The sequence below is a fragment of the Vibrio mytili genome (genome assembly GCF_049563345.1).
Classification (GTDB): domain Bacteria; phylum Pseudomonadota; class Gammaproteobacteria; order Enterobacterales; family Vibrionaceae; genus Vibrio; species Vibrio mytili.
On the sequence record NZ_CP110481.1, the window covers coordinates 1 to 57,671 of the forward strand.

General features: G+C 46.3%; 40 protein-coding genes, 8 tRNA genes and 3 rRNA genes (1 of these 51 running past the window's edge). 33 read left to right on the forward strand and 18 right to left on the reverse strand.

From position 1 onward, the window contains the following. Positions 1-3: 3 nt before the first annotated feature. The 5 genes from dnaA (at position 4) to ONE56_RS00025 (ending at position 7,147) form a co-directional block, all read left to right on the forward strand. A complete protein-coding gene (gene dnaA / locus ONE56_RS00005) occupies positions 4-1,410 on the forward strand; it encodes a chromosomal replication initiator protein DnaA (protein ID WP_041153781.1) in 1,407 nt (468 codons plus the stop codon). Positions 1,411-1,474: 64 nt separating this feature from the next. Continuing rightward, positions 1,475-2,575, forward strand: a complete 1,101-nt coding sequence (gene dnaN / locus ONE56_RS00010) for a DNA polymerase III subunit beta (protein ID WP_331438667.1) — start codon at positions 1,475-1,477, stop codon at positions 2,573-2,575. 9 nt (positions 2,576-2,584) lie between these two features. Further along, entirely contained in the window at positions 2,585-3,664 is a 1,080-nt protein-coding gene (recF, locus tag ONE56_RS00015) for a DNA replication/repair protein RecF (RefSeq protein WP_331438668.1), read from the forward strand. A gap of 13 nt (positions 3,665-3,677) precedes the next feature. After that, complete coding sequence (gene gyrB / locus ONE56_RS00020; protein ID WP_331438669.1) at positions 3,678-6,095, forward strand: DNA topoisomerase (ATP-hydrolyzing) subunit B; 2,418 nt, start codon at positions 3,678-3,680, stop codon at positions 6,093-6,095. A gap of 614 nt (positions 6,096-6,709) precedes the next feature. Further along, positions 6,710-7,147, forward strand: a complete 438-nt coding sequence (locus ONE56_RS00025; protein ID WP_041153783.1) for an Hsp20 family protein — start codon at positions 6,710-6,712, stop codon at positions 7,145-7,147. Between the two features lie 85 nt (positions 7,148-7,232). Here the strand turns inward: ONE56_RS00025 and ONE56_RS00030 are convergent, their stop codons facing one another. The 4 genes from ONE56_RS00030 to glyQ form a co-directional block, all read right to left on the reverse strand. Further along, complete coding sequence (locus ONE56_RS00030) at positions 7,233-8,486, reverse strand: valine--pyruvate transaminase (RefSeq protein ID WP_423840024.1); 1,254 nt, start codon at positions 8,484-8,486, stop codon at positions 7,233-7,235. A gap of 259 nt (positions 8,487-8,745) precedes the next feature. Then, positions 8,746-10,836, reverse strand: coding sequence for an alpha-amylase (locus ONE56_RS00035; protein WP_331438671.1), 2,091 nt, complete (start codon positions 10,834-10,836; stop codon positions 8,746-8,748). 228 nt (positions 10,837-11,064) lie between these two features. Beyond that, positions 11,065-13,131 (reverse strand): glycine--tRNA ligase subunit beta, encoded by a 2,067-nt coding sequence (glyS, locus tag ONE56_RS00040; protein ID WP_041153784.1) that lies wholly within the window; start codon positions 13,129-13,131, stop codon positions 11,065-11,067. A gap of 14 nt (positions 13,132-13,145) precedes the next feature. Continuing rightward, positions 13,146-14,069 carry a glycine--tRNA ligase subunit alpha gene (gene glyQ / locus ONE56_RS00045; RefSeq protein WP_041153785.1) on the reverse strand — a complete coding sequence of 308 codons (924 nt, stop codon included), beginning with the start codon at positions 14,067-14,069 and terminating at the stop codon, positions 13,146-13,148. A 485-nt stretch (positions 14,070-14,554) separates the two neighbouring features. On the opposite strand from glyQ, the gene ONE56_RS00050 reads away from it, so the two are divergent. Both ONE56_RS00050 and ONE56_RS00055 read left to right on the forward strand, forming a co-directional pair. After that, a complete protein-coding gene (locus ONE56_RS00050) occupies positions 14,555-15,109 on the forward strand; it encodes a TMEM165/GDT1 family protein (RefSeq protein WP_041153786.1) in 555 nt (184 codons plus the stop codon). Positions 15,110-15,314: 205 nt separating this feature from the next. After that, positions 15,315-15,575 (forward strand): hypothetical protein, encoded by a 261-nt coding sequence (locus ONE56_RS00055; RefSeq protein WP_041153787.1) that lies wholly within the window; start codon positions 15,315-15,317, stop codon positions 15,573-15,575. Between the two features lie 43 nt (positions 15,576-15,618). Here the strand turns inward: ONE56_RS00055 and tusA are convergent, their stop codons facing one another. After that, complete coding sequence (gene tusA, locus ONE56_RS00060; RefSeq protein ID WP_041153788.1) at positions 15,619-15,867, reverse strand: sulfurtransferase TusA; 249 nt, start codon at positions 15,865-15,867, stop codon at positions 15,619-15,621. Between the two features lie 132 nt (positions 15,868-15,999). Here tusA and ONE56_RS00065 point away from each other — a divergent pair, with 132 nt between their 5' ends. Both ONE56_RS00065 and ONE56_RS00070 read left to right on the forward strand, forming a co-directional pair. Next, positions 16,000-16,182 carry a hypothetical protein gene (locus tag ONE56_RS00065; RefSeq protein WP_041153789.1) on the forward strand — a complete coding sequence of 61 codons (183 nt, stop codon included), beginning with the start codon at positions 16,000-16,002 and terminating at the stop codon, positions 16,180-16,182. A 180-nt stretch (positions 16,183-16,362) separates the two neighbouring features. Continuing rightward, entirely contained in the window at positions 16,363-17,304 is a 942-nt protein-coding gene (locus ONE56_RS00070; RefSeq protein ID WP_041153795.1) for a LysR family transcriptional regulator, read from the forward strand. Positions 17,305-17,361: 57 nt separating this feature from the next. On the opposite strand, the gene ONE56_RS00075 is transcribed toward ONE56_RS00070, so the two are convergent. The 3 genes from ONE56_RS00075 to fadB form a co-directional block, all read right to left on the reverse strand. After that, the gene (locus ONE56_RS00075) at positions 17,362-18,342 is read right to left on the reverse strand and encodes an MDR family oxidoreductase (protein ID WP_041153790.1); all 981 of its coding nucleotides are present in this window, start codon (positions 18,340-18,342) and stop codon (positions 17,362-17,364) included. 298 nt (positions 18,343-18,640) lie between these two features. Next, positions 18,641-19,816: an acetyl-CoA C-acyltransferase FadA gene (fadA, locus tag ONE56_RS00080; protein ID WP_041153791.1), complete on the reverse strand. Its 1,176-nt coding sequence runs from the start codon at positions 19,814-19,816 to the stop codon at positions 18,641-18,643. A 14-nt stretch (positions 19,817-19,830) separates the two neighbouring features. Further along, the gene (gene fadB / locus ONE56_RS00085) at positions 19,831-22,002 is read right to left on the reverse strand and encodes a fatty acid oxidation complex subunit alpha FadB (RefSeq protein WP_423840025.1); all 2,172 of its coding nucleotides are present in this window, start codon (positions 22,000-22,002) and stop codon (positions 19,831-19,833) included. Positions 22,003-22,270: 268 nt separating this feature from the next. Between fadB and ONE56_RS00090 the strand changes: the two genes are divergently transcribed. From ONE56_RS00090 to rrf, 9 genes are all read left to right on the forward strand, one after another. Then, positions 22,271-22,894: a YigZ family protein gene (locus ONE56_RS00090; RefSeq protein WP_423840026.1), complete on the forward strand. Its 624-nt coding sequence runs from the start codon at positions 22,271-22,273 to the stop codon at positions 22,892-22,894. Positions 22,895-22,940: 46 nt separating this feature from the next. Then, on the forward strand, positions 22,941-24,398 hold the full coding sequence (locus tag ONE56_RS00095) for a TrkH family potassium uptake protein (RefSeq protein ID WP_331438676.1): 1,458 nt from the start codon (positions 22,941-22,943) through the stop codon (positions 24,396-24,398). Positions 24,399-24,407: 9 nt separating this feature from the next. Beyond that, the gene (hemG, locus tag ONE56_RS00100; RefSeq protein ID WP_041153794.1) at positions 24,408-24,935 is read left to right on the forward strand and encodes a menaquinone-dependent protoporphyrinogen IX dehydrogenase; all 528 of its coding nucleotides are present in this window, start codon (positions 24,408-24,410) and stop codon (positions 24,933-24,935) included. 499 nt (positions 24,936-25,434) lie between these two features. Further along, positions 25,435-26,987: ribosomal RNA gene (locus ONE56_RS00105) — 16S ribosomal RNA — on the forward strand. A 90-nt stretch (positions 26,988-27,077) separates the two neighbouring features. Next, positions 27,078-27,153 (forward strand) — tRNA-Glu (locus ONE56_RS00110). Positions 27,154-27,155: 2 nt separating this feature from the next. Beyond that, positions 27,156-27,231 (forward strand) — tRNA-Lys (locus ONE56_RS00115). 44 nt (positions 27,232-27,275) lie between these two features. Further along, positions 27,276-27,351 (forward strand) — tRNA-Val (locus tag ONE56_RS00120). Positions 27,352-27,711: 360 nt separating this feature from the next. After that, positions 27,712-30,601, forward strand: a 23S ribosomal RNA gene (locus ONE56_RS00125). A gap of 121 nt (positions 30,602-30,722) precedes the next feature. Beyond that, positions 30,723-30,838 (forward strand): 5S ribosomal RNA (gene rrf / locus ONE56_RS00130). Together the 16S, 23S and 5S rRNA genes with 3 tRNA genes alongside form the textbook arrangement of a ribosomal RNA operon. A gap of 126 nt (positions 30,839-30,964) precedes the next feature. Here the strand turns inward: rrf and ilvY are convergent. Further along, the gene (gene ilvY, locus ONE56_RS00135; protein WP_331437312.1) at positions 30,965-31,855 is read right to left on the reverse strand and encodes an HTH-type transcriptional activator IlvY; all 891 of its coding nucleotides are present in this window, start codon (positions 31,853-31,855) and stop codon (positions 30,965-30,967) included. Positions 31,856-31,999: 144 nt separating this feature from the next. On the opposite strand from ilvY, the gene ilvC reads away from it, so the two are divergent. Continuing rightward, on the forward strand, positions 32,000-33,484 hold the full coding sequence (gene ilvC, locus ONE56_RS00140; protein ID WP_041156091.1) for a ketol-acid reductoisomerase: 1,485 nt from the start codon (positions 32,000-32,002) through the stop codon (positions 33,482-33,484). A 276-nt stretch (positions 33,485-33,760) separates the two neighbouring features. Here ilvC and ubiK read toward each other — a convergent pair whose 3' ends face one another. The 4 genes from ubiK to ONE56_RS00160 all read right to left on the reverse strand — a co-directional run bounded on the left by ubiK (position 33,761) and on the right by ONE56_RS00160 (position 39,000). Continuing rightward, on the reverse strand, positions 33,761-34,012 hold the full coding sequence (gene ubiK / locus ONE56_RS00145; RefSeq protein ID WP_041156090.1) for a ubiquinone biosynthesis accessory factor UbiK: 252 nt from the start codon (positions 34,010-34,012) through the stop codon (positions 33,761-33,763). A gap of 146 nt (positions 34,013-34,158) precedes the next feature. After that, entirely contained in the window at positions 34,159-37,281 is a 3,123-nt protein-coding gene (gene vmeD, locus ONE56_RS00150; protein WP_423840027.1) for a multidrug efflux RND transporter permease subunit VmeD, read from the reverse strand. Positions 37,282-37,293: 12 nt separating this feature from the next. Beyond that, positions 37,294-38,400 (reverse strand): multidrug efflux RND transporter periplasmic adaptor subunit VmeC, encoded by a 1,107-nt coding sequence (gene vmeC / locus ONE56_RS00155; protein ID WP_423840028.1) that lies wholly within the window; start codon positions 38,398-38,400, stop codon positions 37,294-37,296. A gap of 18 nt (positions 38,401-38,418) precedes the next feature. Further along, positions 38,419-39,000: a TetR/AcrR family transcriptional regulator gene (locus ONE56_RS00160; RefSeq protein ID WP_423840029.1), complete on the reverse strand. Its 582-nt coding sequence runs from the start codon at positions 38,998-39,000 to the stop codon at positions 38,419-38,421. A gap of 171 nt (positions 39,001-39,171) precedes the next feature. On the opposite strand from ONE56_RS00160, the gene rep reads away from it, so the two are divergent. Beyond that, a complete protein-coding gene (rep, locus tag ONE56_RS00165) occupies positions 39,172-41,187 on the forward strand; it encodes a DNA helicase Rep (protein WP_423840030.1) in 2,016 nt (671 codons plus the stop codon). A gap of 94 nt (positions 41,188-41,281) precedes the next feature. On the opposite strand, the gene ONE56_RS00170 is transcribed toward rep, so the two are convergent. Beyond that, a complete protein-coding gene (locus tag ONE56_RS00170; RefSeq protein WP_041156085.1) occupies positions 41,282-41,695 on the reverse strand; it encodes a c-type cytochrome in 414 nt (137 codons plus the stop codon). Positions 41,696-42,031: 336 nt separating this feature from the next. On the opposite strand from ONE56_RS00170, the gene ONE56_RS00175 reads away from it, so the two are divergent. The 5 genes from ONE56_RS00175 to ONE56_RS00195 all read left to right on the forward strand — a co-directional run bounded on the left by ONE56_RS00175 (position 42,032) and on the right by ONE56_RS00195 (position 42,594). Further along, positions 42,032-42,108 (forward strand) — tRNA-Arg (locus ONE56_RS00175). A gap of 35 nt (positions 42,109-42,143) precedes the next feature. Continuing rightward, positions 42,144-42,219 (forward strand) — tRNA-His (locus ONE56_RS00180). A gap of 70 nt (positions 42,220-42,289) precedes the next feature. Next, positions 42,290-42,366 (forward strand) — tRNA-Pro (locus ONE56_RS00185). 51 nt (positions 42,367-42,417) lie between these two features. Beyond that, positions 42,418-42,493, forward strand: a tRNA-His gene (locus tag ONE56_RS00190). A 24-nt stretch (positions 42,494-42,517) separates the two neighbouring features. Then, a tRNA-Pro gene (locus ONE56_RS00195) sits at positions 42,518-42,594 on the forward strand. 314 nt (positions 42,595-42,908) lie between these two features. Here ONE56_RS00195 and ONE56_RS00200 read toward each other — a convergent pair. Beyond that, the gene (locus tag ONE56_RS00200; protein WP_423840031.1) at positions 42,909-43,634 is read right to left on the reverse strand and encodes an HAD family hydrolase; all 726 of its coding nucleotides are present in this window, start codon (positions 43,632-43,634) and stop codon (positions 42,909-42,911) included. Positions 43,635-44,305: 671 nt separating this feature from the next. Between ONE56_RS00200 and ONE56_RS00205 the strand changes: the two genes are divergently transcribed. The 6 genes from ONE56_RS00205 (at position 44,306) to ONE56_RS00230 (ending at position 52,110) form a co-directional block, all read left to right on the forward strand. After that, positions 44,306-46,021, forward strand: a complete 1,716-nt coding sequence (locus tag ONE56_RS00205; RefSeq protein WP_041156084.1) for an ABC transporter ATP-binding protein — start codon at positions 44,306-44,308, stop codon at positions 46,019-46,021. An 89-nt stretch (positions 46,022-46,110) separates the two neighbouring features. Beyond that, complete coding sequence (locus tag ONE56_RS00210) at positions 46,111-47,664, forward strand: ABC transporter substrate-binding protein (RefSeq protein ID WP_041156083.1); 1,554 nt, start codon at positions 46,111-46,113, stop codon at positions 47,662-47,664. A gap of 178 nt (positions 47,665-47,842) precedes the next feature. Next, positions 47,843-48,820 (forward strand): ABC transporter permease, encoded by a 978-nt coding sequence (locus ONE56_RS00215; protein ID WP_331437306.1) that lies wholly within the window; start codon positions 47,843-47,845, stop codon positions 48,818-48,820. 2 nt (positions 48,821-48,822) lie between these two features. Then, positions 48,823-49,779, forward strand: a complete 957-nt coding sequence (locus ONE56_RS00220; protein WP_041156082.1) for an ABC transporter permease — start codon at positions 48,823-48,825, stop codon at positions 49,777-49,779. Between the two features lie 167 nt (positions 49,780-49,946). Beyond that, complete coding sequence (locus ONE56_RS00225) at positions 49,947-50,930, forward strand: SPOR domain-containing protein (protein WP_423840032.1); 984 nt, start codon at positions 49,947-49,949, stop codon at positions 50,928-50,930. A gap of 172 nt (positions 50,931-51,102) precedes the next feature. Further along, the gene (locus ONE56_RS00230) at positions 51,103-52,110 is read left to right on the forward strand and encodes a LacI family DNA-binding transcriptional regulator (protein WP_041156080.1); all 1,008 of its coding nucleotides are present in this window, start codon (positions 51,103-51,105) and stop codon (positions 52,108-52,110) included. A 152-nt stretch (positions 52,111-52,262) separates the two neighbouring features. Here the strand turns inward: ONE56_RS00230 and edd are convergent, their stop codons facing one another. Beyond that, a complete protein-coding gene (edd, locus tag ONE56_RS00235) occupies positions 52,263-54,059 on the reverse strand; it encodes a phosphogluconate dehydratase (protein ID WP_423840033.1) in 1,797 nt (598 codons plus the stop codon). Then, positions 54,056-54,583, reverse strand: coding sequence for a gluconokinase (locus tag ONE56_RS00240; protein ID WP_041156078.1), 528 nt, complete (start codon positions 54,581-54,583; stop codon positions 54,056-54,058). The genes edd and ONE56_RS00240 overlap by 4 nt, the downstream gene beginning before the upstream one ends. Positions 54,584-54,737: 154 nt before the next feature. Here ONE56_RS00240 and ONE56_RS00245 point away from each other — a divergent pair, with 154 nt between their 5' ends. Beyond that, positions 54,738-56,114: a GntP family permease gene (locus ONE56_RS00245; RefSeq protein ID WP_423840034.1), complete on the forward strand. Its 1,377-nt coding sequence runs from the start codon at positions 54,738-54,740 to the stop codon at positions 56,112-56,114. A 9-nt stretch (positions 56,115-56,123) separates the two neighbouring features. Beyond that, positions 56,124-56,735 carry a bifunctional 4-hydroxy-2-oxoglutarate aldolase/2-dehydro-3-deoxy-phosphogluconate aldolase gene (locus ONE56_RS00250; protein ID WP_423840035.1) on the forward strand — a complete coding sequence of 204 codons (612 nt, stop codon included), beginning with the start codon at positions 56,124-56,126 and terminating at the stop codon, positions 56,733-56,735. 97 nt (positions 56,736-56,832) lie between these two features. Here ONE56_RS00250 and gorA read toward each other — a convergent pair whose 3' ends face one another. After that, positions 56,833-57,671, reverse strand: the 3' portion of a protein-coding gene (gene gorA / locus ONE56_RS00255; protein ID WP_005379157.1) for a glutathione-disulfide reductase. The gene runs 517 nt beyond the window's last position; 839 of the gene's 1,356 nt are visible here — the last part of the coding sequence; the start codon falls outside the window, past its right edge; its stop codon occupies positions 56,833-56,835.

The following is a 57,671-nucleotide window of genomic DNA, read 5'->3' on the forward strand; positions in this document are numbered from 1 at the left end:
ACCGTGTCATCTTCGCTTTGGCTGCAATGTTTGCAGCAGCTTCAAGAAGAGCTACCAGCTACAGAATTCAGTATGTGGGTTCGTCCGCTACAAGCGGAGCTCAATGACAATACTCTCACTCTCTTCGCGCCAAACCGCTTCGTGTTGGACTGGGTGCGTGATAAATATCTGAATAATATTACTCGTTTACTGCAAGAACATTGTGGTAGCGATATTCCGAATTTGCGCTTTGAAGTAGGTAGCCGTCCGGTATCTGCTCCTAAGCCGACGCCAAAACGTACCCCAGCAGATGTCGCTGCCGAATCTTCGGCTCCGGCTCAGCTGCAAGCACGCAAACCGATTCATAAAACCTGGGATGATGACGCACAAGCGATCGCGGAGATTAACCACCGCTCAAATATGAACCCAAAACATAAGTTCAACAACTTTGTTGAAGGTAAATCAAACCAATTAGGTTTGGCTGCGGCGCGTCAAGTTTCGGATAACCCAGGAGCAGCATACAACCCATTGTTTTTGTATGGCGGCACGGGTTTGGGTAAAACCCACTTGCTGCATGCTGTGGGCAACGCGATTGTGGATAACAATCCAAACGCGAAAGTGGTGTACATGCACTCTGAGCGTTTTGTACAGGACATGGTCAAGGCATTGCAAAATAACGCAATTGAAGAATTTAAACGTTATTACCGCAGTGTCGATGCATTGCTCATCGATGATATCCAATTCTTTGCCAATAAAGAGCGTTCACAAGAAGAGTTCTTCCACACGTTTAACGCTTTACTGGAAGGTAACCAACAAATCATTCTAACTTCTGATCGTTATCCTAAAGAGATCAATGGGGTTGAAGATCGCCTTAAATCGCGTTTTGGTTGGGGTCTTACGGTTGCTATTGAGCCACCTGAACTCGAAACGCGTGTGGCGATTTTAATGAAGAAAGCGGAAGATCACCAAATTCATCTTGCAGACGAAGTGGCGTTCTTTATCGCTAAGCGCCTGCGTTCCAACGTGCGTGAGCTGGAAGGGGCGTTGAACCGTGTGATTGCCAACGCGAATTTCACGGGTCGTCCTATTACGATCGATTTTGTGCGTGAAGCGCTGCGTGATTTGTTAGCACTGCAAGAGAAGCTGGTTACCATCGACAATATTCAAAAGACGGTAGCGGAGTATTACAAAATTAAAGTGGCAGATCTGCTTTCGAAACGTCGCTCCCGTTCTGTTGCGCGTCCTCGTCAGTTAGCCATGGCGCTCGCAAAAGAGTTGACTAACCACAGTTTACCGGAAATTGGCGATGCGTTTGGCGGTCGCGACCATACCACGGTTCTGCATGCGTGTCGTAAGATTGAGCAGTTGCGTGAAGAGAGCCACGATATTAAAGAAGATTACTCTAACTTGATTCGCACCCTGTCTTCTTAATCGGTTAGAATAGCCGTATTCTAAACACATCATTTTTTGAGCTGACAGCGTAAAAGAGCCAAGCATGAAATTTACTATTGAACGTAGTCATTTAATCAAACCGCTACAACAGGTATCGGGTGCTTTGGGTGGTCGACCAACCCTGCCTATTTTGGGTAACCTACTATTAAAAGTAGAAGAGAACGTGCTATCCATGACCGCAACCGATCTGGAAGTGGAACTGGTAAGTAAAGTGACTCTGGAAGGGGATGTCGAAGCGGGCAGTATTACCGTTCCTTCGCGTAAGTTTCTTGATATTTGTCGTGGATTACCCGACGACGCCATCATTACCTTTGTGCTAGAAGGCGATCGTGTGCAGGTGCGATCTGGTCGTAGCCGTTTCTCACTGGCGACGCTTCCAGCTAATGATTTCCCTAACATTGAAGATTGGCAAAGTGATGTCGAAGTCTCGCTAAGCCAGGCCGATCTGCGTGCGCTTATCGAGAAAACTCAGTTCTCTATGGCCAACCAAGATGTACGCTACTACCTCAACGGTATGCTGTTTGAAATTGATGGTACGACATTACGCAGTGTCGCGACGGATGGTCACCGCATGGCGGTATCACAAATGTCACTGGATGCCGACTTTGCTCAGAAGCAAATTATTGTGCCGCGTAAAGGGGTTCAAGAGTTAGTTAAGTTGATGGACGCGCCAGAGCAGCCCGTGATATTACAAATTGGCAGCTCTAACGTGCGCGCGGAAGTGAATAACTTCACCTTTACCTCTAAGTTGGTTGATGGTCGTTTCCCTGATTATCGTCGTGTCTTACCTCAAAGTACCAACAAAACGCTGGTGGCTGGGTGTGATGAATTGCGTCAGGCATTTTCTCGTGCGGCTATTTTGTCTAATGAAAAGTTCCGTGGGGTACGTGTTAACCTTGCTGGGACAGAAATGCGCATTACAGCCAACAACCCAGAACAAGAAGAAGCAGAAGAAATGCTGGATGTCACCTTTGAAGGTGATGCCATCGAAATTGGCTTTAACGTGAGCTATGTGTTGGACGTTTTAAATACCTTGCGTTGTGAAAATGTCCGAGTGTCGATGTCGGATGCCAATGCGAGTGCATTGATTGAAAATGCCGACGATGACAGTGCCATGTATGTGGTAATGCCAATCCGTCTGTAAGCGAATTGAATGCCTCTTTCACGCCTTATTATTCAGCAATTTCGAAACATAAAAGCCTGTGATATTCCGTTATCAGCAGGCTTTAACTTTCTTATTGGCCCCAATGGCAGCGGTAAAACCAGTGTATTAGAAGCGGTCTACCTGCTTGGACATGGTCGCTCGTTCAAAAGCTCACTCACGGGACGCGTTATTCAAAATGAATGCGATGAACTGTTTGTGCACGGGCGTTTTTTGAACTCTGATCAATTTGAGTTACCAATCGGCATTAATAAGAAGCGTGATGGCTCAACAGAGGTTAAAATAGGCGGTCAATCTGGACAAAAGCTTGCGCAACTTGCACAAGTGTTACCGTTGCAGTTGATACATCCAGAAGGGTTTGATTTACTGACGGATGGTCCTAAACATCGCCGAGCGTTTATTGATTGGGGGGTCTTTCATTCTGAGCCTGCGTTTTATGAGGCATGGGGGCGTTTTAAACGTCTCAACAAACAGAGAAATGCCTTGCTAAAAACAGCGAACAGTTATCGAGAGCTCAGTTACTGGGATCAAGAAATGGCACGTTTGGCGGAAAACATTAGCCATTGGCGTGCACATTACATCGAGCAAATGAAATCTGTTGCAGAATCGATCTGCAGCACGTTTTTGCCAGAATTTGAGATCCAATTGAAGTATTATCGTGGCTGGGATAAAGATACACCATACCACGAGATACTAGAAAAAAACTTCGAGCGCGATCAGGCATTGGGTTACACCTTTAGTGGTCCCAATAAAGCCGATTTGCGCATTAAAGTGAATGGAACGCCAGTAGAGGATGTTCTGTCACGCGGTCAGCTAAAACTGATGGTGTGTGCACTGCGCGTAGCGCAAGGGCAACACCTGACAGCAATGACCGACAAACAATGCATTTACCTAATTGACGACTTCGCGTCGGAATTAGACAGCCAACGTCGTAAGCGTCTTGCTGATTGCTTGAAAGAGACGGGCGCACAAGTATTTGTCAGCTCTATCACTGAACACCAAATCGCCGACATGTTGGACGAACATGGTAAATTGTTTCATGTGGAACACGGCAGGATAGAGTCAAACTAGAAGAGAGAAACTCATGTCTGAAAATTACGATTCATCGAGTATTAAGGTACTGAAGGGTCTGGATGCGGTACGTAAGCGTCCAGGAATGTACATCGGCGATACGGACGACGGCACTGGCCTTCACCACATGGTTTTCGAGGTGGTGGATAACTCAATTGATGAAGCGTTGGCGGGTCATTGTAAAGACATCGTTGTGACAATTCATGAGGACAACTCGGTTTCTGTTAGCGATGATGGTCGTGGCATTCCAACTGAAATCCACTCTGAAGAAAATGTTTCTGCAGCAGAAGTGATCATGACGGTGCTTCATGCGGGTGGTAAATTCGACGATAACTCGTATAAAGTTTCTGGTGGTCTACACGGTGTAGGTGTTTCGGTTGTAAACGCGCTTTCTGAGAAAGTTGAACTGACGATTCATCGTGGTGGTCACATCCATACTCAAACTTACCGTCACGGCGAGCCTCAGGCTCCTCTAGCTGTTGTGGGTGATACGGATAAAACTGGCACAACCATTCGTTTCTGGCCAAGTTCGGAAACCTTCACAAACACTGAATTCCATTATGATATTTTGGCAAAACGCCTACGTGAATTGTCATTCCTGAACTCAGGTGTTTCTATCAAGCTTATTGATGAGCGTGAAGAAGACAAGCAAGATCACTTTATGTATGAAGGTGGTATCAAAGCCTTCGTTGATCACCTAAACACCAACAAAACGCCAATCATCGAGAAAATCTTCCACTTCAATTTTGAACGTGAAGATGGCATCGCGGTAGAAGTGGCAATGCAATGGAATGATGGTTTCCAGGAGAACATTTTCTGTTTTACCAACAACATTCCACAGCGTGATGGTGGTACTCACTTAGCGGGCTTCCGTGCCGCGTTAACTCGTACACTGAACAGCTTCATGGACAAAGAAGGTTTTTCTAAAAAAGCCAAAACGGCAACATCGGGTGATGATGCGCGTGAAGGCCTGACTGCCGTTGTTTCCGTGAAAGTGCCAGATCCGAAATTCTCGAGCCAGACTAAAGACAAACTGGTTTCATCAGAAGTGAAATCAGCCGTTGAATCGGCAATGGGTGAAAAACTGTCAGAATTCCTAGTAGAAAACCCAACAGAAGCGAAGATGGTTTGTTCGAAAATCATCGATGCAGCCCGTGCTCGTGAAGCAGCACGTAAAGCTCGTGAGATGACGCGTCGTAAAGGCGCGTTAGACCTTGCAGGTCTACCAGGTAAACTCGCCGACTGTCAGGAAAAAGATCCGGCACTGTCTGAACTGTATATTGTGGAGGGTGACTCTGCGGGCGGTAGTGCTAAGCAGGGTCGTAACCGTAAGAACCAGGCCATCCTACCGCTGAAAGGTAAGATCCTGAACGTTGAAAAAGCACGTTTCGACAAGATGCTCTCTTCGCAAGAAGTGGCTACGCTTATCACCGCACTTGGCTGTGGTATCGGTCGTGATGAGTACAACCCAGACAAACTGCGTTACCATAACATCATTATTATGACCGATGCGGACGTCGATGGTTCGCACATCCGTACGCTACTGTTGACTTTCTTCTACCGTCAAATGCCAGAGCTGATTGAGCGTGGCTACGTGTACATTGCTCAGCCCCCGCTTTACAAAGTGAAAAAGGGCAAACAAGAGCAGTACATTAAAGACGAAGAGGCGATGAACCAATACCAAGTATCATTGGCGTTGGATAATGCATCATTACACGTGAATGCAGAAGCACCAGCAATGGCAGGTGAAGCATTGGAGAAACTGGTCCAGCAGTACAACGCGGGTATTAAGCTTGCTGATCGTATGAGCCGCCGTTACCCAAATGCATTAATGCATGAGTTGGTTTACACACCTCGCTTGACGGCTGAATTGTGTCATGATGCAGCAGCAGTGGAAGCGTGGACTAAGCAGTTAGTTGAGCAGCTAAACGCGAAAGAAGTAGGTGCGAGCCAATACAGCTATGAAGTAGAGCAGCACGTCGATCTTGGCCTAAACTTGCCAAAAATTATCGTACGTACTCATGGTGTGACTCATGAGCATGCGTTAAGCATCGACTTCCTGAACTCAAAAGAGTACAGCAAGCTTGCCGATCTTTCCGAAGCGTTGGACGGATTGCTGGAAGAGGGCGCGTACATCAAACGAGGTGAACGTACTCTGCCAGTTAACCATTTTTCAGACGCTCTGGCGTGGTTGGTTAAGGAGTCAATGCGTGGCTTGAGTCGCCAACGCTACAAAGGTCTTGGCGAGATGAACCCAGATCAGCTTTGGGAAACCACCATGGATCCAGAAACGCGCCGCATGATGCAAGTTACGATTGAAGATGCCGTTGGTGCCGATCAGTTGTTCACCACACTGATGGGTGACCAAGTTGAGCCGCGTCGTAACTTCATCGAAGAGAACGCACTGAAAGTAGCGAACCTAGACGTGTAGTCGAAATCACTTCGCAAATCATTGTGAATAAAAACGCCATCTCTAAATGAGATGGCGTTTTTTTAGAAGGTAAATAAGGTCCTAGGGAAAAACAGGTCCTAGTTCCTAGGTGCGGTACACGAGGCTTCGGTGTTCCTCTGTTGGTATTTGTTTTTGCTGTATGGAATACAGATTACAGAGCACAGAACACGGGATGATTTTTTCCTGTAATCTGTAATCTGTAATCTGTAATCTGTAAGCGAAGCGTCCCGTATTCCCAAGCCTTTTCCCTACGGCCTAGTATCTAGGATTCTAGGACCTTTTTTATTTTTTTCCTATTTCCCCTTGAAAGTCTTTTTTCCGACCTTATATCTAGAATTGAAGAGGTTAGCTGGCTTGCTAGAGACTAGAAGTTCGGCTCTCTATCATCGCTAAAACAAGATCGCTCAAGAGAGGATGCTTGGTTTTAGCACACAACTTAACTTTAAAGATTCAATATCATGTCTCGAGCCGATATTCGTTGGCCATCAGAATGATAAGAATCTCCTAATTCGGCGGTGCTTTTTTGCAGAAACACGCCAAGTTGACTTGGGTCATCGAGTTAGGACTATTGCTTATATTAAGAGGATAGATTTATGCGCAATGTAGATTTCTCACCACTATACCGCAATGCTATTGGCTTTGACCGTTTGCTAAACCTAATGGAAGCAAACAACGCAAAAAACAGCTCAGGCGGTTACCCTCCTTACAACATCGAACAAAAAGACGAACATAATTACCGCATTACCATGGCGGTGGCGGGTTTTGCAGAAGAGCAGCTCGATCTGACCCAAAATGAAAATATGTTGATTGTCAAAGGGGAGCGTAAAGCTGAAGAAGGTAAAAACTACGTTTACCAAGGTATTGCAGAGCGTGATTTTGAGCGTAAATTCCAGCTGGCGGACTACGTCAAAGTGACGGGGGCATCGATGGAAAATGGTTTGCTGCACATAGATTTGGTGCGCGAAATTCCTGAGGCAATGCAACCACGTAAAATTGCCATCGGTGGCAATCATCTGATTGAAACGCACTAATCGGATATTCGCCTCTATAGAGTGAGAAAGAGCGCCTTCAGGCGCTCTTTTTACTGGGTGGTTTGACGCGTTGCCTCGCCTGGCTTTACTGACCTTCTTGGTATGCCTTTTCGACTTCTTCGGCAATAATCGCAATGCCTTTTTGCATCATGTCATCGTCTTGGACGTAATTCATGCGCAAACATTGATGAGCATGATCCCACTCGTCTTGCTGACCAATAAAGAAGTACTCTCCTGGCACAATCAATACACCACGTGCTTTTAAGCGACGGTATAGTTCCATGGTTGTGATCGGCAGTTCATCAAACCATAGCCACAAGAAAATCGCACCTTCAGGTTTATGGATACGAAAACGTGTATCGGTGATGGCCTGTTGTAACAGCTCGACTGCGCGCTGAGACTTTTGCTTATAAAACGGCTTGATCACATCCGAGCTCAGTTTAAGTAAGTCGCCTTTTTCAATAATGTGGTTTGCTATCGCCGGTCCCACGCTACCAGGTGCTAAACTGATGATGCCGTTCATGTTGCTCAGGGCTTGAGTTACCTCCTCGCTGGCAATCACAATGCCACAACGTACGCCAGGTAATCCCAGTTTTGATAGGCTCATACACAAAATCGTATTTTCATTCCAGAATGGCTCCACCTCTTCAAAAATGATATTCGGGAACGGCAAGCCATACGCGTTATCGATGATCAGCGGAATGTTATTCTCACGTGCGAGCTTATCGAGTTTACGGATTTCTTCGTCGGTCAGTACATTGCCAGTTGGGTTGGTTGGACGTGATGCACAAATAGCGGCGACGGAGCTATCGACGGTCAGTTGCTCAAAGTCAACGTGATATTTGAACAGACCATTGTCGAGTAATTCAATTTCTGGGTGATAAGAGATGAAAATATCTTCATCAATCCCTGCATCGCCATATCCGATGTACTCTGGGGCGATCGGTAACAGGATTTTTTTATGCGCCCCGTCAGGTTGCTTGCCTGCCAGCAAGTTAAAGAGATAAAAGAAACCGCTTTGACTGCCGTTGGTCAGACTGATGTTCTTTTCGCTGATGTTCCAGCCGTAGGTTTCTCGAAATAGGTTCGCTAATGCTTTTAAAAATGCATTTTTACCTTGTGGGCCATCGTAGTTAGTAAGGGCGGCGATGAGTTCTCCACTGGCGAGCATTTCGTCACTGGCTTGGTGAAAGTAATCGAGCATGGCAGGAATGGCGGCTGGGTTGCCGCCACCGAGCATGATGGCACCAGGTGTGCGCAGACCATCATTTAAATCGTCCATTAGCTGTGTAATACCAGAATACTGATTAAACTTTTCACCAAACTTTGAGAACTGCATGCGTACTTTTACCTACTTCATTGTGATTGCTGTGGGGACTTTGTCTGCCGATTAAATTCGGCTTATAGAGTAATACTTGACCTTACCCTAATGTTATTAGCCCGAAAAGTGTGAATTTACTCAAAGAAGAAATAATTATCTGTTCAGACCAGAAATGCAGGATAGTGAAGCGATGTTATTTTGGGGTAGCAATAAAAAAGGAAGCATATGCTTCCTTTTTGCTGGTGGTGATAGAAAAACCCATTATTTACTACTGGTATTATTCGCCCGTATAGACGACCAACACTTTATCGTCTTGGTACTGACGCTCAAAGGCGTAATAGCCTTCTTGGTTACGAGTGATATGCTTGCCCTGTGCAACAGCTGGGTGACGTTTACGGAATTCCCCCAGTTTTTGCCAATGATGCAGTAGGTCTTCACGTTGACCATGAATCTTATCCCATGGCATGTCTGAGCGTGTGCCTTGGTGAGTATCTGAGCCAGTAACACCGAAATCACGGGCAATCTCGTCCCCATAATAGATTTGTACTGCTCCTGGAGTCAGCATTAAAGCATTGGCCGCGCGGGCTTGATCATCAAAACTTCGGCTGCGCGCCGCCCAGAATAGCTGCGTATCATGAGAAGACAGATAGCTCAGTACATTGAAAGTGGGGTCGGTGTTAATCTGCTCGGAGTAACGACGGTAATCACTGTCTAGGTTGGCAAAACATTTCAACGCTTTCGGAGCCACATCCGACTGGAATTCAAAGTTGATAATCGAATCAAACCCGTTATCGAAGTAAGGCGTTTTTACCACGCTGTGAGCCCATACTTCACCGGTCATCCAAAATGGTAAATCATCCAGCGCTTTATCCGGATTATTTTTCTTCCATTCAGTCAAGGCTTTTTCGGTACTGGTTTTCAGCTCAGCCCATGCTTCCATCTCTACATGTTTTGCTGTATCCACACGGAAGCCATCGATACCGTAGTCACGAACCCAATCCGACAGCCAGGTGATAAGGTGTTCACGTGGTGTTTTTTGCTCGTCGCGGGCATGAGTCTCTTTGTTATGGAAGAAATTGGGTAAACCAGTTTTCTCACTCGATTCGGTTTTTAGATCGGGTAAGTAGTTCAGTGACATGGTCAGATCATTGTAGCCCGGAGCATCATAAGCGCCGATGTCGGTACGAATCCAATCTTTGCCCCACCATTTATCCCATGCTTTGCTATCACTGTATTTAATGTAGTCGTTAAAGCTGTGCCAACTTTGGCCCGATTTAGGTTGCCAGTCGGTCCACTTTTCGCCCAAGACGTCTTTGGCTTCCTGATCGTCGAGGTAGAGTTGACCGAAACCAAACTCTTGCATGTCTGCCAAGGTCGCATAGCCAGTGTGATTCATGACGACATCCCAGATAACGCGAATGCCTTTTTTATGCGCAGTATCGATAAAGGTTTGCAGTTCTTTTTCGCTGCCCATATTGGCATCTAGCTTGGTCCAATCTAGATGGTAGTAACCGTGGTAGCCGTAATGTTTGAAGTCACCTTTATCGCCACCGCCTACCCAACCATGGATTTGCTCCAGTGGAGAAGTGATCCAGATGGCATTGACGCCCAGAGACTCTATGTAATCCAGTTTTTGGGTCAGGCCAGCGAGGTCACCACCATGGAAAGTACCGATTTCATGTTGGCCGTCTTTACTACGACCATAGCTGTTATCGTTGCTTGGATTGCCATTGTAGAAGCGGTCGGTCATCACAAAATACACCGTGGCGTTATCCCAACTAAAAGGTGTATCTGTTGGCTGATTAACGGCTTCTAATAGCAATAACCCTTGGCTCATCGGTCCGGGTTGAAGTGTGATACTGCCATTAGTAACGGTAGCTTGTTTGCCCGTCAAGGCATCGCGGAGTACAGTGCCATTGGCAAAGGTTTGGGTGACATCAATGGTTTTTGGCGTGTCTGTCGCGACTGGACAAGAGTAGGTGATATCTTGATTTTGTTTGGGTTTAAGCTTAACTGTCAGCTCGTTGGTGGCTGGGTTAAGCGTAAACTGGTATGTGTTCGTTTTGAAAATGCGCAACGGTATGTTGGCATCAGCTGCACACGCATCCATTTTTAATGGCGTATTAAATTTGATGCGGTTTTCTTCCGCCAGTGCAAAACGGCTGCCACAGCTTTGTTTGCTGTCTGCGATGGTAAAAGTGTAACTGCCTTTGTCCAATTTTTGCTCCGCAATGAGCAAGCCTTGGGCATTTTGTTCAAATACAGTTTGGTTGTCACCTAGACTGAGTACAATGGCGTTGTCTGGTGTTTGGCTACACGCACTGACACTGAGTAGGCTGATAGAGAGTGCGAGAATGTTTTTTTTCATTGTGTTCTTCCCCCGAATAAACAGCACAGTTATAGCAAAACAGGGCCTCTACAATCCGAGTGATAAACCAACAAGTTTGCGCCTTCTCACCCTACAAATCTTTGTATTAGTCACAAAATGAACAAAAAACAGACCTAACATCATGGTGCTAGTGACAAAAAAGGGAAGCTGCCGCTTCCCTTTGGTGTTTACTATCGCTTTTTAATCAGCCGTTTGGTCTTGGTCTGATTATTTTTGTAGCAGCGAGATGTCGGCAATCTGCAGGAACAGGTTACGCAGATTGTTCAGTAGTGTCAGACGGTTTTTCTTAAGCGCTTCGTCGTCAGCCATTACCATGACGTTATCGAAAAATGCATCAACGGGTTCACGTAGATCGGCCAGTTTGCTCAGAGCTTGTTGGTAGTTACCTGTTGCAAATGCGGGTTCCAATGCTTCCGTCATTACTTCAACACTTTCCGCCAATGCTTTCTCCGCGTCTTCTTGTAGAAGTGCTAAGTCGATCTCTTCCGACAATTCACCGTCGAATTTCGCTAGGATGTTACCTACGCGCTTATTCGCCGCTGCCAAAGATTCAGCCGCTTCCAGTTCACGGAAGTGGGATACGGCTTTAACACGCTGATCGAAATCAGCAGGTTTCGTTGGACGACGAGCTAACACGGCTTGAATAATATCGACGCTAAAGCCTTCGTCTTTGTACCAAGCATTGAAACGACCCAGCATGAACTCAAGCACATCATGCTCAACGTTATCGTTGGTTAGCTTAGTGCCAAACTGTACTTTCGCTTCACGGATCAGGTCGATAAGGTCTAAGCTGTAACCATTTTCAACGATGATACGTAGCACACCGAGTGATGCACGACGCAGCGCGAATGGGTCACTGCCTTTCGGAGCTTGGCCAATACCAAAGATACCCACGATTGTGTCCAGCTTGTCCGCCATAGCTACCGCAGAAGAAATAGCAGTGCTTGGCAGAACATCACCAGCAAAACGCGGCATGTACTGTTCGTAAAGCGCGAGTGCTACTTGCTCATCTTCACCGTCGTGCGTCGCGTAGTGCATACCCATCACGCCTTGCGTATCGGTGAACTCAAAAACCATTGAGGTCATTAGGTCACATTTTGCGAGTAGGCCCGCGCGAGTGGTTTTTTCGACGTCCGCGCCAATTTGCTTAGCAATGTAGCCAGCCAGAGCGGTGATACGATCGGTTTTGTCTTTAATGGTACCGAGTTGCTTTTGGAAGATAGCGGTTTCTAGTTCAGGAAGACGGTCAATAAGCGGACGCTTACGGTCTGTATTGAAGAAGAATTCTGCATCAGCAAGACGTGGGCGAACCACTTTTTCGTTACCTTCGATAACGTAGCGAGGCTCTTTCGACTCGATGTTAGAAACGAAGATAAAGTTAGGCAGTAGTTTGTTATTCTCGTCATAGACAGGGAAGTATTTTTGGTCACCTTTCATGGTGTAAACCAAAGCTTCAGAAGGTACTTTTAGGAACTCTTCTTCGAACTTCGCTGTGAGTACCACCGGCCATTCAACCAGAGACGTCACTTCTTCGACGAGATCATCTTCTAGGTCGGCAATACCGCCAACCGCCGCTGCCGCTTTTTGTGCATCAGCTAGGATAATGGCCTTACGCGCGTCGTAATCTGCCATCACTTTACCGCGTTCTTCTAGAATCGCTGGGTATTGCTCAGCCGAATCAATCGTGAACTCTTGCTCACCCATGAAGCGGTGACCACGGATCGTGCGGCCTGAAGCGACACCAAGAATCTCGCCTTCAATGAGATCTGAGCCCATCAGCATTGTTAGGGTTTTTACCGGGCGAATAAATTGCGTGGTCTTGTTGCCCCAACGCATTGGTTTTGCGATCGGTAAGTTTGCCAGTGCTTTTGCGGCTAGCTCCACTACGATATCAGAGGTTGGTTGCCCTTTGACTTCTTGTTTAAACAGAAGCCATTCACCTTTGTCTGTCACCATACGTTCAGCTTGGTCAACGGTGATGCCACAACCGCGAGCCCAGCCTTGAGCGGCTTTGGTTGGATTGCCTTCCGCATCGAATGCTGCAGAAACCGCAGGACCACGCTTCTCAACGACTTTGTCTGATTGGCTTTCTGCCAGTGCCGCAACTTTTAGTGCAAGACGACGAGGTGCCGCGAACCATTTTACGCCTTCGTGAGTAAGCTCTGCGCTTTTTAGCTCTGCTTCGAAGTTTGCTGCAAATGCTTCAGCCAGGGTACGAAGTTGCGTTGGTGGGAGCTCTTCTGTACCCAGCTCGATTAAAAATTCTTTTGCCATGTTATCTCGATCCCTTACGCTTGTTCTTCTGACTTTTTACACATCGGAAAGCCGAGTGCTTCACGTGATGCGTAGTAGGCTTCAGCGACTGACTTCGTCAGGTTGCGGATGCGCAGAATGTAGCGCTGACGCTCGGTTACTGAGATCGCTTTACGCGCGTCTAGTAGGTTGAAAGCGTGACCTGCTTTGAGGATGCGCTCGTAAGCTGGTAGCGGCAGAGGTTTTTCAAGCGCGACAAGCTCTTTACACTCTTTCTCACATTGCTCAAAGAAACCGAATAGGAACTCCACGTCAGCATGTTCGAAGTTGTATGTTGATTGCTCCACCTCATTTTGGTGGAAGATATCCCCGTACGTCACTTTGCTGCCGTCTGGTGCGATATTCCATACCAAGTCGTAAACAGAATCGACTTCCTGGATGTACATTGCAAGACGCTCAATACCGTAAGTGATTTCACCGGTCACGGGCTTACATTCAATACCGCCAACTTGTTGGAAGTAAGTAAACTGAGTCACTTCCATGCCATTGAGCCACACTTCCCAGCCTAACCCCCACGCGCCTAGCGTTGGGTTTTCCCAGTTGTCTTCTACAAAACGGATGTCATGGACAAGTGGGTCAATACCAAGAACTTCAAGGGAGCCTAGGTACAACTCTTGGATATTGTCTGGAGATGGTTTTAGCGCTACTTGAAATTGGTAGTAGTGCTGAAGACGGTTAGGGTTTTCACCATAACGGCCATCAGTAGGACGACGTGAAGGTTGTACGTAAGCTGTCGACATTGGCTCTGGACCAATCGCTCGAAGACAGGTCATTGGGTGAGAGGTCCCCGCACCAACTTCCATATCGAGTGGTTGAACAACGGTACAACCATTTTGAGCCCAATAATCCTGCAGCGCGAGGATCATTCCCTGGAAGGTTTTGATATCGTATTTTTGCATAAGTCAGGTTCGCGCGATTCTCTTGTTACTCATTGAACCGTCACATTTGTAGAGTTTTACCGCTCTGATGTGCACGGGTAAGGAGTAATTATGGTTGAATAAATTAACAATCTAGTATACCCAGATATTGTTTATGGGAGTAGGGTTAATCTTGATTAATTACTGGGCTATTTTCTCCTTTGATAGAAATTTTTTGGCTTATTCATCCAAATTTTCTTAAAAGGGCGGTTTTGGTCAGTTTGATACTTGAGATGCGTAACAAGGTTGGCTAGAATTGCGTTCGTCTTTGGGGAGTAGCTTACCTGGTGAAGCGCCAGTTTTATCCGGTTCGTTCGTCAACATAATTGGTGCAAAATCACCATGGCGCTCGAGACTCGAAGCCTTTCGAGTTTAGCAAGACCTTAGACAAATCATCACGAACCGGGGTAGGGGCGTGAGGTTTGTCTTCGGTTAAATATAATAATCCCTGCCCCAATGAGCATGTCGTGAGTGTTTTAGCTATTTCAATTACTACTGTAGCGTTAGCAGAAATTGGTGATAAGACCCAATTGCTATCGTTGTTACTTGCCAGTCGATACCGCAAACCCGTCCCTATTATTGCTGCCATCTTTTTAGCCACTATTGCTAACCACGCTTTAGCTGCATGGTTGGGGGTTGTTGTGGCTGATTACTTGTCACCTGAAGTATTGAAGTGGGTGCTGGTGATCAGTTTTGTTGCTATGGCGGCTTGGGTTCTGATCCCAGATAAACTCGATGATGACGAAGAGATCTCCAACCGTGGTCCATTTATTGCCAGCTTTATCGCCTTTTTTGTTGCAGAGATTGGTGACAAAACTCAGATTGCTACTTCCATTCTTGGTGCGCAGTATGCCGATGCACTAAGTTGGGTCGTGTTAGGAACTACGATTGGTATGTTACTGGCCAATGTCCCAGTGGTTCTGATTGGTAAGTTGTCTGCGGATAAAATGCCTTTGGGGCTTATTCGTAAAGTGACGGCATTTTTATTCGTCTTATTGGCGATCGGTGCTGCCTTGTTTTAGTTTATCATGGCCCGTGAAGAACCGAGATGGGAATGCATTTTTTGCTGATAAATTGATGAAATGATGTGAACTATCAATAAGTAGCGAAAAAGTGGCTTGCTTCAAACTCTGACTAAATATTGTCCATCAGCGTGACGCAGGAGATATCCGTGTCATACTTGTCGTGGTAGTTTAATAGAGTGAATGATGGCGAGAGGACAAATGTATGCTTACACGTTACATGGGGATGACCCCCAAGAGTCAGAGTTATTTATTCACCTTTGGTTTGGCGCTGTGCCTGTTGGCGATGGTGTTGACTGATATGTGGTTACCGATAGTTGCGGGATCGTTCATTCTTACCGGCTTAACGGTAGAAGCGTGGATTCGGGTTGCGCACATCATACCGATGCATGAAGAGATGCGGGCGATGAAGAAGCAACTTAACAAGCTACAGTCTGAAGTTCGTACACTAGAATATGATGAATAGACAAATGGCAGCCTCTTAGGCTGCCTTTTTTTGTCTGGGCAACTTATTCCAAACCTTTCTTAATCAGGTACTGAAATGGAACGTGTTCCGTTTGTGCCGCGACCAGTTGATGATCCATAAAACGACAAAAACTCGGAATATCTCGGGTTGTTGATGGATCGTCTGCTTTTACCAGCAAAATCTCACCATCTTGCATGTTGCGAATTGTCTTCCTGACCATCATTACTGGCTCTGGGCATCGCAGTCCTTCTGCCTCTAATATCTTGGTCGCCAGTTCAGGATTAAAGCTCATAGTGTGATTCTCGTAACTAACTGAGTGATGAATTTTACGTTCGTAGAAAAAATATTCAATAACCACTTGGCAAAAGGTTATTTTTGTTTTACTTTAAATTAACAATTTGGCAACAAAGTGGATGGGGAGATAATGTTAACAGCGTTAGACAGACTTACTATTTACTCAGTGCTATGTTTCATTTCGTTCTGTGCATTAGTACTTCGTTCTCCTATGGAACCATCACTGATGCCTTTGATCGGCGTGGCTGCAACCATCATCGGGATTTGGATAGAGGCGCACAAATGGTCCGGTGCGTCTGAGCAAGAAAACTAACGTTTCGCTTGCCTGTTTTATATCTCCTGCGATAGCAGTGATCATAACCCATTTTGTTACCAACACTTCATTCCGACACTATCCCCAGTTTTCTTGGGCTTCCCCGCCGAAAGGCGGGATTTTTTTACTTGAAGATAAAGAGTACAATTTGTCCAAATCCTTTTCTTTTGTATGGCCGTTGTGGAATTAGAAGATATCTACCGTCGGGATCTAAATTTATTAGTCGCATTACGTGTACTGATCGAAGAGAACAGTGTCAGTAAAGCAGCGGCCCGCCTTAACTTAAGTCAGTCTGCGATGAGTCGAGTGCTGGGTAGATTGCGCGATCTTTTGGATGACCCATTGTTTACTCGTCAGGGACAACATTTGACTCCAACCAAGAAGGCGTTGGAAATCGATCGCGCTTTAGGCGAACCACTAGAGTCATTAAGACAATTACTTTCCCCGGTTGAGTTCAACCCACATTTGTGTGAGCAGGTATTTAACATTGCGACGACAGACTACGCGATGCAAACCATATTGCCGTTCGCGTTGCCGCGCATTTATCAGGAAGCGCCTAACGTGTCGTTTAATTTTCTGCCTTTACAGCACGATCGATTGTCCGATCAACTCACCTACGAAGGTGCTGATCTCGCCATTTGCCGTCCTATCGGACCGGTAGAACCATTGCGCAGTGAAATTCTAGGTCGAGTTGGTGTGTTGTGTTTATTGTCGAGACAACATCCGCTGGCGTATCAAGAAATGAGCTTAGATGATTACCTGAGTCACCCTCATGCGATGATTGCGATCAGTGATGGCGTGAATGCTCTGATAGAGCAGGCGTTAGTCGATAAACCATCACGTAAAATGGTGTTACGTGCTTATCACTTAGAAGCGGCATTAGCGATCGTCGATACCTTGCCAATTATTATTACTGTGCCAGCAGATTTGGCGTATTTAGTTGCTGAGCGCTACGATTTAGTAGTGAAGGCATTACCTTTCCAATTTACGCCATTCGATTACTCAATGATTTGGCATGTTCGCTGCGAGCATTCTCCCGCACAAGAATGGTTGCGAGGGATTGTAAAAGAAGAGTGTGGTCGTTTGATTGCCAAACGTATTGACGATATGGGACTGGGTTGATGGAAAATAAAAAGAGCCAGCATTGCTGGCTCTTAGTCTGTATATTGGATCTGCGGCTTATAGCTTGATAACCACACGACCTGTGACTTGGCCGTTAGTGATGTCCTCTGCGTACTTAGGCGCTTCAGTTAATTCGACTTCAGTACAAGCTTGCTCGTAGTAGCTGTCAGGCAATAGTTCCACCAGTTTTTCCCACGCAGCGATGCGCTTTTCTGTTGGGCACATGACTGAGTCGACACCTTGCAGACGTACATTTCGCAGTATAAACGGCATAACTGTTGTTGGCAGATCAAATCCGCCAGCTAAACCACATGCTGCTACAGCACTGTTGTAGTCCATTTGAGCCAACACTTTCGCCAGCACTTTGCTGCCAACGGTATCGACTGCACCCGCCCAAATTTGCTTTTCCAGTGGACGAGCAGGTTCTTCAAATTCGGTTCGGTCAATAATACGGCTCGCACCAAGTTTTTCCAGCAGTGGACCATTTTGTTCTACGCGTCCGGTTACCGCTGCGACTTTGTAACCCAGCTGAGCGAGCAAAGTAACGGCCACGGATCCTACGCCCCCACTGGCACCAGTGACAAGAATCTCTCCTGCTTCGGGTTTGATATCCGCATCAAGCAGCGCCTGAACACATAACATCGCGGTAAAGCCAGCTGTGCCGACCATCATTGCTTTTTTGCTGTCCAGACCGTTTGGTAGTGGCACTAACCAGTCTGCTTTCAAGCGAGCACGTTGAGCCATACCACCCCAATGGTTTTCACCAACACCCCAGCCAGTGAGTACCACTTTGTCGCCTGTTTGGTAGCGAGTGTCATCAGAGCTCACGACCGTACCTGCCAAATCAATGCCCGGAACCATCGGGAAGTTACGGATGATTTTACCTTTGCCGGTGATTGCGAGGCCATCTTTGTAATTTAACGATGAATAATCAACGTCAATCAGGACGTCGCCTTCTGGCAGTTGAGTTTCGTCGATGCGTTCGACACTGGCGATAGTGCGTTTGTCTTCTTGGTTTAGAACTAGAGCATTAAACATGAGGTTCTCCGTGTTTGCGTTGGTGCGGCTGGAATGCTACATGCAGCAAGCTATTAACTGCCTCTAAGTGTAGGACTTGTTTGGTTATGAATAAAATGAAAGTTCAGCATTTAATCTATGCGCTATGTGCATTTATTGCTCAATGCGCTTAAAAAATGAAGGGCGACATTATCTGTCGCCCTTAAGTCTAATACTACATTACTTGAGTATTGGTTTATTTTATTCTGCTTGTCCAGTGGAGTACTGTGTTTGTTTAAGCATCATTGTTAATTTAAAAACTAATTAGCTGGCAACAATTTTAGGGCCTTTCAAACACAGTGGCGATACCCTGACCAAGACCAATACACATGGTAGCAAGGCCGTATTTGGCGTCTTTTGCTTCCATTAGGTTAATCAAGGTGGTTGAAATACGCGAGCCAGAACAACCTAGTGGGTGGCCCAGAGCAATTGCGCCACCGTTTAGGTTCACTTTTTCATCCATCACATCAAGCAGACCTAAGTCTTTAGCACATGGCAAAGATTGCGCTGCAAACGCTTCGTTTAGTTCGACAACATCCATATCTTCCATAGACAATCCCGCACGTTTGAGCGCTTTTTGGGTTGCCGGTACAGGTCCATAGCCCATAATTGAAGGATCGCAGCCGGCAATAGCCATGCCTTTGATTCGAGCGCGAATGGTTAACCCAAGCTCGTTGGCTTTTTCTTCACTCATGATCAGCATGGCTGATGCGCCATCGGAAAGAGCTGACGAAGTACCTGCCGTGACGGTGCCGTTAGCAGGGTCGAATACCGGACGAAGTTGGGATAAGCCTTCCACGGAGGTTTCTGGGCGAATGACTTCATCGTAGTCGAGAGTGAATAATGTACCGTCAGCCGCGTGACCTTCGATAGGTAAGATTTCGTTTTTAAAGCGGCCTTCCACTGTTGCTGCGTGGGCTCGGGCGTGAGAGCGGGCGGCAAACTCATCTTGTTGCTCACGGCTAATACCGTGCAGTTTTCCCAGCATTTCAGCAGTTAGCCCCATCATACCAGCTGCTTTCGCTACGTTCTTGGCCATACCCGGGTGAAAGTCGACGCCGTGGCTCATCGGTACGTGCCCCATGTGTTCGACACCACCGATCAGACAGATTTCAGCATCACCTGTCATAATCGCTCGGGTACCATCATGCAGTGCTTGCATTGAAGAACCACACAACCGGTTTACGGTAACGGCACCGACTTCAATGGGGAGCCCTGCGAGCAACGCTGCGTTACGCGCAACGTTAAAGCCTTGTTCTAGCGTTTGTTGTACACAACCCCAGTAAATATCTTCAATTTCATTTGGATTTACTTGTGGGTTACGTGCCAGTAGGCCTTTCATTAAGTGTGCGGAAAGGTCTTCTGCTCGAGTATGACGGAAAGCGCCACCTTTAGAGCGACCCATTGGGGTACGTAGACAATCGACTACGACAACATTTCTTGTTTGATTAGTCATTTGGGAATCCCTCCTTAGATAGAACCTTGCTGTTGTGCGCCGTAGAAGGTCTCGCCTTTGGCGGCCATATCAATCAGCATTTGCGGTACTTGGTACATCGCGCCTAATGCTGCGTGTTGTTTTGCCATTTCGATGTATTCAGCAATACCCACACTGTCTAGGTAGCGGAATACACCGCCGCGGAATGGAGGGAAGCCCAGACCATAAACCAGAGCCATATCCGCTTCTTGTGGCGTTGCGATAATACCTTCCTGTAGACACAGCACCACTTCGTTGATCATCGGAATCATCATACGTTGAATGATGGTCTGCTCGTCGAAGTCTTTTTTATCTGCACATACGTCTGCCAGTAGTGGCAAGATCTCTTCAGAGAAGGTCTTCTTCGGTTTGCCCTTCTTATCAACAGAGTAGCTGTAGAAGCCGCTGCCGTTTTTCTGACCAAATTTTTTGGCGTCAAATAAGGCATCAATCGCATCGCGCCCTTGCTTGCCCATGCGCTCAGGAAAGCCTTCTGCCATAACGGCTTGTGCGTGGTGAGCGGTATCAATGCCGACTACGTCTAGCAGGTAAGCAGGACCCATTGGCCAGCCAAATTTGCGTTCCATGATTTTGTCGATTTGCGTGAAGTCAGCACCATCACGAAGCAGCATGCTGAAGCCACCAAAGTACGGGAAAAGTACGCGGTTGACGAAGAATCCAGGACAGTCATTGACCACGATAGGTGATTTACCCATTTTCGCGGCGTACGCCACAACGCGGTTGATGGTCTCGTCTGATGTTTTCTCACCGCGGATGATTTCAACCAATGGCATGCGATGCACAGGGTTAAAGAAGTGCATACCACAGAAGTTTTCAGGGCGTTGTAGTGACTGAGCCAGAACGTTGATTGGAATTGTCGATGTGTTCGAGGTGATAACTGTATCTTCGTCAACGTTTTGCTCGACTTCGCTAAGTACGGCAGCTTTTACTTTCGGGTTTTCAACCACTGCTTCGACAATGACATCCGAATTTTCAATACCAGCGTAGTGTAGGCTTGGTGTGATAGACGCCAGAATACCAGCCATTTTGAAGCCATCTATTCGACCTTGGGAAAGACGTTTGTTGAGCAGTTTGGAAGCTTCATTCATGCCCAAGTCCAGTGAGGCCTGAGCGATGTCTTTCATCAGTACAGGGACACCTTTCAGTGCTGATTGGTAAGCGATGCCGCCACCCATAATACCGGCGCCAAGGACAGCAGCACGCTTAGTGTCTTTATTGGCTGATTTTGCTGCTTTTTTAGCAAGACCTTTGATGTATTGGTCGCTTAGGAACAGGCCAACCAGTGATTTTGCTTCTTCTGATTTTGCCAGTTTAACGAAGTGCTTACGTTCAACATCAAGTGCTTCATTACGTGCAAAGCATGCACCTTCCTCGATAGTAACGACAGAAGTCATTGGTGCAGGATAGTGTGGTCCTGCTTTTTGCGCCACTAGGCCTTTTGCCATCGTGAAGCTCATCATTGACTCGAGCTTGCTTAGGGTTAGTGGTGACGTTTTTTGGCTGCGGCGTGCTTGCCAGTTGATTTTTTCATTGATTGCAGCAGTCAGTGTTTGTAAAGCAGAATTATATAGCGATTCGCTATCGACGACCGCATCGAGCAGACCGATTTTTAGAGCTTCATCAGCACCACAGGCTTTTCCTTGAGTTATGATTTCCATTGCGTTGTCTGCACCAATAACGCGAGGTAAACGCACGCAGCCGCCAAAGCCAGGCATGATACCAAGTTTGGTTTCTGGTAAGCCAATGCTGGTGGTTTTGTCACCAATACGTATATCTGTCGCAAGTACACATTCGCAACCACCACCAAGCGTGTGGCCTTTGAGCACAGAGATGGTAGGAACGGGTAGGTCTTCCAATTTATTGAAGATGCTGTTCGCAAACTGCAACCATTGATCGAGCTCAGCATCCGATTTGGCAAATAAACCTAAGAACTCAGTAATGTCCGCCCCGACAATAAATGTCTCTTTATCAGAGGTCAGCATGATGCCCTTCAAGCCTTGGTGTTCTGCAAGAGCATCAAGCGCCTTGTCGAGTGACTCAAGTGTCGCTAAATCGAGTTTATTAACGGATTTTGGCGAGCAGAAAGTCAATTCTGCAATACCATCCTTTATTTCCTTTACCTGTAGGGTTTCGGCTTGGTAAATCATTGTCTATCTCCATGACATACAATCTGTGATTGTCTGTATACCTACTTTACTATTGTGGCTTTCTATAGAATGCCGCGGAAAATAGGTATCAAGAAGTGTATTATTTTTATTCTGGTAAGACCATTAATGTTAGTTTTGATCGTGCTATGTTTAATTTCAATACATTTTTCAAACAACTGTTTAACATTGTGCGCCAGTGCAGATCTTATGCGACTCTCAAATCACTCTCGTGATAGACTGCCGATAAAGAACTAAGTGACTTAATCCTATGAATGACCAGCCTTATTTGATTCCTGCTGAGCCTGCGCAATTTGAAGAAGAGATCAAAAAGAGCGTATTTATTACTTATCTTGCGCATACACCAAGTGTTGAAGCGGCTAAAGCATTTGTGGAGCAAATAAAAACCAAGCATGCGGATGCGAGACATAATTGCTGGGGATTTGTCGCAGGAAGACCAGAAGACTCTATGAAATGGGGATTTAGTGATGACGGGGAGCCGTCTGGCACCGCTGGTAAACCGATTCTTGGGCAACTGTCTGGTTCAGGCGTTGGAGAAATCACTGCGGTTGTCACCCGTTACTCAGGCGGAATAAAGTTAGGGACGGGTGGTTTGGTTAAGGCTTACGGAGGTGGCGTGCAGCAAGCATTAAAGCTGCTTCAAACTATTGAGAAAAAAATCACCACAAAACTTAGACTAACGTTAGACTATGGCTTTATGTCTATCGCGCAATCCATTATGTCTCAGTTTGGTGCGGTAGAGGTCGATGCTGATTACAGTGATCAGGTCGTTCTAGTCGTCGAACTTGAACTTCGTGAAGTGAGCGCGTTTACCCAATTGATCATCAATAAAAGCGGGGCCAAGGCAATGGTCACCCCTCTAAACGGACAATAATGAAAAATAGGAAGCAACAGGGACAGCTTCGCTAGTCAATTAATCCATGCAATTTCGTTCAATTATTCGAATCGTCGGGCTCTTATTGGCACTTTTTAGTGTCACGATGCTTGCACCCGCTCTGGTCGCGCTAATCTATCGTGATGGTGCTGGTGTGCCTTTTGTCACGACTTTTTTTGTTCTGCTTTTTTGCGGGGCAGTGTGTTGGTTTCCTAACCGTCGGCAAAAGCATGAGCTTAAGGCTCGCGATGGTTTCCTAATCGTAGTCCTGTTTTGGACGGTACTAGGTAGTGCTGGTTCAATTCCGTTTTTGATATCAGATAACCCCAATATTTCGGTAACCGATGCTTTCTTTGAGTCATTTTCTGCGTTAACAACAACGGGCGCTACGGTTATCGTTGGGCTCGATGAATTGCCTAAGGCGATTTTGTTTTATCGTCAGTTACTGCAGTGGTTTGGCGGTATGGGCATCATTGTACTGGCCGTTGCCATTTTACCGGTGTTAGGTATCGGTGGTATGCAGCTGTATCGAGCTGAAATTCCTGGGCCTGTCAAAGATACCAAAATGACGCCTCGTATTGCCGAAACGGCAAAAGCGTTATGGTATATCTACTTGAGCTTGACGATTGCCTGCGCGACCGCGTTTTGGTTAGCAGGGATGACGCCGTTTGATGCAATCAGTCACAGCTTTTCTACCATCGCGATTGGTGGATTCTCAACTCATGATGCGAGTATGGGATATTTTGATAGTTATGCGATTAACTTAATCACTGTTGTTTTCTTACTCATATCGGCTTGTAACTATACGCTTCACTTTGCGGCATTTTCATCCGGTGGCGTACACCCCAAATACTATTGGAAAGACCCAGAGTTTCGCGCTTTCATCTTTATACAGATATTGTTGTTTGTTGTGTGCTTTTTACTATTACTGAAGCACCACTCGTACATTACGGCTTACGATGCGTTTGACCAAGCTCTGTTTCAGACAGTTTCCATTTCAACTACTGCTGGCTTTACAACCACTGGTTTTTCGGACTGGCCATTATTTTTACCTGTACTTCTACTGTTCTCATCCTTTATCGGTGGATGCGCAGGATCGACTGGCGGTGGCATGAAAGTGATCCGAATTTTATTGCTGACCCTACAAGGGGCTCGTGAACTCAAACGTTTGGTTCATCCCCGGGCAGTCTACACCATCAAAGTCGGGGGGAGTGCGCTGCCACAACGCGTCGTTGATGCTGTATGGGGTTTCTTCTCGGCCTACGCGCTCGTTTTTGTGGTTTGCATGTTGGGGCTGATTGCGACTGGGATGGATGAGCTCAGTGCGTTCTCTGCGGTTGCAGCGACATTGAATAACCTTGGTCCAGGTTTAGGTGAAGTTGCACTTCATTTTGGTGATGTAAATGACAAAGCAAAGTGGGTGCTCGTAGTATCTATGTTATTTGGGCGTTTAGAAATATTTACCTTACTCATTCTACTTACGCCGACGTTTTGGCGTAGTTAAGGGGAAATCGTGGCAAAAGCTTTGTTCCTATACTCTTCACGCGAAGGGCAAACAAAAAAAATCTTCCATTATATCGATGAACAATTAGCAGACTTTGATTGTGAACTCGTGGATTTACACAATGTAGAGACTATGGATTTCAGTGCTTATGACAGAGTGTTGATCGGAGCTTCTATTCGCTATGGCCATTTAAATAAAAAGCTGTATCAATTTATTGAGCGCCATATTACCCAGTTAGAACAACATAAAGTGGCTTTCTTCTGTGTGAATTTAACTGCTCGTAAAGAAGACCAAGGGAAAGACACTCCTGAAGGCAGTGCGTATATTCGCAAGTTCCTGATCAAATCACCTTGGAAGCCAGCACTAATAGGTGTATTTGCTGGTGCCCTCTACTATCCACGCTATGGTTGGTTCGACAAAATGATGATTAGATTCATTATGTCCATGACAGGCGGGGAGACCGATACGACCAAAGAAGTGGAATATACCAACTGGGAAAAAGTGACACTTTTTGCAGACAAGTTTAGAAAACTGTAGAAATAACGTGCACTTTTGAGTGTTTTTGGCTTTATTTTATTCGAATGGTATAAAATCTAAAAAAAACGTCAAAAAGCACTTGCCAATGTGATCGCAATCTCTATAATGCCACCTCGCTGACACGGCAACGCTTCGAAGCTTTGAGTTTCAAGGTAAATAAAGCCAAGTTCAGCAAGGCAATTTAGCGAAGCGGAAACGCTTAAAAAGTTTTAAAAAAGTGATTGACACCAAACTTTAACTCGCTAAAATGGCCGTCCGATTTGAGCAAGGCTCAATCGGAAAGCTCTTTAACAATATAGACCTATCAATCTGTGTGGGCACTCGTTGATGATAATCCAATTAGAAACTTCGGTTTCAAATTAGGTTTCAATGATACGAAGTGACCATTGAATCTTCGGATTCAGCACAGTCAATTCATTATCGTTCTGTTGGAACGATAATAGCTTTAAAATTACATTAGTAGTTTTGAAGTCAGTATTCATTGAGCCGAAAAAACTTTAAATTGAAGAGTTTGATCATGGCTCAGATTGAACGCTGGCGGCAGGCCTAACACATGCAAGTCGAGCGGAAACGAGTTCACTGAACCTTCGGGGAACGTGAACGGCGTCGAGCGGCGGACGGGTGAGTAATGCCTAGGAAATTGCCCTGATGTGGGGGATAACCATTGGAAACGATGGCTAATACCGCATGATGCCTTCGGGCCAAAGAGGGGGACCTTCGAGCCTCTCGCGTCAGGATATGCCTAGGTGGGATTAGCTAGTTGGTGAGGTAAGGGCTCACCAAGGCGACGATCCCTAGCTGGTCTGAGAGGATGATCAGCCACACTGGAACTGAGACACGGTCCAGACTCCTACGGGAGGCAGCAGTGGGGAATATTGCACAATGGGCGCAAGCCTGATGCAGCCATGCCGCGTGTATGAAGAAGGCCTTCGGGTTGTAAAGTACTTTCAGCAGTGAGGAAGGGGTGTGTGTTAATAGCGCACATCTTTGACGTTAGCTGCAGAAGAAGCACCGGCTAACTCCGTGCCAGCAGCCGCGGTAATACGGAGGGTGCGAGCGTTAATCGGAATTACTGGGCGTAAAGCGCATGCAGGTGGTTTGTTAAGTCAGATGTGAAAGCCCGGGGCTCAACCTCGGAATAGCATTTGAAACTGGCAGACTAGAGTACTGTAGAGGGGGGTAGAATTTCAGGTGTAGCGGTGAAATGCGTAGAGATCTGAAGGAATACCGGTGGCGAAGGCGGCCCCCTGGACAGATACTGACACTCAGATGCGAAAGCGTGGGGAGCAAACAGGATTAGATACCCTGGTAGTCCACGCCGTAAACGATGTCTACTTGGAGGTTGTGGCCTTGAGCCGTGGCTTTCGGAGCTAACGCGTTAAGTAGACCGCCTGGGGAGTACGGTCGCAAGATTAAAACTCAAATGAATTGACGGGGGCCCGCACAAGCGGTGGAGCATGTGGTTTAATTCGATGCAACGCGAAGAACCTTACCTACTCTTGACATCCAGAGAACTTTCCAGAGATGGATTGGTGCCTTCGGGAACTCTGAGACAGGTGCTGCATGGCTGTCGTCAGCTCGTGTTGTGAAATGTTGGGTTAAGTCCCGCAACGAGCGCAACCCTTATCCTTGTTTGCCAGCGAGTCATGTCGGGAACTCCAGGGAGACTGCCGGTGATAAACCGGAGGAAGGTGGGGACGACGTCAAGTCATCATGGCCCTTACGAGTAGGGCTACACACGTGCTACAATGGCGCATACAGAGGGCGGCCAACTTGCGAGAGTGAGCGAATCCCAAAAAGTGCGTCGTAGTCCGGATTGGAGTCTGCAACTCGACTCCATGAAGTCGGAATCGCTAGTAATCGTGGATCAGAATGCCACGGTGAATACGTTCCCGGGCCTTGTACACACCGCCCGTCACACCATGGGAGTGGGCTGCAAAAGAAGTAGGTAGTTTAACCTTCGGGGGGACGCTTACCACTTTGTGGTTCATGACTGGGGTGAAGTCGTAACAAGGTAGCGCTAGGGGAACCTGGCGCTGGATCACCTCCTTATACGATGATTATCGTGATGAGTGTCCACACAGATTGATACGGTTTATAAAGTTTAAGAGAAAGAACATCCCCCAAGATGTTCGACTTAGTGTCCCGTTCGTCTAGAGGCCTAGGACACCGCCCTTTCACGGCGGTAACAGGGGTTCGACTCCCCTACGGGATACCATTGGGTCGTTAGCTCAGTTGGTAGAGCAGTTGACTTTTAATCAATTGGTCGCAGGTTCGAATCCTGCACGACCCACCATTTCCTTCCACGGAAATGCTTGCGTTTCGGTAAGAAAATAATGTGGGCGATTAGCTCAGTTGGGAGAGCACCTGCCTTACAAGCAGGGGGTCACTGGTTCGAGCCCGGTATCGCCCACCATTCTCTAAGTATTTTTGGAATAAAACGTCCAAACCAGAACAATTTATTGATACTGGTTGGCATTTTTGACGCCTGTGCGGCGCGGCTGAAAGTCTTTAGAAAATGTACTTCCTTGTGAAGAAACATAGCTCTTTAACAATTTGGAAAGCTGACAAAACAACAATTTATTGTTGTTTGTAAAGTTCTCAAAGTATTCCTAAGGGAATACAACTAAAAACACATTCAAGTGTTCTTGGGAACAACATCTCTAGATGTTGTTCATATTTGAGTCCGGCAAAATCGAAATGTCTCTCGCTCATTCAAATAATGAGAGACAACTTTGGTTGTTTAACGTCAATTCGAAACTTCTTCGGGTTGTATGGTTAAGTGACTAAGCGTACACGGTGGATGCCTTGGCAGTCAGAGGCGATGAAGGACGTATTAACTTGCGATAAGCCCAGATTAGGCAGTAAAAGCCACTTGAGTCTGGGATTTCCGAATGGGGAAACCCACTAGCACAAGCTAGTATCGCTGCGTGAATACATAGCGCAGCGAGGCGAACCGGGGGAACTGAAACATCTAAGTACCCCGAGGAAAAGAAATCAACCGAGATTCCGAAAGTAGCGGCGAGCGAAATTGGACTAGCCCTTAAGCTTTATATGCGTTAGACGAACGGTCTGGAAAGTCCGGCGATACAGGGTGATAGCCCCGTAGTTGACAACGCACATTCAGTGAAATCGAGTAGGGCGGGACACGTGATATCCTGTCTGAATATGGGGGGACCATCCTCCAAGGCTAAATACTACTGACTGACCGATAGTGAACCAGTACCGTGAGGGAAAGGCGAAAAGAACCCCTGTGAGGGGAGTGAAATAGAACCTGAAACCGTGTACGTACAAGCAGTAGGAGCACCTTTGTGGTGTGACTGCGTACCTTTTGTATAATGGGTCAGCGACTTATATTCAGTGGCAAGGTTAACCATCTAGGGGAGCCGTAGGGAAACCGAGTCTTAACTGGGCGTTCAGTCTCTGGATATAGACCCGAAACCAGGTGATCTAGCCATGGGCAGGTTGAAGGTTGAGTAACATCAACTGGAGGACCGAACCGACTAATGTTGAAAAATTAGCGGATGACTTGTGGCTAGGGGTGAAAGGCCAATCAAACCTGGAGATAGCTGGTTCTCCCCGAAAGCTATTTAGGTAGCGCCTCGGACGAATACTACTGGGGGTAGAGCACTGTTAAGGCTAGGGGGTCATCCCGACTTACCAACCCTTTGCAAACTCCGAATACCAGTAAGTACTATCCGGGAGACACACGGCGGGTGCTAACGTCCGTCGTGGAGAGGGAAACAACCCAGACCGCCAGCTAAGGTCCCAAATTACTACTAAGTGGGAAACGATGTGGGAAGGCTCAGACAGCCAGGATGTTGGCTTAGAAGCAGCCATCATTTAAAGAAAGCGTAATAGCTCACTGGTCGAGTCGGCCTGCGCGGAAGATGTAACGGGGCTAAGTAGTAAACCGAAGCTGCGGCAATGTGCTTTTGCACATTGGGTAGGGGAGCGTTCTGTAAGCGGTTGAAGGTGTGTGGTAACGCATGCTGGACGTATCAGAAGTGCGAATGCTGACATGAGTAACGATAAAGGGGGTGAAAAACCCCCTCGCCGGAAGACCAAGGGTTCCTGTCCAACGTTAATCGGGGCAGGGTAAGTCGACCCCTAAGGCGAGGCCGAAAGGCGTAGTCGATGGGAAACGGGTTAATATTCCCGTACTTCAACTTATTGCGATGGGGGGACGGAGAAGGCTAGGTGGGCCTGGCGACGGTTGTCCAGGTTCAAGTGCGTAGGCTTAAGAGTTAGGTAAATCCGGCTCTTTTTAAGGCTGAGACACGACGTCGAGCATCTACGGATGTGAAGTCATTGATGCCATGCTTCCAGGAAAAGCCTCTAAGCTTCAGATAAGTTGGAATCGTACCCCAAACCGACACAGGTGGTCGGGTAGAGAATACCAAGGCGCTTGAGAGAACTCGGGTGAAGGAACTAGGCAAAATGGTACCGTAACTTCGGGAGAAGGTACGCTCCTGGCGGTGAAGTCCCTTGCGGATGGAGCTACTAGGAGTCGCAGATACCAGGTGGCTGCAACTGTTTATTAAAAACACAGCACTGTGCAAAATCGTAAGATGACGTATACGGTGTGACGCCTGCCCGGTGCCGGAAGGTTAATTGATGGGGTTAGACTTCGGTCGAAGCTCTTGATCGAAGCCCCGGTAAACGGCGGCCGTAACTATAACGGTCCTAAGGTAGCGAAATTCCTTGTCGGGTAAGTTCCGACCTGCACGAATGGCGTAATGATGGCCACGCTGTCTCCACCCGAGACTCAGTGAAATTGAAATCGCTGTGAAGATGCAGTGTACCCGCGGCTAGACGGAAAGACCCCGTGAACCTTTACTACAGCTTGGCACTGAACATTGACCCTACATGTGTAGGATAGGTGGGAGGCTTTGAAACCAGCACGCCAGTGTTGGTGGAGCCGACCTTGAAATACCACCCTTGTAGTGTTGATGTTCTAACTTGGTCCCCTTATCGGGGATGAGGACAGTGCCTGGTGGGTAGTTTGACTGGGGCGGTCTCCTCCCAAAGAGTAACGGAGGAGCACGAAGGTGGGCTAATCACGGTTGGACATCGTGAGGTTAGTGCAATGGCATAAGCCCGCTTGACTGCGAGAATGACAATTCGAGCAGGTGCGAAAGCAGGTCATAGTGATCCGGTGGTTCTGAATGGAAGGGCCATCGCTCAACGGATAAAAGGTACTCCGGGGATAACAGGCTGATACCGCCCAAGAGTTCATATCGACGGCGGTGTTTGGCACCTCGATGTCGGCTCATCACATCCTGGGGCTGAAGTCGGTCCCAAGGGTATGGCTGTTCGCCATTTAAAGTGGTACGCGAGCTGGGTTTAGAACGTCGTGAGACAGTTCGGTCCCTATCTGCCGTGGGCGTTGGAGAATTGAAAGGGGCTGCTCCTAGTACGAGAGGACCGGAGTGGACGAACCTCTGGTGTTCGGGTTGTGTCGCCAGACGCATTGCCCGGTAGCTAAGTTCGGAATTGATAACCGCTGAAAGCATCTAAGCGGGAAGCGAGCCTTGAGATGAGTTCTCCCTGATACTTTAAGTATCCTAAAGGGTTGTCGTAGACTACGACGTTGATAGGTCAGGTGTGTAAGCGTTGTGAGGCGTTGAGCTAACTGATACTAATTGCCCGTGAGGCTTAACCATACAACACCCAAGGGGTTTTGATGGACTCAATGAAAGAACATTGAATGTGTGATAACGAGAAATACAAAACAGCTTTCCAGATTATTAAACTTGCTTAAGCAGTGAGTTTAAACCGAATTTGCTTGGCGACCATAGCGTTTTGGACCCACCTGACTCCATTCCGAACTCAGAAGTGAAACAAAATAGCGCCGATGGTAGTGTGGGGTTTCCCCATGTGAGAGTAGGACATCGCCAGGCTTTAAATTTCAGTTTTTAGATTTAGACAATCTGAAGACAATAGTTGAAAAAGCCCGCTCTTTGAGCGGGCTTTTTTGCATTTTTCGTTAGAAAAACTACCTGAGGGTAGGTAGTATAGCTGCCCGATCAGGGCGCTATGAATTTGCTCTCCGCTACTTCCCAAAATGCTTTTACTAATGGGTTATTTAATTGACTTTTGGTACAGCAGACACCTAATTCGAATGGTTTAATTGGTAAGACTTTTAAACGGTTTATTTTCTCTCTTACCGGGCTGTTGCTAATTACGACGTCTGGAGCAATTCCAACACCACAACCTAGCGCCACCATGCTGACAATCGCTTCGTGTCCTGAGGTTTGTGCGTAAATATTGGGCTTAATTTTCATTTGCTTCAACCAAATATCGGCTCTTTCTCTAGCAGTCCCAGCTTCAGGTAGAATAAAAGGAATTGCAGACCAATCCGGAGTTTCTTTTTGTAGTTCTTCAGCAAATGTGCTTATCCCCACGGGGGCGATAACAGAAAGTGGTACTTCACTAATCAACTCAAAGGCGATATTTGTTGGCAGTTGCTCAGGCATCGCTGAAATAGCAATATCAGCTTCATCGGCCAAAATCTTATCGATAGCTTGCGCAGGATCCCCAGTAGAGAGTTTGAACTCAATGAAAGGGTGCTGTAAGCGGAAATCTGAAATGAGTTCAGGAAGGTGGCTGTAACTGGCGGTCACAGAACAGAAGAAGCGAATTTCTCCTTTAAGCTCTCCTTCTGTGCCTTTGAGATGGCTTTGGTATTGCTGCCACTCCCCTAAAATTTTGAGAGCAACAGGTACAAGTTTTTTACCTTGAATCGTTAATTCAACACTGCGGTTATCGCGAACAAAGAGGTGCTGATTTGTTTCTTCTTCTAATTTCTGTATTTGTCGACTTAGCGCAGACGGACTGATGTGCATCGCAGATGCGGTTTTGACAAAGCTTTTACTGTCACACAGGTGAATAAAAAATTGTAAGCTTTTAATGTTCATTGAAGATGCAATTCCCATGTTGCAAAAAGTGCAATAAGTAATTGTGAATATATCACTTTGAGCAATGGTCTGTCTGCTTTAGTATGAACGTATTCGGTAAGATAAGTGCCGACCTCTTAGGAAGAATAGTAAAGGAGCGCCATGATGGCTAATTATTTCAATACCCTAAACTTGCGTGAGCAATTGGACCAACTTGGTCGTTGTCGTTTTATGGATCGCAGTGAATTTGCTTCAGAAGCAGATTACCTAAAAGGCAAGAAGGTAGTCATCGTTGGTTGCGGTGCTCAAGGCCTTAACCAAGGTCTTAACATGCGTGATTCTGGTTTGGATGTAGCGTATGCACTTCGTCAAGCAGCTATCGATGAACAGCGTCAATCATTTAAAAATGCCAAAGACAACGGTTTTGAAGTAGGTAGCTACGAAACGCTAATTCCCCAAGCAGATCTCGTTGTAAACCTTACACCTGACAAACAACACTCCAATGTTGTAGAGACGGTAATGCCACTAATGAAAGAAGGTGCAGCTCTAGGTTATTCACACGGTTTCAACGTTGTTGAAGAAGGCATGCAGATCCGTAAAGACCTTACGGTTGTGATGGTAGCGCCTAAGTGCCCTGGTACAGAAGTTCGTGAAGAATACAAACGTGGTTTTGGTGTTCCAACACTGATTGCTGTTCACCCTGAAAATGATCCAAAAGGTGAAGGCTGGGATATCGCGAAAGCATGGGCTGCAGCGACAGGTGGCCACCGTGCTGGCTGCTTGGAGTCTTCTTTCGTTGCGGAAGTAAAATCAGACCTAATGGGTGAGCAAACAATCCTTTGTGGTATGTTGCAAGCTGGTTCAATCGTATGTTACGAAAAGATGGTTGCGGAAGGCATTGACCCTGGTTATGCAGGTAAGCTACTTCAGTACGGTTGGGAGACTGTCACGGAAGCACTGAAGTTTGGTGGCATTACACACATGATGGATCGCCTATCTAACCCAGCTAAAATCAAAGCTTTTGAGCTTTCTGAAGAGCTAAAAGAGCTAATGCGCCCGCTTTACAACAAGCACATGGATGACATCATCGAAGGCGAGTTCTCTAGCACCATGATGGCTGACTGGGCAAATGATGATGTGAACCTACTAGGTTGGCGTGAAGAAACAGGTCAAACTGCGTTTGAAAACTACCCAGAAACAGACGTTGAAATCTCTGAGCAAGAGTACTTCGACAACGGTATTCTGATGATTGCTATGGTTCGTGCGGGCGTTGAGCTTGCGTTTGAAGCAATGACGGCGTCAGGCATTATTGATGAGTCTGCTTACTACGAATCTCTACATGAGCTACCACTTATCGCGAACACTATCGCACGTAAGCGCCTATACGAAATGAACGTTGTTATTTCGGATACAGCAGAGTACGGCAACTACTTATTTGCCAACGTTGCAACGCCACTATTGCGTGAGAAATTCATGCCTTCAGTAGGTACAGATGTTATCGGTAAAGGTTTGGGTGAAACATCAAACCAAGTTGACAACGCCACGCTGATCGCAGTGAATGAGAAAATCCGTAATCACCCTGTAGAGTACATCGGTGAAGAGCTTCGCGGATACATGACTGATATGAAGCGTATCGCGGTAGGTGGCTAAACTTCTTTGCTGTAGAGCTTAATTTCTTTGCCGGAAATACTTATTTGCTTATGTAAACGCTGTGTTTCCTCTTCGATATTAAATTTTACAGTATTGAAGCACTAAAAAATCCTCAGTCAGACTGGGGTTAAAATACAAAACACAACATCTAATAAAAAGGCTTGGTCGCCGTTGACCAAGCCTTTTTTGTTATCTTCTATATAGACCATGGAATTAGCGATAGCGCCTATGTTTGATTTCAATAAAAACGCTTCCCTATTTGGAAGCGTTTTCTGGTTACTTATCTGCTAACTTGGCTTCTAGCTCGGCTAATTTCTGTTCCATCTCAGTGAGCTTCTGGCGAGTGCGAAGCAGAACCTGAGTTTGAACATCAAACTCTTCTCGGCTTACTACATCAAGTTTATTGAGCTGGCCTTGAATGACTTGTCGAACTTTTTGGTCAACGTCTGCACCGAGCTCTTTTACTGGTTGTGGCATTGACTCGTGAATTTGTTTAGCGATTTGCTCTAATTTCTTTGGGTCAAACATAGTGGTGAAAACTCCTTATGATTTGTCCTCATTTTAAGTAATTGATACGGGAAAGTCGCTAGTTAGAGAGCAAAAAATCGAGACAAGTACAGCAAACATAAGGCAATAAAAAAGGCCACCGAAGTGGCCTTTTTAGTTATAGGTGATTAATGGTGGTCAGTAAGGCCTCGTTGCGCCGCTCTCGCTTCATCAACTCGCGCCAACTTCTCCAGGTCTTTGTCTTCTACAAACACTGGCAGAGGTTTATGCTTCTCAGCTAGGTAACTGTAGATGACTGGCAGTACAAACAATGTGAATAATGTACCGATAGCTAGACCAGAAACAATGACAATACCAATACTGAAACGCTGTGCAGCCCCTGCACCAGTGGCATACATCAGTGGTATTAGGCCCGCAATCATCGCTGCAGTTGTCATTAGAATTGGACGAAGACGAACTTTTGCTGCTTCCATTACTGCTTCTGTTTTACCCAAACTATTATGTAACTGTTCTTCTTTAGCCACTTCACAGATCAAGATCCCGTGCTTGGTAATCAAGCCGACCAGCGTGATCAATCCAACCTGCGAGTAGATGTTCATCGAAGCTGTGCCCCATGCTAACGCGATCAAGGCACCACATATTGCTAGCGGTACAGATACCATAATGACGATAGGGTCGCGGAGTGACTCAAACTGAATCGCTAGAACCAGGAAGATGATCGCCAGTGCAAGACCAAATGTTGCGTATAACGCACTGCCTTCAGTTACAAACTGACGAGACTCACCCATGTAATCGTGGTTGTAGCCTGCGGGTAGTTTGTTTTGTGCGATATCTTCAAACCAGTTAATAGCATCACCCATTGCAATACCAGGCGATGGAACCGCACCCACAGTCGCTGAGTTTAGCTGGTTGAAGTGTGGTAAAGAGCGCGGCTCTGCTACGACATCAATGGTGATTAAACTACCCAGTGGTACGGCTTTACCATCAACAGAACGTACGTAGTAGTTATTCATTGATTCTGGGTTTAAACGCCATTTACGTTCAACTTGTGGGATCACTTCGTATGAACGGCCATTCAGATCGATACGGTTAACATAACCGTCCGCCATCATGGTGCTGAGAGTGATACCAATATCTTGCATGGTCACGCCATAAGCGCCTGCTTTATCTTTATCTATCTTGATCTTCATGGTTGCTGAATCGTAGTTCAGATCCAGATCCGAATAGACAAACATCGGACTACTTGCAACATCTGTCAGAATATCACTAGCAATGGTAAACAAGCTCTCGAAGCTATTTGGTGTTGTAATGACAAACTGAACAGGCAGACCTGAGCCTGCACCAGGTAGTTCAGGCATTTGGAATGCAGTGACAGACATACCTGGAACACTTGAAACTAGCCCACCAACACGCTTAGTCACTTCAGATTGGCTCGCTTCTCGTTCACTCCATGGTTTTAATGTTGCTAGACCAAATGCTTGGTTTGAGTTTGGTATACCGTTAAATACCTGCGCGTACTCCACTTCTGGCTGATCAGACAGAATCTTGTTCACGTCATCCATGGTATTTTGGATATAGTCCAAGTTAGCATTTGATGGTGCTGTACCCATCAGTACAACGACGCCTTTGTCTTCAGACGGAGCCAGTTCGCTAGGAATAAACTTGAACAGCATTGGTAAGCTCGCAAACACAATTATCGCAAATGCAATGACAACTGGACGGTGAGCCATGACCGCTGCGAGCATTTTCTCATAGCGGTTAGTCATTCCATCGAGTATGTGATGTACTTTTTGCTCAAACTTGTTTGGTTGCTCGTTGGCTTTCAACATCTTTGAACACATCATTGGTGATAGTGTTAAAGCGATGATGCCTGATACAAACACCGAACCAGCTAACGTTAAAGCAAACTCCTTGAACAATGAACCAGTGATACCACCCATCAGTGCGATTGGCGCGTATACCGCCCCCAAGGTTAATGTCATTGCGATAACCGGTACTGCAATTTCACGTGTACCAATGATTGCTGCGCGGAATGGTGACTCCCCTTCTTTGATGTGCCGATCCACGTTTTCTAGCACCACGATCGCGTCATCTACCACCAGACCAATAGCAAGTACCATCGCCAGCAGAGTCATTAAGTTCCATGAAAAGCCCATCGCTTGCATAACCATCGCCACACCAATCAAAGAAAGTGGAATAGTCACGATGGGAATGAGTACCGCACGGAACGAACCAAGGAACAAAGTGATCACCACAAGTACGATCAGAGCTGCTTCAACAATGGTTTTCACAACTTCGTGAATAGATTCGTTGATTGCAATAGTGGAGTCGTACAGCACATTCATTTTAATGTTGCTTGGTAGGTTGCGCTCAAGCTGAGGCAGCAGTTCAAGTACATCGGCTGCGATGTTGATTGGGTTAGCACTTGGTGCAGCGTTGATCGCTGCAACTACTGCTTCTTGGCCGTTTGCACTTGCACGGTAAACGTCGTGACTCTTCTCAAGAGTTACCTTAGCGATATCACCTAAGCGAACCACGTCCCCTTCACCCGTTTTCACGACCAATGCTTCAAGTTCAGCAACGTTTGATACCTGAGTATCTGCACTACCATTATAGAGTACGAACTCGCCAATGGCTTGGCCTGTCGCGGATTGGTAGTTGTTAGCATTTAGAACGCTCATGACGTCCGTTGCTGTCAGCTTCAAAGCGCCCATTTTGGCTGGATCTAGCCATACGCGCAGCGCATATTTCATACCACCATAAAGGTCAACTTTTGAGACACCGTTTACAGTGAAAAACTGTGGGTTAATTACACGTTCAAGATAGTCGGTGATCTGGCTGGAAGATAACTCGTCACTGGTAAAACCAATGTACAATACTGCGGTTGTCGAGCCCGTCGACATCGTTACGGTCGGGTCTTCGGATTCTTTTGGCAGCTGGGAACGTACCGAGTTCGTTTTCGCTAAAATATCAGCCAATGCTGCGTTCGGGTCGGTATTCAACTTCATGTTGACGGTAATCGTTGATTTACCTAACACCGATTGCGAGGTCATATAGTCAATATTATCGGCTTGAGCAACTGCTTGCTCCAATGGCTGAGTAATAAAGCCTTGGATCAAGTTGGCACTTGCACCGTAGTAACTGGTGGTAACGGTAACCACCGTATTGGTCATTTCAGGGTATTCACGAACTTGCATTTTGAACACGGCTTGCAAACCAAGCAATGCAATCAAAAAGCTGATCGATACCGCCAAAACTGGACGTTTTATAAAAACATCTGTAAAGCGCATGATGCCTCCAGCTTAAAGCATTGGTGTTTCAGCAGGTGGGGTTGTTGCATCGCTTTCAACAATGCTCACTTTCGCGTGGTTGCTTAAACGAACTTGCCCGGATGTCACCACAATATCCCCTGGCTTCACGCCTTCGAGAATGTGGGCGATATCTTTAGAGCGTTCGCCTACTTTCACCACATGCTGTTTAACGCGTTTCTCACCATCTTCTTCCGTTACGATATAAACATTGTCGCCGTATAGCGTAAACGTGATCGCAGTTTGAGGTAGAGTTACCTGGTTTTCTAATTTAGGCAGAATGATGTTTGCACGTGCGAACATACCGCTACGCAGTTTGCCATCACTATTCGGAATATCGGCCTGAACCTGGATTAAACCACTTTGTACATTAACCGCAGGCTCAATGGCGGAAATAGATCCTTTGAAAGGCTGATCTGGGTAAGCATCAACAAAAATATCCACTTCTTGGTCAATATTGATACGAGAAATATCTGTTTGCGGTACAGTAAAGCGCAAGCGCATCACGCTTGTATCTTCAAGGCGAACAATATCAGTACCTGCCTGTAAATACTGACCTAGATAAACATTACGGATACCTACTACGCCATCAAACGGCGCTTTAATTGCACGTCGGTCGATGGTTGCTTTCAAGCTTTCAATATCTGCTTGTAAAGAGAAGTAGTTCGCTTCTGCTTCATCATACGCTTCTTTAGAAATAGAGCCTTTCTTGAATAACCCTTGATAGCGTTTGTATTTTGCTGCAGCTGCTGGGAGCCTCGCTTGTGAGCTCTTCAAATTTGCTTTTTCGACATCAGAATCAAGCAAAACGAGAGGTTGGCCAGCTTTAACTTGTGCGCCAGATTCGAAAGCGATGCTGTCGATAACACCGGTGGTTTCATTGGCAACGGTAACCCCTTGGTTTGGTTCGATGAAGCCGATTGCTTCTATGACTGGTACCCAATCAACCGCTTGTACTTCCGTAACGGTCACAGGGAATTCAGGCTCTGGGCGGTTTGCCATGTATTCAGCAATCTTCTGTTGCTTAAAGACATTGAAACCTATCACGCTGCCGAACAAAAGAACGGCGATAAGTAACATGAAAAAAGTCCACTTTTTCATTCTATTAAGAACTCCAAATTAGTGTTTAATAATTGCATCCCAACTGGCCTCAATGGCAGCCTCTAAGGCGTCATCATCCAGGTGGTAAAATCCAAATGCGTGTCTTCTAGCCAATGCTGAACATGCTTCAAAACTCAATCCAGCAAGGACATCATTGTCGAGAGGTTTAAAAATGTCTTGTTCTTTCCCTTGGTCAAAAAAACGATCGACTTGAGCAAACAATTGTCGTTCGATTTTCTGTGTCTCGATAGTTTCGGCCCGGGGTAAAGATTGATATTGAGCTCGATTACTGATGGTGCATAAGTTTGAAGCTGTAAAGTGCCAGACATTAAGCCACATTGTTCTATAACGCTCTTTCAAGGGCATTTCATCACTAACTCCAGCTTGCATAGCAGTGGCGATTCGTTTAGCAACATGGAGACGCACTTCCTCTAGAAGGATCTCTTTGTCTGCGAAATAACGGTAGATTGTCCCTGCTGCGACCCCTGCCTCATTGGCGAGCTTTTGCATCGAAAGACCTTGAAAACCTGATTCAGCAATGAGCTTTTCCGTAGCTGTGAGGATCTGTTCCCGTTTATCCCCGGTAGGGGGAGTGCTCATAATTCCACCTCAAATGAATGAACGTTCATTCATTATAACTTAAGATATAGGTTGATGTGCAACAAAATGTTTTTATTGTCTGCGTAAAATTTACCGCTAAAAAACACCGTAGCATTCATCAGTCCACCCCTTTATCATAGGCGGCATATATTTCATCCGCAGAGAACTTTTATGAAGCTGAACCCCAATCAAGATGAAGCCGTAAAATACGTGTCAGGTCCCTGTCTAGTGTTGGCGGGGGCTGGCTCAGGCAAAACACGTGTGATTACCAATAAAATCGCTTATTTGGTTCAGCAATGTGGCTACAAAGCTCGTAATATCGCTGCGGTAACGTTTACTAATAAAGCGGCACGTGAAATGAAAGAGCGTGTTGGACAAACGTTGGGCAAAGCAGAATCCAAAGGTTTGATGGTGTCTACATTCCATACATTGGGGTTAAATATCATCAAGCGTGAGTACAAACAGCTTGGATTGAAAGCGGGATTTTCTCTATTTGATGACCAGGACCAACTGGCGCTGTTGAAAGAGTTAACCGAAAAGCAGCTTGATGGTGATAAAGATCTGTTACGCCAACTGCTTAGTTGTATCTCCAATTGGAAAAATGACATGTTGACCCCAGAGCAAGCGAAAGCGCGAGCACAAGGTGAACAGCAACAGTTATTTGCTTTCTGCTTTGATATGTACCAAAAGCAGATGAAAGCTTACAACGCGCTCGACTTTGATGACCTCATTCTCATGCCCGTATTGTTGCTGCGTAACAACGAAGAGGTAAGGCAGCGTTGGCAGAGTCGAATTCGTTATCTATTAGTGGATGAATACCAAGACACCAACACCAGTCAATACGAGTTAGTCAAACTGCTCGTGGGGGAACGAGGTCGTTTGACGGTGGTTGGTGATGATGACCAATCTATCTACTCATGGCGCGGCGCCAAACCACAGAACTTAGTATTGCTTGGAGAAGATTATCCAAATCTGCGTTTAATTAAACTTGAACAGAATTATCGTTCGACAAGCCGTATTCTTCGTGCGGCAAACATATTGATAGCCAACAACCCACACGTGTATGAGAAGTCACTATTCTCTGAAATTCCGGATGGTGAGAAGCTGAAAGTACTGTTGGCGAAGAATGAAGAACATGAAGCCGAGCGAATTACCGGTGAATTGATCGCGCACAAATTTCTGAACCGTACTGACTATCGAGCTTATGCGATTTTATATCGTGGTAACCATCAGTCTCGTTTGATTGAAAAGTCCTTAATACAAAACCGTGTGCCTTATAAAATATCTGGAGGCACTTCCTTTTTTGCACGTGCTGAAATCAAAGACATCATGGCGTATCTTCGAGTACTGGTTAATCCAGATGACGACAATGCATTTTTGCGCATCGTCAACACGCCGCGACGTGAAATTGGCCCGGTCACATTAGAGAAGTTGGGTAGTTACGCCAATATGCGAGGCAAAAGCTTATTTGAAGCGAGCTTTGAGATTGGGTTAGAGCAGCACTTAACTGGGCGTGGATTAGAAAATCTGCGTCGTTTTACGCAATGGTTAGTGGCGATTGCTGATCAAGCGGAACGCGGCGATACCGTAACGGCGGTCCGCTCGTTGGTTCGGGATATCAACTACGAAGACTGGTTATATGAAACGTCGACGAGTCCCAAAGCGGCCGAAATGCGTATGAAAAATGTGTCTGATCTGTATTCTTGGATAGTCGCTGATTTGGAAGGCGACAATTATGATCAAGAAGAAAAAACTTTGAAAGAAGTGGTTCAGCGCCTAACTTTGCGCGACATGATGGAGCGTGGCGAAGAAGATGAGGACAGCGATGCTGTTCAACTCATGACTTTGCACGCATCGAAAGGTTTGGAATTTCCTTATGTCTACCTGATTGGATCGGAAGAAGGGATATTGCCACACCAAACAAGCATTGATGAAGATAACGTCGAAGAAGAGCGTCGCTTGATGTACGTAGGTATAACACGAGCTCAACGGGAGTTGACCTTCACGATGTGTAAAGAACGTCGACAGTTTGGTGAGCTAATTAAACCGACCCAAAGCCGTTTTCTTGATGAGTTACCTTTTGATGATGTTGAGTGGGAAGTGAACAAAAAGCCCGTTACGCAAGAAGAGCGCATGGCGAAAGGGCAAGCTCACATTGCTAACCTTCGTGCCATGTTTAAGAAGTAACAACCTGTTTAGGAAGTAACAACAAGTAGGCTTACTCATCATTAGCAAGCCTACTTGTTGTTCAAATAGGGACTTTAATAATAAAGCTCGCCGTTTATAGGCCTTCAGTCATATGGTCGATGGCTGCAGCTATCTCATCATCAGAACAATCCATACATGTCCCTTTCGCTGGCATTGCGTTAAAGCCTTCAAGTGCATGCTTGAGCAAGACATCTTTACCTTGAGCGATACGAGGCGCCCAGTCATCGGCGTTGCCAACCTTAGGTGCACCACTCACACCAGAAGCGTGACACGCAATACAGAACGTACCGTAAACTGCCGCGCCATCACGTGGCCCCGTCGGCTCTTCTTTAACTGGCTCGGCACCTGCTAGGTACACATCACCGACAGGTTTGATGCGCTCTGCAATCGCATCGTAATCAGTTTGGCTGATGCCGGAAGCTAGCGCTGCCGAAGAAAACGTTAAGGCAGCGAACAAAACGCTAATCATTTGTCGAGACATATCCATTAAACCCACTTCACATTCCCGAGGTAAGTGACTTACCTATTTATATAGTTAGAGTATTAGTGCCGAGTGGAGAACAAGGTTATAAGTGTCTCCATGGCATAGAATGATTAGACAACCTAGTTGCAGCTGTTAAATCAATGTAAATAATGAGTGATTATATCCCGAGAACTTGTTGCAATAAACAACAAGTTATCCATGACAGGGCGTGAATCACATCTAACCTTCAGTTTAAAGGCAGAGAACTGTCGAAAAAGAGACCAAACGATAAAAAAAGTTAAAAAAACACTAGACGGCATAGTGTGATATCCGTATTATTCCACTCCGCCGATAGGGCATGCGCCCGTAGCTCAGCTGGATAGAGCGTTGGCCTCCGGAGCCAAAGGTCGAAGGTTCGAATCCTTTCGGGCGCGCCATTATTCCCGGAGGGATCTAGTCGGTAAAATCAGTGGTGGCTATAGCTCAGTTGGTAGAGCCCCGGATTGTGATTCCGGTTGTCGCGAGTTCAAGTCTCGTTAGCCACCCCATTCTTTCTTTTTTAGAGAGAACAAGGTAGCATTGCTTCCTATCTTGATTTAAGTCAGGATAAAACTTAGTCGGTGAATAGCGCAGCTTGGTAGCGCATCTGGTTTGGGACCAGAGGGTCGGGGGTTCGAATCCCTCTTCACCGACCACTATTATTGGTTTATGGCTTATTATTAAGCGGTAAACATGACAATTTGATGGTGGCTATAGCTCAGTTGGTAGAGCCCCGGATTGTGATTCCGGTTGTCGCGAGTTCAAGTCTCGTTAGCCACCCCATTCTTTCTTTAAAGAATACACGATCGGTGAATAGCGCAGCTTGGTAGCGCATCTGGTTTGGGACCAGAGGGTCGGGGGTTCGAATCCCTCTTCACCGACCACCATTTAAAGCCTCGACAGAAATGTCGGGGCTTTTTTGCGTTTAAAGGTCCTAGGCGAGTGTGCTGGAAGCACAGTGTGAAACGTGATCTTTATATGTGTTGTTTTGGAATACTTATTACAGAATACAGAAGTATTTGATATTGAGTTGGATCGGTCGAAAATAATCCGTAATCCGTAATCCGTAATCCGTAATCCGTAATCCGTAATCCGTAATCCGTAATCCGTCATTTTGAGATTATATCCGCACCATCAATAATCCCTTCTAGGACCCTAGGACCCTAGGACCCTAGGACCCTAGGACCTTAAATTCCGCTTACTCTGCTAGCGTTTTAAGGATTTCTTTCAACTCGAGAGTGTCTCTCACTTCGTAATCTGGTTTGATATCGGTTGGATTGTTAGTCGCGGTTGGGTTTACCCAAACGCTCAAAATACCCATATTGTTTGCACCCGCGATATCTGCTGTGAGTGAGTCTCCAATGTGTAAGGCTTCTTCTGGAGTGACATCCGCTAAGCTCAGCGCTTTTTCAAAGATACTTGCTGCCGGTTTTTCTTCAGGCTCTTCCCCACCGACAATAATATGATCGACCCAATCGCTCATCTTTGTTGCTGCCAGTTTTGGGTGTTGAGAAAAGACGGGACCATTTGTGATCACTACCAGAGTGTAGTGTTGACGCAGATCGGCGAGCATCTCTTTGACACCGGGGAAAAAAGTAAACGCACTCATGCGTGCCGCGTCAAAATAGTTCTGTGCTTGCTGTGCGTGTTCAGTATTGATATCGATACCGTGTTCAGCCAAAATCGTTTGAATTAAGCCACAGCGAAAAGCGTTTTCATCCGGAAGTAAGGCCACCAGTTGGGGAAACTCTGCGTTAAGCTTTTTGTACACACCTTGTAGGTAACGGTGTAAGAACGCATCTGGTGCGGTGAGTGCTGGGTAGGTTGCTTGGATCCAATCTGCAAACTGTTGCCCTGCAACTTTGTCGGCCTGTGAAGTACCGCATAACGTCTCGTCCATATCAAAAAAAATCGCTTTAAGCACTGGGGTTCCTACCATCTATCGTTCGTTTATAGAACCAATTATCTATGATTTGGGCTGAAATGACACCCTAAAGCCGGTATTGGACTCTGCATCTAAGTGGAAAGCGCAAAACAGCGGGGTTGATAGTGAAATTTGCGATTTTTACGGATGAATAAATTGCAAAAATAACGCTGCTCTATAATAGGGATGAGTATTTGTTCTATTTTGTTGAACGGTTCACGTTTTGGCTTTATCGACCTCGGGTTGGCTGTGGTTTTTTATATTCATAGACTAGTTTGTGAGTGGTGCATTATCTTTATGTATTGCATTACATTCAAAACTTTGTTTTGTAGATGTTAAAAATCGCGTATGAATAGAGTGTTGTCATTAATAGTGATGAATCGTTTAATTTTGGAGCATTTTTCTGCTTTTATTGGTGCATGACGCACAAAAATAGCGTGACATTCGAGTGGATAAATACTTGTTAATGCATTTTTATTCGCTTTTTGTGCGTCTGTAAGAGGTTTTCCCGGCGGATTATACTTTAATTGTTGCTTTTTTGTGTTATTTTTGCCACATTGTTACCGCATTTTGTTTTCAGATTATTATTCTGAATTTGAACGGATTCATTCGGGTGATGAATGGTGCTGCGGCACGATTCGATACCACAGACAAGGCAGTAGAGGTCTGAAATGTCACTATTAGAAGTGAAAAACCTTCGCATTGAATATCCATCCCGTCACGGCATACACGCCGCCGTGAAATCGCTCTCGTTTCATATTGATCGTGGCGAAATTGTGGGTGTTGTTGGCGAATCAGGGGCGGGAAAGTCCACCGTTGGTAACGCTGTTATAGATTTGCTAAGCCCTCCGGGTCACGTGGCCAGCGGTGATGTTTTCTTGGATGGAGAAAAAATTTCTGGTTTGTCTCCAGAAGCGATGCGTAAGGTGCGCGGTTCGAAGATAGGTTTTATTTTCCAAGACCCAATGACCTCTCTTAACCCATTATTTACGGTTGAGCAGCAACTGAAAGAAACCATTCATGCCAATATGAAAGTTTCTGATGAAGAGGCTTATCAGCGTGCGCTTTCTCTGATGCAACAGGTTGGTATTCCTCAACCTGAAAATCGTCTCAAGCAATACCCGCACCAATTCTCTGGTGGTATGCGTCAACGCGTGGTCATTGCCATCGCACTTGCTGGTGAGCCAGATCTTATCATTGCTGATGAACCAACTACCGCATTGGATGTTTCTATTCAGGACCAAATCTTAGGCTTGATTCGTGAACTGTGTATCAAGAAAAACGTAGGATGTATGTTGGTGACACACGACATGGGCGTGGTCTCGAATGTCACTGACAGAGTCGCGGTTATGTACCGAGGTGACCTGGTTGAGTTTGGTCCGACGGCGAAAGTTCTGGGCAACCCTGATCACTCTTATACTCGCAGCTTGATTTCAGCCGTACCGCGCTCAGACATGAAGTTGGATCGCTTCCCTCTAGTGAGTTACATCGAAGAAGCGGCCGAAATGGCGCCGATCGATATCAAGAACCACTGGCTAGGCCAAAGCCAAGATGAGCGTGAGTATACAGGCCCTCTGTTGGATGTAAAAAACGTTAACTTACGCTTTGTCACTAAAGATTCTTTGTTTGAAAGTCGCCGTGAGTATGTGCAAGCCTCGAACAACGTCAGCTTTGAAGTTCACGAAGGGGAGACGTTTGGCTTGGTTGGCGAATCTGGTTCCGGTAAATCGACCATAGCACGCGTTATTGCAGGGCTGTATGAACCAAACTCAGGCCAAGTGAAATTTGAAGGCCTTGATCTGACGGCAATGAAATCGGAAAAAGAACGTCGCCCGGTTCGTCGTCAAATGCAGATGGTGTTCCAAAACCCTTATACGTCAATGAATCCGCGTATGAAAGTCGCGGACATCATTGCTGAACCGATCCGTTTCCATAAATTAACCAAAAACGAATCAGAGACACGTCAGATCGTGAATGACTTGCTTGATCACGTGGGTTTGGGGCGTATGGCTGGTTTGAAATACCCACATGAATTCTCGGGTGGTCAGCGCCAGCGTATTTCTATCGCTAGGGCATTGGCGACTCGTCCTCGACTGCTTATTTGTGATGAGCCGACATCGGCGTTGGATGTATCGGTACAAGCACAAATTCTTAATTTGCTGAAAGATCTGCAAAGTGAACTGAACTTAACGATGTTGTTTATCAGTCACGATTTACCCGTGATTCGTCAAATGTGTGATCGTGTAGGGGTCATGCAGATGGGGACTCTACTCGAAGTCGCACCGACCGAGCAGCTCTTTACCGCCCCTCAACACGAGTACAGCAAAAAACTGATTTCCTTGATGCCAGAATTTACTGGCTTGAGAGAAGACATCAAAACGGCATAAACCAAGTATTTCGCTTGGCTGATTTTTAGCCTTAACAGACGCAAACACAACAGTAAGGGACTCGATCCCAGCATGAAGGAGTTATGCAAATGAAAACCATGAAAAGCAAATTAGCAGTGGCGCTAATCGCAGCGGGTTTAAGCTTTAACGCATTAGCAGCTGATATTAAAGTTGGCTATGCAGCTGACCCGGTATCTCTTGACCCACACGAGCAGTTGTCTGGCGGTACGTTGCAAATGTCACACATGGTATTTGACCCATTGGTTCGTTTTACTCAAGAAATGGATTTTGAACCTCGTTTAGCAGAAAGTTGGGAACGTATTGACGACAAAACCGTCCGCTTCAAACTGCGCGAGGGTGTTAAATTCCATTCAGGCAATACATTAACAACGGACGATGTCGTGTGGACGTTTGATCGTCTACAGAACTCTCCAGACTTTAAATCCATCTTTGAACCGTATGAAAAAATCGTCAAAGTCGACGACTACTCGTTCGACTTAGTGACGAAAAACCCATACCCATTGGTACTGCAAACGGCCACTTACATCTTCCCAATGGACAGCAAGTTTTACACGGGCAAAACAGAAGATGGTAAAGACAAATCTGAGGTGGTCAAACACGGTAACTCCTTCGCCTCAACACACGTATCTGGTACTGGTCCATTTATCGTTACATCACGTGAGCAGGGTGTAAAAGTAGAATTTGAACGTTTTAAAGACTACTGGGATAAAGAATCAAAAGGTAATGTAGACAAGTTGACTCTAGTGCCTATCAAAGAAGATGCAACCCGTGTAGCAGCGCTGCTTTCTGGTGGTGTTGATATGATTCACCCTGTGGCACCAAACGATCACCAACGCGTGAAAGACGCAGATGGCATCGATTTGGTGACGCTACCTGGTACGCGTATCATCACGTTCCAATTGAACCAAAACAGCAATGAAGCGCTGAAAGATGTTCGCGTTCGCCAGGCGATCGTTTATGCGATCAATAACGAAGGCATCGTGAAGAAAATCATGAAAGGCTTCGCGACGGCTGCAGGTCAGCAAAGCCCAGCTGGTTATGTTGGTCACAATGACGCACTCGTTCCTCGCTACGATCTGAAAAAAGCCAAAGAGCTAATGAAAGAAGCAGGCTATGAAGATGGCCTGACACTTACCATGATTGCGCCAAATAACCGTTACGTGAATGACGCAAAAGTGGCTCAAGCTGCGGCTGCGATGCTATCTAAGATCGGTATCAAGGTTGATCTGAAAACCATGCCTAAAGCGCAATACTGGCCAGAGTTCGACAAGTGTGCGGCGGATATGTTGATGATTGGTTGGCACTCAGATACGGAAGATTCAGCAAACTTCAGTGAGTTCCTCACTATGACTCGCAACGAAGAAACGGGTCGCGGTCAGTACAACTGTGGTCACTACTCAAACCCAGAAATGGACAAAGTAGTGGAAGCGGCAAACGTAGAAACCGATCCTGCGAAACGTGCTGAAATGCTAAAAGGCGTCGAAGCAACGTTATACAACGACGCAGCATTTGTACCGCTACACTGGCAAAGTGAAGCATGGGGCGCGAAGTCTAACGTGAAAGCCGCAGACATCGTTAACCCAATGGTTATGCCTTACTTCGGTGATCTAGTGGTTGAGTAATCACCCTTTGTCGTTAAGTCGTTAGAGGGGGCAGCGTCCCCCTTGGTGAGCCTCGTAACACATCAACGTGTATGAGGCTCAATCTTGGCTCAGTTTTATTTCAGTCGGATTGAGCTGGTTTAAAGACTGAATTTTCTCTCTTATTTATAGAGACTTATGGATAGTTAAGGGGCAAGGAATGTTTTCGTTTCTGGTCAAGCGCCTGTTTCAGGCACTGATAGTGATGTTTGTGATCAGTTTGGTGGCGTTTTCCATTCAGGATAACCTGGGTGATCCGCTGCGTGAGCTTGTAGGTCAATCGGTTTCAGAGTCGGAGCGTCAAGCGCTGCGTGATGAGCTGGGCCTGAACGATCCCTTTATCACAAAGTACACTCGCTTTGTCGGTAATGCACTGCAAGGTGATTTAGGTACATCTTACTTTTTCAAGCGACCAGCGGTTGAGGTGATTCTCGATAAGCTGGTAGCAACGCTAGAGTTGGTTTTTGGAGCGACACTGATCATTATTGTCTTCTCTATACCACTCGGAGTTTATTCTGCCATACACCCAAAAAGTATCTTTACCAAATTTGTTATGGCCATGAGTAGTGTCGGGATTTCGATCCCCGTATTTCTGACCGCCATTATGTTGATGTATGTATTCTCCATCGAACTCGGTTGGCTGCCGTCCTATGGGCGAGGTGAAACCTCCAATCTGCTTGGTTGGGAGTCGGGTTTCTTTACCATTGATGGTATTAAGCACCTCATCCTGCCGTGTATCGCACTCGCTTCTATCATGCTGCCGCTGTTTATTCGTCTTGTTCGCTCCGAAATGCTAGAAGTGTTGAGCTCAGAGTACATTAAGTTTGCTAAAGCAAAAGGCCTGAACTTACAAAAGATTTACTACCAACACGCTCTAAAAAATACCATGCTACCAGTTCTGACGGTAGGTGGTGTACAAATCGGTACTATGGTGGCCTACACCATTCTGACTGAAACCGTATTCCAATGGCCGGGTACCGGGTTCCTTTTCCTTGAGGCAATTAACCGTGTTGATACACCGTTAATCACAGCCTACGTCATCTTTGTTGGTTTGATCTTCGTGGTAACCAATACCATCGTTGACTTGCTGTACGGCATCATCAATCCAACCGTGAATCTAACAGGAAAAGGAGCTTAATCATGAGCCTATCAAATCCAGTCTCTGCGCCTGAAGCCGCTCCTTCAGCTTGGCAGCGTTTTAAACAATCAGATTTTCTGTATTACTTCAAGCGCGACAAAGTCGCGATGGCGAGTTTTACGATATTTTTGATGTTTTTAGTTTTGGCTCTTGCTGCGCCTATTTTGTCACCAACGGATCCGTATGACTTAACGTCTATCGACATCATGGATTCAGAACTGCCGCCATCTTGGATGGCAGAAGGGGACGAACGTTTTGTGCTCGGTACGGATGAGCAGGGCCGCGATATTTTATCTACCATTCTTTATGGCTCACGTTTGTCACTGACGATTGGCTTTCTTGCCGTTGGCTTGCAGTTGATCCTCGGCATCATCATTGGTCTGTCTGCAGGTTACTTTGGTGGACGTATCGACAGTTTCTTGATGCGTTTTGCTGATGTTCAGCTATCGTTCTCGACCATGATGGTGGCGATTATTGTTTCAGCGATATTTAAAGCCAGCTTTGGTAGTGACTTTTACAGTCAATATGCCGTGGTGATGCTGGTGGTTATCATCGGTGTAGCCGAGTGGCCACAATATGCGCGTACGATTCGAGCATCGGTACTGGCTGAGAAGAAAAAGGAATACGTAGAAGCGGCGCGCGTGATGGGCTTTAAAGCGCCACGCATCATGTTCCGTCACATCCTGCCGAACTGTCTATCACCAATCTTGGTTATCTCGACAGTACAGGTAGCGAACGCAATCATGTCAGAAGCGGCACTCTCTTTCCTTGGTTTGGGATTACCCGTCGATCAGCCTTCGCTTGGTGCGTTAATCAGTATTGGCTTTAACTACATTTTCTCCGGCGCTTGGTGGATCACTGCTTTCCCTGGTGTTGTATTGGTTACACTAGTATTGGTTATTAACCTGCTTGGTGACTGGTTACGTGATGTCTTTAACCCTAAGCTGTACAAAGGTTAAGAATCGCGTTATTCAGGGTTGTTAATTCACCTAATTCCTTCCTAAACTAAGAGCCGGATGAATTTCCGGCTCTTTTTTTGCTTGTTGTTCTTTATGTTTAAGTATGTTCACCATTTTTTGGCGCTCTGACGCCATATGATTTTATCCATTAGTTTAGAGTGAAGCGCATGGAAATGAAGAAGGCACCACACCCATTTCGTCTTATCCAATCAAGCCTTAGCCTAGGTGTGCTACTAATATGTGCCCAGCTTTCTCCTCCCGCTTTAGCGGACGAGTTTCTTTGTCAGGCTACGCAAGCCAGTGACAAACAGTTGCCGGTCCTTGAACAAAGTTGCCCTATTGGCAAAGGGGTTTGGGGAAAGAAAGTGCCAACAGGCAATCCTGATTTTTATTGGATTCAATGCGGCTTGTTACCAAAACCGATGTCACTGGCTAAAGCAAAACCAATTTATAGTAAAATCACCACCGATGTCTGGATGAAGCCAGAGTCAAATGGTTACCGTTGTCTGATTGGTCCTTATACTTCGTTTTCCAGTGCTTCGACGGATTTACGCAGTGTCAAAACCTTGTCGAGTTATAAAGAAGCCTTTATTCGTGTTGTCGGGCAAAACCATGCTCAGGTTAGCACTCAAAATCAGTCAGCCGAGATACCTACACCTGCTGCGGTTTCCGCTGCGCGTGCCAATACCGACGCGTTTAAAGATACGACGAGTAAAACAACAGCCAATCAATCCACCTCGTCAACACCGCAGTCAGAAAAAGCTAAGTCTGCTACGGTAGCGCCAGTAGCCAAATCAAAACTAAGCTCCATCAGTAATGAAGCGATTTCGGTACGGTTAAAAACCGTTCTGCAGGGCAAAACCTACGTCGTTCCTTATCTTGTTGAAAATCATAACCAGTTCTATATGGAGTACGGCAAACCGTGGAACCGACTTAATTACACGGATGCCACTCGTGTCTGCCAACAGATTGGCATGACTCTGGCAACAGAAGCGGAATTTAAGCAATTAAGAAATTCAGGCGTGATGGAGAAAAACAACTGGCCAATACAGCTACCTTATTGGGGCAAAGATAGAAAAGGGTTGTTTATGGACCGAGATTCTAACCAATTAACGGGCACATCATTACTGAATGTGATGTGTGTACAGTAACCTTGGTTGCGAATAGATAGTGTTGATCATCCTGTTGTTACTCGTCATTTAGCAGGGAACAAACGCGCAGTTGGCTTCTGATTTTTTTTGCCCCCCGAGCTTAATCAACTTGTTGTTGTGCTTGGGATTGGTCATAATGTTACAAGTAACATTATTAATAAGTAACACATTTATGGCTCAGCAGAGTAAAAAATCACGTACGACACTCCAAGATATCGCTGAACACGTTGGCGTGACTAAAATGACGGTCTCGCGTTATATGCGTAACCCTGATTCTGTGGCAGAAAAGACTCGGGAAAAAATTGCCAGCGCAATTGAAACAATGGGTTACATCGAAAATCGTGCACCAGCGATGTTGTCAAAGTCATCGAGCAAAGCGATCGGGATTTTGCTTCCTTCTTTGTCTAACCAAATCTTTGCCTCGTTTGTTCAGGGTATTGAGATGGTGACTAAAGCGAATGGCTACGAGACACTTTTAGCTCACTTTAGCTACGATGAGCTGGAAGAAGAACGCAAGATTGCTTCACTGCTTTCCTACCAAGTTGATGGCTTGATTTTAACCGAAAGTCACCACACACAACGTAGCGTACAAATGATCAAAAACTCGGGTATTCCGGTAGTGGAGACGATGGAATTACCAGAGAATCCCATTGATATGGCGGTGGGCTTGGATCATGAGGACGCCTCTTATTGTGTCGTTAAGCGTATGTTAGGTTCAGGCAAACGCACCATCGCTTACTTTGGCGCGCGTTTAGATACGCGAACACAACTACGGATGAGAGGCTATGATCGCGCAATGACAGAGGCGGGCCTTGAGCCGAAGCACGTATTAACGGGAGAGCATTCGAGTTTTTCATTAGCTCATGACTTACTGGCTCGTGCGCTGGAGACGTACCCAAACCTGGATGGTGTATTCTGTACCAATGATGATATTGCTATTGGTACAATACTCAGCGCCCAACAGCGCGGTATTCAAATCCCTCAGCAGTTAGCGGTTGTGGGTTATAACGCGTTAGACATTGGGCAAACTATTAGCCCGAAATTAACCAGTGTGGATACGCCTCGTTTGGAGATTGGCAAGAAGAGTGCTGAATTGTTGATTGCGAGACTTAAAGGAGAAGCGCCATCGACTTTGGTGGTTGATATGGGATATGACATCACGGCTGGTGAGAGTGTGTAACCTCTTGTTAAAGAAAAATAAAGCGGAGTGACCAGCACTCCGCTTTGCTGTTTAGGCCCTACACAGTAAAAAAGCCCAACAAGCGCTGTCCAGAGGGGGCGAGCGAGACGCCCTCATCCTAACAAAATTTAACCGCCAAACCTCAACAGACCCTAGACAATGAAGCTTGCACCTTGATCGGCACTGGACACATTTTGACGGATCACCTCAAACAACCCGCGCCCCCAAGTTTGCTGCATCGACTCGGTATTTACCGGAATCATCTCTCGGCCAGAGGTGTCGGCCAAGTTGTTCAATTCGCCTGTTTGGCAATCAAGGCGAATCAAATCGCCGTTACGCACCAAACCAATCGCGCCGCCACGAATAGCTTCGGGTGAGACGTGAATCGCAGATGGAATTTTACCTGATGCACCAGAGAGTCGACCGTCCGTGACCAAAGCCACTTTGAATCCAGTCTTTTGAAGATTGCCTAAAATCGGCATGAGTTTGTGCAGTTCTGGCATGCCATTCGCGGCCGGGCCATTGTGCGTGACCACTACGACGCAATCTTTATTCAATTCGTTACGCTTGTAAGCGGCTTCCACTTCATGTTGACACTGGAAAACGACGGCAGGTGCTTCGATGATGCGTTGTTCGTCTTTGACCGCAGAGACTTTTACCACCGCCTTACCCAAATTGCCCTTGAGTACGCGTGTGCCGCCTGTATTTTGGAAGACGTGTTCAGAAGCGGCGATAACGTCCGGGTTTTGGCTGCCTTGGCAAGTGGCCCAAATCAGTTTACCGTTAATCATGTTTGGAATGGTCATCTGGTCAGAAAATGTACCAAATACGGGTTTGACATCGCAATGCAGTAGTTCTGATTCATTTAATCGGTGCAAGAGTGCGGGGACGCCTCCAGCGGCCTGAAACGCATTCATATCCGCTGGCCCGTTGGGATAAACTCGTGCTAATAGTGGCACAACGTCAGAGAGCTCACTGATATCTTGCCACGTCAGTAAAATACCGGCTGCCCGTGCCACGGCGATCATATGAATCGTGTGGTTAGTGCTGCCGCCAGACGCTAATAGTGCGACGATACCGTTCACTAAGCTCTTCTCTGTGACGACTTCAGCCAAAGGTCGGAAGTTACTAGAGCCTGTTGTCATTGAGGCTATCTTCAATGCGGCGTGTTCGGTCAAGGCGTGACGTAGTTCGGAGTGCGGATGGATGAACGCTGAGCCTGGCAGCATTAGTCCCATCGCTTCAAAGACCAGCTGATTAGTGTTCGCGGTGCCATAGAATGTGCAGGTTCCGGATGAGTGGTAAGATCGGCACTCCATATCGAGTAAAGCATCTTTATCGACCTCGCCCGCAGCATATTTTTGGCGAACATCAACCTTTTCTTCATTGCTGATGCCTGTTGCCATAAGCCCTGCTGGTATAAATGCGGTTGGCAGGTGGGCGTACGATAGCGCGCCCATCAGTTGTCCCGGGGCAATTTTATCGCATATCCCTAAAAGTAGAGTGGCATCAAATACGTTATGACTTAAAGATAGTGCGGTAGATTGGGCTATCAAGTCACGCGAGAACAAGGACATATCCATACCAGGTTGCCCTTGTGTCACACCATCACACATGGCTGGAACACAGCCTGCCACTTGGGCTGTGTGTCCATATTGAGCTAATGCTTGTTTGATGTGTTGTGGGTAAGTTTGGTAAGGCTGATGAGCACTTAACATGTCGTTATAGGCACTGATTAATGCGATATTCGAGTGAGTAAAATCAAGAAGACTCTCTTTCTCACTGGCACAGGATGCTGCCACGGCATGGGCTAAATTACCGCAAGATAATCCAGTACGGCCCTTACCGGCATCGGCTTGAATTTGTGCTCGTGCTAAAAATGCTGAGCGAGCTTCGCGACTGCGCTCGATGAGACGAGCTGTCACATTGATAACAACGGAATGGGTCATGATGCCTCCATAACCGAGTGTTGTTTCAGTAGCGCTTGAGCTGAGCGCTCGACGACGGCATGAATGTCACCGTCAATACTGACTACGATGGTTTTTGGTTCATTATCTGGCCGTTCAAGTGCATCAAATTGGCTCTTCACCATGCTTTCTTTCATAAAGTGCCCTTGACGCATTCGCATACGATTAAGAATGAGTGACATATCGCCATCAAGAAACAAGAAAGTCACGTTACTGTTACCTTCACGGATTTGATCGCGATACACCTTTTTTAGAGCAGAACAAACAATAATACCGTGTTCATTCTTACTTTCTAAGCTATAGGCGGCATCACGAATTCGTTCTAGCCATGGCTTACGATCGTCATCATTGAGAGGTTGACCTGATGCCATTTTTTGAATATTGGCTTTTGGATGCAGGTCATCACCGTCGATGAATTTGCGCCCTAGTTTTTTTGCTAACATATCGCCAATTGTGCTTTTTCCACTCGCACAAACGCCCATAACGATGACACTACTACCAGCCATAACTTATCCTCATAACTAAAGTTGCGCGTGATCTCAATTTTTGAATTCACTTTAAAATATGGGTTTATCTTATTCATGTTATCGGTAACATGTTACCGGTAACTTAGATAAATGTGAACCAAAACACAAACAATAATATTTAAAGGTGAAACCCATGGAGCACTTAACCCAAGTCCCAGATCCTACATTTCTACTCATGGTTGCAGGCTTTGCTATTGCTGCCTTACTTGTTCTAATTATTAAGTTAAAAGTCCACGCATTTGCCTCCCTCACTATGGTGAGTTTAGCGACGGCTATCATAACGGGTGTCCCTTCTGAAGATGTTGTCCCAACCATGATGGGCGGCTTCGGTGGCACACTTGCTTCTGTCGCATTGCTGGTTGGTCTAGGCGCGATGATTGGTAAAATTTTGGAAGTGACTGGCGGAGCTAAAGTTCTCGCTGATACCCTAATTGGTCGTTTTGGCAAAGAGAGAGCGCCTTTCGCGCTAGGTGTGGCCTCGTTAATGTTTGGTTTTCCGATCTTCTTTGATGCAGGTCTTGTGGTTATGATGCCAATCATTCTTAGTGTGGCGGCGCGTTTTGGTGGGTCGCCACTCAAATACGCATTACCTGCAGCGGGTGCGTTTGCGGTCATGCATGCGTTTGTGCCACCGCATCCTGGTCCAGTGGCAGCGGCGGAGTTTCTTGGCGCAAATATTGGCCTACTACTGATGGTCGGTATCTTGGTGGCGATTCCAACTTGGTACATTGGTGCTTACCTATTCGGCCTTTACGCAGGTAAGAAATTTGAAATCCCATTGTCCAAAGCTTTCTTTAATAGCGAAGTCATTGTGGATGAAAACAATGCGCCAAAATTTGTTACTGTCCTGACCATTTTGGTGCTTCCTGTTCTGCTGATCTGTCTTGATACCGTTTTAAATACCCTTACCGTAGCAGGTACTATCGATGGCAATGCACCGCTGGTTGAATTTTTGCGTATGCTAGGTAAAACCCCGGTTGCGTTGCTGATCACTTTGATGGTTTGTCTTGCCGTGTTCACTAAAGATTACGGAATGGCTAAACTGGAGAAGCTGTGTGGTGAGTCATTAGCTCCCATTTGTGGTGTTATCCTAGTAACCGGTGCTGGCGGTATGTTTGGTGGTGTCTTGCGTGCAAGTGGTATTGGTGATGCACTTGCCGGGGTGTTAACAAACACTGGTATGCCTGTGGTTGTTGCGGCATTTGTGATTTCAACCTGCCTTCGTGTCGCTCAAGGTTCCGCCACGGTTGCTCTCACCACAACCGCGGCTCTGATTGCACCAGTTGTCGCGGTGACGACGGGGCTGAGCGAACTTGATCTCTGCTTTATCGTGATTGCAATTGCGGGTGGCGCTACTGTGCTTTCGCACTTCAATGATTCTGGCTTCTGGTTAGTGTCTCGCCTGCTGGAGATGGATGAGAAAACGACATTAAAAACTTGGACGGTAATGGAAACATTATTAGGCAGTATCGCGTTTATTATCGTCGCAACATTAAGCTTTATTCTTTAGAGGTTACTCATGAAAACTCTTGAACAACGATTAAGAGAGATAAAAATCGTCCCTGTTATCGCCATCAACGATGTTGATCAGGCATTACCGTTGGCAAAAGTGCTGGTAGAAAACGGCCTACCATGTGCAGAAATTACATTCCGTACAGACGCAGCGGCTGAGTCCATTCGTATCATGCGTGAAGCGTACCCAGACCTGCTGATTGGCGCAGGTACGGTGTTGACCACACAACAAGTGGATATCGCAATCGAAGCGGGCGTGGACTTTATCGTTAGCCCTGGCTTCAACCCAACTACAGTGAAGTACTGTCAACAACGAGGCGTGACTATTGTCCCGGGCGTGAATAACCCAAGTCTTGTTGAGCAAGCGATGGAAATGGGCTTGCATACACTTAAGTTCTTCCCAGCAGAGCCATCTGGCGGCGTTAACATGCTAAAAGCACTTACGGCGGTTTATCCAGTGAACTTCATGCCGACTGGAGGCGTAAGCCCTGCGAACGTTGAAGATTACCTAGCGTTGAAATCGGTTGTTGCATGTGGCGGTACGTGGATGGTGCCAACAGTAATGATGGACAATGGCGATTGGGACGGTATTGCAGAGTTGGTTCGTGCGGTTAAGTAATTTACGTTAACGTGATAAAACCTGATGTAAAAAAGGGTCATCAATTGCATTGATGACCCTTTGTATATGTGGCTTGAGGGTTATTAGCGCGTTGCGCTTATCTCATGGTCACGAACTCTTCTGAGCCCGTTGGGTGGATAGCCACAACAGAGTCGAAGTCTGCTTTGGTTGCGCCCATCTTCATTGCAACTCCGAAACCTTGGATCATTTCATCCACGGTGAAACCGATGCCGTGTAGACCAACCACCGTTTCTTCTTCGCCAGCACAGACTAGCTTCATCTTACATGGTTGACGGTGCTTGGTAACGGCGGTGTACATCGCAGTGAAGCCAGATGTGTAGACTTTGATGTTGTCTTTGCCGTACTTCTCTTCCGCTTCTTGCGTTGTAAGACCGATAGTGCCGATTGGTGGGTGGCTAAATACCACGGTTGGTACCAAATCGTAGTCCATCTTCGCGTTTGGTTTATTGTTGAACAAACGCTCAGAAAGTTGACGACCTGCTTTCACTGCTACTGGCGTTAGCTCGATACCGCCTTCCATGATGTCACCTACACAGTAGATGCCTTTCACGTTGGTTTCTTGGTATTCGTCTACCTTGATGTAGCCTTTCTCGTTTGTTGCCACACCTGTTGACGCTAGGTTGATTGCGTCGGTTGCTGGATGACGACCGATGGCCCAAATCAGTTGGTCAACGTTTTGGCTCTCACCGTTTTCTAGGTGCAGAGTTAGGCTGCCATCGGCTTCTTTTACCACTTCTTTTGGTACAGAATGGGTGTGCAGTTTTGGACCTTCTGCGTCCATCACTTCAACCAGCGTATCGATGATCATCGGGTCGAAGCTACGTAGTGGTGACTCTTTACGCACGAACAGGTGTGTTTCTGTACCTAGTGCGTGCAGTACGCCGGCGATTTCAACCGCGATGTAGCCTGCGCCCA

What these genes read in the sequence shown, in the direction of transcription:
- recF (WP_331438668.1), top strand. Translation starts at nt 2,585, where the DNA reads ATGCCTCTTTCACGCCTTATTATTCAGCAATTTCGAAACATAAAAGCC.
- ubiK (WP_041156090.1), bottom strand. Translation starts at nt 34,012, where the DNA reads ATGTTTGACCCAAAGAAATTAGAGCAAATCGCTAAACAAATTCACGAG.
- ONE56_RS00170 (WP_041156085.1), bottom strand. Translation starts at nt 41,695, where the DNA reads ATGGATATGTCTCGACAAATGATTAGCGTTTTGTTCGCTGCCTTAACG.
- ONE56_RS00225 (WP_423840032.1), top strand. Translation starts at nt 49,947, where the DNA reads ATGGAAATGAAGAAGGCACCACACCCATTTCGTCTTATCCAATCAAGC.
- ONE56_RS00245 (WP_423840034.1), top strand. Translation starts at nt 54,738, where the DNA reads ATGGAGCACTTAACCCAAGTCCCAGATCCTACATTTCTACTCATGGTT.
- ONE56_RS00075 (WP_041153790.1), bottom strand. Translation starts at nt 18,342, where the DNA reads ATGTTTAATGCTCTAGTTCTAAACCAAGAAGACAAACGCACTATCGCC.
- ONE56_RS00240 (WP_041156078.1), bottom strand. Translation starts at nt 54,583, where the DNA reads ATGGCTGGTAGTAGTGTCATCGTTATGGGCGTTTGTGCGAGTGGAAAA.
- ONE56_RS00090 (WP_423840026.1), top strand. Translation starts at nt 22,271, where the DNA reads ATGAATGACCAGCCTTATTTGATTCCTGCTGAGCCTGCGCAATTTGAA.
- ONE56_RS00095 (WP_331438676.1), top strand. Translation starts at nt 22,941, where the DNA reads ATGCAATTTCGTTCAATTATTCGAATCGTCGGGCTCTTATTGGCACTT.
- ONE56_RS00065 (WP_041153789.1), top strand. Translation starts at nt 16,000, where the DNA reads ATGTTAACAGCGTTAGACAGACTTACTATTTACTCAGTGCTATGTTTC.
- ONE56_RS00215 (WP_331437306.1), top strand. Translation starts at nt 47,843, where the DNA reads ATGTTTTCGTTTCTGGTCAAGCGCCTGTTTCAGGCACTGATAGTGATG.
- ONE56_RS00230 (WP_041156080.1), top strand. Translation starts at nt 51,103, where the DNA reads ATGGCTCAGCAGAGTAAAAAATCACGTACGACACTCCAAGATATCGCT.
- ONE56_RS00025 (WP_041153783.1), top strand. Translation starts at nt 6,710, where the DNA reads ATGCGCAATGTAGATTTCTCACCACTATACCGCAATGCTATTGGCTTT.
- ONE56_RS00055 (WP_041153787.1), top strand. Translation starts at nt 15,315, where the DNA reads ATGCTTACACGTTACATGGGGATGACCCCCAAGAGTCAGAGTTATTTA.
- ONE56_RS00210 (WP_041156083.1), top strand. Translation starts at nt 46,111, where the DNA reads ATGAAAACCATGAAAAGCAAATTAGCAGTGGCGCTAATCGCAGCGGGT.
- ONE56_RS00030 (WP_423840024.1), bottom strand. Translation starts at nt 8,486, where the DNA reads ATGCAGTTCTCAAAGTTTGGTGAAAAGTTTAATCAGTATTCTGGTATT.
- glyS (WP_041153784.1), bottom strand. Translation starts at nt 13,131, where the DNA reads ATGGCAAAAGAATTTTTAATCGAGCTGGGTACAGAAGAGCTCCCACCA.
- vmeC (WP_423840028.1), bottom strand. Translation starts at nt 38,400, where the DNA reads ATGAAAAAGTGGACTTTTTTCATGTTACTTATCGCCGTTCTTTTGTTC.
- dnaN (WP_331438667.1), top strand. Translation starts at nt 1,475, where the DNA reads ATGAAATTTACTATTGAACGTAGTCATTTAATCAAACCGCTACAACAG.
- ilvC (WP_041156091.1), top strand. Translation starts at nt 32,000, where the DNA reads ATGGCTAATTATTTCAATACCCTAAACTTGCGTGAGCAATTGGACCAA.
- glyQ (WP_041153785.1), bottom strand. Translation starts at nt 14,069, where the DNA reads ATGCAAAAATACGATATCAAAACCTTCCAGGGAATGATCCTCGCGCTG.
- ilvY (WP_331437312.1), bottom strand. Translation starts at nt 31,855, where the DNA reads ATGAACATTAAAAGCTTACAATTTTTTATTCACCTGTGTGACAGTAAA.
- ONE56_RS00035 (WP_331438671.1), bottom strand. Translation starts at nt 10,836, where the DNA reads ATGAAAAAAAACATTCTCGCACTCTCTATCAGCCTACTCAGTGTCAGT.
- ONE56_RS00160 (WP_423840029.1), bottom strand. Translation starts at nt 39,000, where the DNA reads ATGAGCACTCCCCCTACCGGGGATAAACGGGAACAGATCCTCACAGCT.
- tusA (WP_041153788.1), bottom strand. Translation starts at nt 15,867, where the DNA reads ATGAGCTTTAATCCTGAACTGGCGACCAAGATATTAGAGGCAGAAGGA.
- ONE56_RS00205 (WP_041156084.1), top strand. Translation starts at nt 44,306, where the DNA reads ATGTCACTATTAGAAGTGAAAAACCTTCGCATTGAATATCCATCCCGT.
- edd (WP_423840033.1), bottom strand. Translation starts at nt 54,059, where the DNA reads ATGACCCATTCCGTTGTTATCAATGTGACAGCTCGTCTCATCGAGCGC.
- gyrB (WP_331438669.1), top strand. Translation starts at nt 3,678, where the DNA reads ATGTCTGAAAATTACGATTCATCGAGTATTAAGGTACTGAAGGGTCTG.
- ONE56_RS00220 (WP_041156082.1), top strand. Translation starts at nt 48,823, where the DNA reads ATGAGCCTATCAAATCCAGTCTCTGCGCCTGAAGCCGCTCCTTCAGCT.
- vmeD (WP_423840027.1), bottom strand. Translation starts at nt 37,281, where the DNA reads ATGCGCTTTACAGATGTTTTTATAAAACGTCCAGTTTTGGCGGTATCG.
- rep (WP_423840030.1), top strand. Translation starts at nt 39,172, where the DNA reads ATGAAGCTGAACCCCAATCAAGATGAAGCCGTAAAATACGTGTCAGGT.
- fadB (WP_423840025.1), bottom strand. Translation starts at nt 22,002, where the DNA reads ATGATTTACCAAGCCGAAACCCTACAGGTAAAGGAAATAAAGGATGGT.
- fadA (WP_041153791.1), bottom strand. Translation starts at nt 19,816, where the DNA reads ATGACTAATCAAACAAGAAATGTTGTCGTAGTCGATTGTCTACGTACC.
- ONE56_RS00250 (WP_423840035.1), top strand. Translation starts at nt 56,124, where the DNA reads ATGAAAACTCTTGAACAACGATTAAGAGAGATAAAAATCGTCCCTGTT.